The 57,671-nt window shown below is 47.9% G+C and carries 40 protein-coding genes (2 of these 40 cut by a window edge); 20 read left to right on the top strand and 20 right to left on the bottom strand.

The window, feature by feature from the left end; translation table 11 throughout:
- The 3 genes from ligA to smc form a co-directional block, all read right to left on the bottom strand.
- Positions 1-954 carry the 5' portion of an NAD-dependent DNA ligase LigA gene (gene ligA / locus L2713_RS18040; RefSeq protein ID WP_248968839.1) on the bottom strand. 1,116 nt of this gene lie to the left of the window's left edge, so the window shows 954 of its 2,070 coding nt (coding positions 1-954); it begins with the start codon at positions 952-954; its stop codon lies beyond the left edge, outside the window.
- Positions 955-1,052: 98 nt separating this feature from the next.
- Positions 1,053-2,093, bottom strand: coding sequence for a cell division protein ZipA (zipA, locus tag L2713_RS18035; protein ID WP_248968838.1), 1,041 nt, complete (start codon positions 2,091-2,093; stop codon positions 1,053-1,055).
- Positions 2,094-2,119: 26 nt separating this feature from the next.
- Positions 2,120-5,548 (bottom strand): chromosome segregation protein SMC, encoded by a 3,429-nt coding sequence (gene smc, locus L2713_RS18030; RefSeq protein ID WP_248968837.1) that lies wholly within the window; start codon positions 5,546-5,548, stop codon positions 2,120-2,122.
- Positions 5,549-5,789: 241 nt separating this feature from the next.
- Here smc and cysZ point away from each other — a divergent pair, with 241 nt between their 5' ends.
- Both cysZ and L2713_RS18020 read left to right on the top strand, forming a co-directional pair.
- Positions 5,790-6,569 (top strand): sulfate transporter CysZ, encoded by a 780-nt coding sequence (gene cysZ, locus L2713_RS18025; RefSeq protein WP_248968836.1) that lies wholly within the window; start codon positions 5,790-5,792, stop codon positions 6,567-6,569.
- Between the two features lie 128 nt (positions 6,570-6,697).
- Positions 6,698-9,097, top strand: coding sequence for a DUF5916 domain-containing protein (locus L2713_RS18020; protein ID WP_248968835.1), 2,400 nt, complete (start codon positions 6,698-6,700; stop codon positions 9,095-9,097).
- Positions 9,098-9,156: 59 nt separating this feature from the next.
- Here L2713_RS18020 and L2713_RS18015 read toward each other — a convergent pair whose 3' ends face one another.
- From L2713_RS18015 to L2713_RS18005, 3 genes are all read right to left on the bottom strand, one after another.
- The gene (locus L2713_RS18015) at positions 9,157-9,606 is read right to left on the bottom strand and encodes a hypothetical protein (protein ID WP_248968834.1); all 450 of its coding nucleotides are present in this window, start codon (positions 9,604-9,606) and stop codon (positions 9,157-9,159) included.
- 172 nt (positions 9,607-9,778) lie between these two features.
- On the bottom strand, positions 9,779-10,900 hold the full coding sequence (locus L2713_RS18010; RefSeq protein WP_248968833.1) for a beta-ketoacyl-ACP synthase III: 1,122 nt from the start codon (positions 10,898-10,900) through the stop codon (positions 9,779-9,781).
- Positions 10,897-12,243, bottom strand: coding sequence for an RDD family protein (locus L2713_RS18005; RefSeq protein WP_248968832.1), 1,347 nt, complete (start codon positions 12,241-12,243; stop codon positions 10,897-10,899). The genes L2713_RS18010 and L2713_RS18005 overlap by 4 nt, the downstream gene beginning before the upstream one ends.
- Before the next feature lie 245 nt (positions 12,244-12,488).
- Here L2713_RS18005 and cysK point away from each other — a divergent pair, with 245 nt between their 5' ends.
- The 4 genes from cysK (at position 12,489) to L2713_RS17985 (ending at position 19,191) form a co-directional block, all read left to right on the top strand.
- A complete protein-coding gene (cysK, locus tag L2713_RS18000; RefSeq protein WP_011622282.1) occupies positions 12,489-13,457 on the top strand; it encodes a cysteine synthase A in 969 nt (322 codons plus the stop codon).
- Positions 13,458-13,667: 210 nt separating this feature from the next.
- Positions 13,668-14,741: a methyltransferase gene (locus tag L2713_RS17995; RefSeq protein WP_248968831.1), complete on the top strand. Its 1,074-nt coding sequence runs from the start codon at positions 13,668-13,670 to the stop codon at positions 14,739-14,741.
- A 121-nt stretch (positions 14,742-14,862) separates the two neighbouring features.
- The gene (locus L2713_RS17990; protein WP_248968830.1) at positions 14,863-15,861 is read left to right on the top strand and encodes a TDT family transporter; all 999 of its coding nucleotides are present in this window, start codon (positions 14,863-14,865) and stop codon (positions 15,859-15,861) included.
- A 615-nt stretch (positions 15,862-16,476) separates the two neighbouring features.
- A complete protein-coding gene (locus L2713_RS17985; protein ID WP_248968829.1) occupies positions 16,477-19,191 on the top strand; it encodes a TonB-dependent receptor plug domain-containing protein in 2,715 nt (904 codons plus the stop codon).
- Between the two features lie 151 nt (positions 19,192-19,342).
- Here L2713_RS17985 and yfcC read toward each other — a convergent pair whose 3' ends face one another.
- Together yfcC and focA are read right to left on the bottom strand one after the other, a co-directional pair.
- A complete protein-coding gene (gene yfcC / locus L2713_RS17980; RefSeq protein WP_248968828.1) occupies positions 19,343-20,911 on the bottom strand; it encodes a putative basic amino acid antiporter YfcC in 1,569 nt (522 codons plus the stop codon).
- Positions 20,912-21,192: 281 nt separating this feature from the next.
- Positions 21,193-22,167, bottom strand: a complete 975-nt coding sequence (focA, locus tag L2713_RS17975) for a formate transporter FocA (protein WP_109287421.1) — start codon at positions 22,165-22,167, stop codon at positions 21,193-21,195.
- A gap of 1,018 nt (positions 22,168-23,185) precedes the next feature.
- Between focA and pflB the strand changes: the two genes are divergently transcribed.
- The gene (gene pflB / locus L2713_RS17970; protein WP_248968827.1) at positions 23,186-25,468 is read left to right on the top strand and encodes a formate C-acetyltransferase; all 2,283 of its coding nucleotides are present in this window, start codon (positions 23,186-23,188) and stop codon (positions 25,466-25,468) included.
- A gap of 63 nt (positions 25,469-25,531) precedes the next feature.
- A complete protein-coding gene (gene pflA, locus L2713_RS17965; RefSeq protein ID WP_248968826.1) occupies positions 25,532-26,272 on the top strand; it encodes a pyruvate formate lyase 1-activating protein in 741 nt (246 codons plus the stop codon).
- A gap of 15 nt (positions 26,273-26,287) precedes the next feature.
- On the opposite strand, the gene yfbV is transcribed toward pflA, so the two are convergent.
- Positions 26,288-26,731: a terminus macrodomain insulation protein YfbV gene (gene yfbV, locus L2713_RS17960; protein WP_083757889.1), complete on the bottom strand. Its 444-nt coding sequence runs from the start codon at positions 26,729-26,731 to the stop codon at positions 26,288-26,290.
- A gap of 141 nt (positions 26,732-26,872) precedes the next feature.
- Here yfbV and ackA point away from each other — a divergent pair, with 141 nt between their 5' ends.
- From ackA to L2713_RS17940, 4 genes are all read left to right on the top strand, one after another.
- On the top strand, positions 26,873-28,072 hold the full coding sequence (gene ackA / locus L2713_RS17955) for an acetate kinase (protein ID WP_086903899.1): 1,200 nt from the start codon (positions 26,873-26,875) through the stop codon (positions 28,070-28,072).
- Between the two features lie 125 nt (positions 28,073-28,197).
- Positions 28,198-30,351, top strand: coding sequence for a phosphate acetyltransferase (gene pta, locus L2713_RS17950; protein ID WP_248968825.1), 2,154 nt, complete (start codon positions 28,198-28,200; stop codon positions 30,349-30,351).
- Positions 30,352-30,809: 458 nt separating this feature from the next.
- Positions 30,810-31,244 (top strand): hypothetical protein, encoded by a 435-nt coding sequence (locus L2713_RS17945; RefSeq protein WP_011622271.1) that lies wholly within the window; start codon positions 30,810-30,812, stop codon positions 31,242-31,244.
- Between the two features lie 545 nt (positions 31,245-31,789).
- Entirely contained in the window at positions 31,790-32,014 is a 225-nt protein-coding gene (locus L2713_RS17940; RefSeq protein WP_248968824.1) for a hypothetical protein, read from the top strand.
- A 116-nt stretch (positions 32,015-32,130) separates the two neighbouring features.
- Here the strand turns inward: L2713_RS17940 and L2713_RS17935 are convergent, their stop codons facing one another.
- Positions 32,131-33,042, bottom strand: a complete 912-nt coding sequence (locus tag L2713_RS17935; RefSeq protein ID WP_248968823.1) for a class I SAM-dependent methyltransferase — start codon at positions 33,040-33,042, stop codon at positions 32,131-32,133.
- Positions 33,043-33,048: 6 nt separating this feature from the next.
- Positions 33,049-34,155 carry an AI-2E family transporter gene (locus tag L2713_RS17930; protein ID WP_248968822.1) on the bottom strand — a complete coding sequence of 369 codons (1,107 nt, stop codon included), beginning with the start codon at positions 34,153-34,155 and terminating at the stop codon, positions 33,049-33,051.
- A gap of 97 nt (positions 34,156-34,252) precedes the next feature.
- Between L2713_RS17930 and folX the strand changes: the two genes are divergently transcribed.
- From folX to gltS, 3 genes are all read left to right on the top strand, one after another.
- Positions 34,253-34,621: a dihydroneopterin triphosphate 2'-epimerase gene (folX, locus tag L2713_RS17925; protein ID WP_011622266.1), complete on the top strand. Its 369-nt coding sequence runs from the start codon at positions 34,253-34,255 to the stop codon at positions 34,619-34,621.
- Positions 34,622-34,691: 70 nt separating this feature from the next.
- Entirely contained in the window at positions 34,692-35,582 is an 891-nt protein-coding gene (locus tag L2713_RS17920; protein WP_248968821.1) for a TIGR01777 family oxidoreductase, read from the top strand.
- A 565-nt stretch (positions 35,583-36,147) separates the two neighbouring features.
- Positions 36,148-37,371, top strand: a complete 1,224-nt coding sequence (gene gltS / locus L2713_RS17915; RefSeq protein ID WP_248968820.1) for a sodium/glutamate symporter — start codon at positions 36,148-36,150, stop codon at positions 37,369-37,371.
- Between the two features lie 86 nt (positions 37,372-37,457).
- Here gltS and lepB read toward each other — a convergent pair whose 3' ends face one another.
- From lepB to L2713_RS17900, 3 genes are all read right to left on the bottom strand, one after another.
- On the bottom strand, positions 37,458-38,120 hold the full coding sequence (gene lepB, locus L2713_RS17910; RefSeq protein ID WP_248968819.1) for a signal peptidase I: 663 nt from the start codon (positions 38,118-38,120) through the stop codon (positions 37,458-37,460).
- A gap of 340 nt (positions 38,121-38,460) precedes the next feature.
- Positions 38,461-40,962: an ABC transporter permease gene (locus L2713_RS17905; protein WP_248968818.1), complete on the bottom strand. Its 2,502-nt coding sequence runs from the start codon at positions 40,960-40,962 to the stop codon at positions 38,461-38,463.
- A gap of 3 nt (positions 40,963-40,965) precedes the next feature.
- Positions 40,966-41,715 carry an ABC transporter ATP-binding protein gene (locus L2713_RS17900; RefSeq protein WP_248968817.1) on the bottom strand — a complete coding sequence of 250 codons (750 nt, stop codon included), beginning with the start codon at positions 41,713-41,715 and terminating at the stop codon, positions 40,966-40,968.
- 52 nt (positions 41,716-41,767) lie between these two features.
- Between L2713_RS17900 and L2713_RS17895 the strand changes: the two genes are divergently transcribed.
- Together L2713_RS17895 and L2713_RS17890 are read left to right on the top strand one after the other, a co-directional pair.
- Entirely contained in the window at positions 41,768-42,367 is a 600-nt protein-coding gene (locus tag L2713_RS17895) for an arylesterase (RefSeq protein WP_248968816.1), read from the top strand.
- A 144-nt stretch (positions 42,368-42,511) separates the two neighbouring features.
- Complete coding sequence (locus L2713_RS17890) at positions 42,512-43,579, top strand: DUF3083 family protein (protein ID WP_069455216.1); 1,068 nt, start codon at positions 42,512-42,514, stop codon at positions 43,577-43,579.
- 90 nt (positions 43,580-43,669) lie between these two features.
- On the opposite strand, the gene L2713_RS17885 is transcribed toward L2713_RS17890, so the two are convergent.
- Positions 43,670-44,401: a virulence factor gene (locus L2713_RS17885; RefSeq protein ID WP_248968815.1), complete on the bottom strand. Its 732-nt coding sequence runs from the start codon at positions 44,399-44,401 to the stop codon at positions 43,670-43,672.
- Between the two features lie 7 nt (positions 44,402-44,408).
- Positions 44,409-46,961, bottom strand: a complete 2,553-nt coding sequence (gene mprF, locus L2713_RS17880) for a bifunctional lysylphosphatidylglycerol flippase/synthetase MprF (protein ID WP_248968814.1) — start codon at positions 46,959-46,961, stop codon at positions 44,409-44,411.
- A gap of 437 nt (positions 46,962-47,398) precedes the next feature.
- On the opposite strand from mprF, the gene L2713_RS17875 reads away from it, so the two are divergent.
- On the top strand, positions 47,399-50,134 hold the full coding sequence (locus L2713_RS17875) for an SO2930 family diheme c-type cytochrome (protein WP_248968813.1): 2,736 nt from the start codon (positions 47,399-47,401) through the stop codon (positions 50,132-50,134).
- A gap of 138 nt (positions 50,135-50,272) precedes the next feature.
- Complete coding sequence (locus L2713_RS17870; protein ID WP_248968812.1) at positions 50,273-51,457, top strand: SO2930 family diheme c-type cytochrome; 1,185 nt, start codon at positions 50,273-50,275, stop codon at positions 51,455-51,457.
- A gap of 153 nt (positions 51,458-51,610) precedes the next feature.
- On the opposite strand, the gene L2713_RS17865 is transcribed toward L2713_RS17870, so the two are convergent.
- The 3 genes from L2713_RS17865 to L2713_RS17855 form a co-directional block, all read right to left on the bottom strand.
- Positions 51,611-52,630, bottom strand: a complete 1,020-nt coding sequence (locus tag L2713_RS17865; RefSeq protein ID WP_248968811.1) for an AraC family transcriptional regulator — start codon at positions 52,628-52,630, stop codon at positions 51,611-51,613.
- Positions 52,631-52,822: 192 nt separating this feature from the next.
- Entirely contained in the window at positions 52,823-53,839 is a 1,017-nt protein-coding gene (gene sohB / locus L2713_RS17860; protein ID WP_248968810.1) for a protease SohB, read from the bottom strand.
- Positions 53,840-53,951: 112 nt separating this feature from the next.
- Positions 53,952-56,435, bottom strand: coding sequence for a VolA/Pla-1 family phospholipase (locus L2713_RS17855; RefSeq protein ID WP_248968809.1), 2,484 nt, complete (start codon positions 56,433-56,435; stop codon positions 53,952-53,954).
- A 261-nt stretch (positions 56,436-56,696) separates the two neighbouring features.
- On the opposite strand from L2713_RS17855, the gene L2713_RS17850 reads away from it, so the two are divergent.
- On the top strand, positions 56,697-57,434 hold the full coding sequence (locus L2713_RS17850; protein ID WP_011625827.1) for a YciK family oxidoreductase: 738 nt from the start codon (positions 56,697-56,699) through the stop codon (positions 57,432-57,434).
- A gap of 134 nt (positions 57,435-57,568) precedes the next feature.
- Here the strand turns inward: L2713_RS17850 and rluB are convergent, their stop codons facing one another.
- Positions 57,569-57,671: the 3' end of a 23S rRNA pseudouridine(2605) synthase RluB gene (rluB, locus tag L2713_RS17845; RefSeq protein ID WP_011716577.1), read on the bottom strand. It continues 773 nt past the right edge of the window; the window shows 103 of its 876 coding nt (coding positions 774-876); its start codon lies off the right edge, out of view; the stop codon is at positions 57,569-57,571.

Here is a 57,671-nt window from a genome sequence, read left to right as displayed (position 1 = left end):
TAAGGTTTGCTGCTGGGCGATATCGTTCACCTTCATCACCACGCCATCGATCTCAAAGGGTAAATCGCTGCGGCGAGTCAATATATCTTGATAGTAGGCAAACACTTGGCTGAGTTCGTCGCAGACTTTGATCTCGCTACTGACTGGCAGCCCCCAAGATTTAAGTTGCTGCAATTGCTCATAATGCGTCTTAGCTAGTTCATGGGAAATCGGCTCCACCACACCTAAGGCGTAGGCATAAAAAGACAGCGCCCGTGACGCGGTAATTTTACTGTCGAGCTGACGTAAGCTGCCCGCCGCCGCATTACGCGGATTCACAAACAGTTTTTCATCCTTTAAGCGCGCACGCTCATTTAGCGCCTCAAACGCCGCCTTGGGCATAAAGGCTTCGCCGCGCACTTCAACCAATTCGGGATAGTCGTCACCGCGCAGTTTGAGCGGAATTGACTTAATGGTTTTAACGTTTTCGGTAATATCTTCGCCCACAGTGCCATCGCCACGGGTCGCGGCGCGTTCAAGCACCCCATTGCGATACAAAATACTCACCGCCAAACCATCGAGCTTAGGCTCACAACAAAAACTCACTTGCCCCACTCTGTCGCTGACACGTTTATGAAACGCGCTAAAGTCCGCCTCATCGAAGGCATTATCGAGACTTAACATGGGTTTAAGGTGAGTAATTTGTTCAAACTTTGCAATCGCCATACCGCCCACTCTTTGGGTGGGCGAGTCGGCAGCAACAAACTGAGGATACTCGGCCTCAAGCTGTTTCAGACGCTGCATTAATCTATCGTATTCGGAGTCGGTAATGCTTGGCGCATCATCGACATAATAACGAATATTGTGTTCATTCAGAGATTGGCAGAGCGCCTGCATCAATGGCTGCGCATTTTGTGGCGTGACAGCTTGAGAAAGCAGTTCAGATAGGCGTTTATCGAGTTGAATGTCTTGCATATTCATTATCCAGAATTCTTAAGCATCAAAAAGTTGCAAAAAATGAGGCCGCATTTAGCGGCCCCATCTGTCTATCACCGCGGTCTCGCGGCGTTGCATTAAGCGTTTGCGCGAATGCGGTGTAAATAATCTTGCTTAGTAAACTCGCCCCAAGGTTGACGCTGACCATCGAGCACAACCGCATCGATATCATCCGCCAATTGGCGCGCCGAGTTAAGCATGATGGAGAAGTTCATTAGCGCATCACCGTAGCAAGGTAAGGTCATAAAGAACACCACGCCTTGGGTGCTGAATTGTTCCATATTATCTGGGTCAAAAATCCCAGGTTTTACCATATTCGCAATAGAGAACAACACCTTACCATTACCCGCATTATCCACATGGCGGTGGAAAATATTCATATCGCCATACTTAAAGTTAAGGGTTAAGAAGCAAGGTAACAATTCAGCGCCATTAAGCTGCTGGCCTTCTTTTGCCACAACGTGCAGCACTAATACGTCGCGTGGCTCACCTAAATCATCATCTGGCTGTTCAACGGCTTGAGGTTGCTCTTCTTCATACGCCTCTTCCTCATCGAAAAGAGCGGTTTGCGTAGGCATTTGCACCTGCGCACGTTGTTCTTCGGCGGCTTTTTGCGCCACCATGGCCGCATGGGATTGCCCTACATGGGCTTGGGCTAGATTGGCAGAATGTCCTTGTAATACGGGCTCTTGGCGTGATGCTTTAGGGCCGCGGTGTTGTTCTTTGGCCGTGGGGGATTGCAGACTAAAATCAGGCTGCGCCATGCTTGGCTCTTGCTTAAACAGTGGCTTAGGTTCAACTTGCACGGGTTCCATAGGTTGCGGTTGTGCTTTAGCTTCTTGCTTTAAATAAGGGTTAAACGCAGGTGCCTCTGGGGTATGGGCTTCATTCGCTTTACGGACTCTGACGGCACCAATCCCATCGGCGTCGAAACCATCGGCATCGACACGCTTAGGCGCGCCCTCGCCACGTTCGGCCTGCTTTTTATAGAAATTGCCCATCGGACTATCTTTCAATGACTTAGGTTGTTGTCTTCTGATAGACCAAAATCCATGCACCAGCACAGCAACTATGGCTATGGCGCCTAAAACGAACAATACTAGTTGCAAATCTTCCATTGGTTACCCTGTATTTCTTCTAGTTATCAAGCGTCGGCCATTGCCACCGCTTGCTCTAAATCTACTGCGACTATACGGGATACACCCGGCTCATGCATAGTCACACCGATAAGTTGATCAGCCATCTCCATCGTAATTTTGTTATGGCTGATATAGATAAACTGTACGCTCTGCGACATTTCCTTCAATAATCGACAGAATCGTTCTACGTTGGCATCGTCTAAGGGCGCATCCACTTCGTCTAACATACAGAAGGGAGCTGGATTCAACCTGAAAATCGCGAATACCAATGATAAAGCCGTTAGGGCTTTTTCACCACCGGAAAGAAGATGGATTGTACTGTTCTTCTTACCTGGCGGCTGAGCCATGATGGTCACGCCCGTTTCTAATAAATCGTCTTCCGTCAGCGCTAAATACGCGCGTCCGCCACCGAATACCTTAGGGAATAAACGCCCGAGATCTTCGTTTACCGCATCAAATGTGGTCTTAAAGCGAGTGCGGGTCTCCTTATCGATTTTCCGAATGGCTTCCTCTAGGGTGGCCAGACCGTTATTTAGATCTTCATCTTGATGATCCAAATAGGATTTTCGCTCACTTTGTTGCTCGAATTCTTCGATCGCCGCGAGGTTTATCGCCCCTAAGCGAATAATTTTTTGGCGGATCTGATCCAAATCACGCTGCCACTTGTCGGGATGCCCATCCGCAGGCAGAGAATCGACAATCTGGGCGAGCACAATTTGTTGCTCTGACAGCGCCGCTAATTGGCTATCGGCCTGCCCTTTTAATCCCTCACGACGTAACTTTAACGTGCTGAGGCTTTGAGTCAAGCCCTCAAGCTTACCAAGCTCTTGTTTTTGCTTTAATCCTATACTGTTTAGCGTTTCAGTGAGCGAACTTTGTTGTGACCTGAGGCTTTTAAGTGCCTGTTGCTGACTCTGTTGTTGATTGAGTAACTGCGCCAGTTGTTCGCTGAGCTGCGCCGTTTGCTGATCGCCCTCTTGTGCCGCGACGTTGGCAAGTTGGGCTGACAGTGTTTCCTGTGAGTGGACTAATTCACTGACACGTACCCGCTGTAATTCAATTTGTTCTGTGCTCACCGCCATTCGAGTAGCGATCGATTGCAGACTGGCATTGAGGCTCGTTAAGCGCCGCTCGGCATCGCCAATTTGAGCCTTCAGGGCTTGATGGCGAGCCATATCCCCCTGCGCATCTTGGCTTTGTTGCTGTTGCTGCTCAAGGCTGACCTCTAGCGCCTCTGCCAGCTCATCCTCTTGCTCCGAAAGCAATATTAACTGCTCGGCAAGCTCGGCTAACTCGGCGTGGGTCCGGGCAACAGTTTCTGCGAGTTGCCCCCGCTTAGCTTCGCGCTGCTTGGCCTGGATCTCTGCGTTATTAAGCTGGGTCGATTTGGTGGCTTTATCGAGCTGCAACTGGTGTAAGCGTTTAGTGCCTTGGCTTAAGCTGTCACGCACTTGGGTTAATTGCTGCGCTAATTCATCGAGCTTTGCCTGCTGTATGGCTTTTGCCTGCTCGCAATCAGCGATGGTCTCGTTCAGCTCGGTTTGCTCTTTACTCAATTGCACTAAGGATTGACTATTATCTTGTTTAGCAATCAAAAAACCCTTGCCGAGCAAGTAACCGTCGGCGGTCACGATTCGCTCATCGACCGCCAAGCTCGGAAGCAGTGCTTGTGCGCTGGCCAAATTATCGGCCCATTTGAGTCCCTTAAGCCAAGGGGAAAGGTTCAATTTGGCACCTAAGATGGGAGAGCCATCGAGATGCGCATCCGCCGCCAAGGCCGCATCGGCATAAAAGCCTATTTCATTGGCGTTAACGCCCACAGGCAGCGTCATCAATCCCTGCAGCGCCAGTTCGGCAGCGGCTTCCCAGCCGTTTTCCACTTGAATGCTTTGCCACAGCTGCGGCTTATCACTTAACTCTTCTTGTTTCGCAAGCCATTGTTCAACCAGTTCGAAGCGTGCCCGCATCGAGGTTAAACGCTGTGATAATTGCTCAAACTCACCGCGGGCCAAATCTAACGCATGAGTATCGGCAGCCAGAGTGGATTCAAACTCTTGATTGATTTCAACTTGTTCAGCTAATGCTTGCTCTAACTGGGCAATCTCGTCATTAAGTGATGCGCTGCTATCTTCGAGGGCATGCGCATTAAGCGAGGCCAGCTCTTGTTGTTGCTCTTGATGTAGCGGGGTTTTATGGGCATTTAATTGTTGCTGATGAGCCAGTTTGCTGCGGTGTAACTCTAATTGCAGCTTATGCTGAGCGACGGCCGCCGCTAGCACTCTGGCGCTTTCACTTTGCGCCTCACTGCGCGAAACACTCATTTCCCACTGAGCTTGCAGCTCATCGAGCATTTCTTGCTGCAACTCATGTTGCGGTGCAAGTTGGCTAAGCTCCGCCTCAAGCGCTTGAAAGCTGGCTTGGTAAGCGGCTAATTTGGCTTGGTTTTGAATGATTTGCTCATTCAACTGCTCAAGCTGATTATGCAACTGGGCATCGCGCTGCTTTTGGCTCTGTAACTGTTGCTCAAGCTTGGCGATTTCGGTTCCGGTCAGGTAATAGGCTTCGACCGCCTGCTGCTCCTGCTCGGCTAAGTGCGAAAGTGTGACTTGCAACTCGGTGCTTTCTAACTCGCCGGTTTGCGCTAAGGACTGGGCCGCCGCTTGTTGCAGCTCGAGCGAGCTAATCTGCTCCGATAGACTAGCCATTTGGCTCTGCAGCTCTTGATAGCGCATCACCAGCAGCTCGGCATGGGTTTTACGCTCAGCTTGCTTCAGCTCACGATATTGCTTCGCCGCCTTGGCCTGCTGACTGAGTTTTTCCAGTTGTTTGGCTAACTCGCTGCGAATATCCCCTAAACGCTCCAAGTTTTCGCGGGTATGGCGGATACGGTTTTCCGTTTCACGCCGCCGTTCTTTATAGCGGGAAATCCCCGCAGCTTCTTCAATAAAAGTCCGTAAATCTTGTGGTTTAGATTCGATTAAACGTGAAATCGTGCCCTGTTCGATAATGGCGTAACTGCGCGGCCCAAGCCCGGTGCCCATAAACAGATCGGTGATGTCTTTACGGCGACACTTTTGGCCATTGAGAAAATACCAAGACTCACCGTCACGGCTCACCTGACGTTTTACTGAGATTTCTTCATAACTGGCGTATTGGCCCGCAAGGCGGCCCTCTTTATTTTCAAACACCAGTTCAACGCCCGCCACAGACACGGGTTTACGTGCGCTGGAGCCGTTAAAAATCACGTCACTCATGGAGTCGCCGCGCAAATGCTTTGCCGAGCTTTCGCCCAGCACCCAACGCACAGCGTCAATCACGTTAGACTTGCCGCAGCCATTTGGGCCAATAATGGCGCTTAATGCCTGTAAAAACGGAATTTTGGTGGGATCGACAAACGACTTAAAGCCGGCAAGTTTTATTTGTTTTAATCTCATGGTGCCAGTTAGCGCGTCTCAGTATAAAAAGCCATCAGGGCGATGACCAATAGGGATGCAGGCCAATATTAGCCCGAGTCATGTCATAGAATTCTGAGGCCAACTTTAGCAAAGCAGGCAGTATTTTGTAACGCTTTTTATTGAATTCATATGGCTTTTAGCTTGTCATCTCGCGACGAGTTGATCACAATCGCACTTATCTGTATCTCACGCTGTATCTCAACTTTTTTGGAATGACGATATGACACAGAAATCCTCCTCCCCTTCGCAGGGTAAAAGTGGTGTGAATTATTTTCTCGATGGCTTTGGTTTAATCAAACGTAAAGGCCTGCGCACCTTTGTATTTATTCCGTTAATGATCAACTTAGTGCTGTTTGCGGCGGTTATCTATGTGGCGATTGGGCAGCTCGATGTGCTCTTCACTTGGATGAATGCCCAGCTCCCCGAATACTTAAGTTGGCTTAACTTTTTGCTCTGGCCGTTAGCGGTGACCACTATGTTGGTGATGCTGGCGTTTGTTTTTAGTTCGGTGATGAACTGGCTGGCCGCGCCCTTTAATGGCTTGCTGGCCGAAAAGGTCGAGCAGTTATTGACCGGCAAACCGATGAATACGGGCTCGGGCATGGACGTCGTCAAAGACTTACCGCGCATTCTTGGCCGTGAATGGATCAAACTCAAATACTATTTACCCCGTGCGCTGGTATTTTTGCTGCTGTTTTTAGTGCCCATGGTGGGGCAAACCTTAGCCCCTATCCTGTGGTTTTTATTCAGCGCTTGGATGATGGCGATTCAATACTGCGACTATCCCTTTGATAACCACAAGGTCAGTTTCAAGGATATGCGCTTTGCCCTTAATCAGACCCGCGGTACCAGCTTTAGCTTTGGTGCGACTGTAACCCTGTTTTCGATGATCCCTGTGGTCAACTTTATCGTGATGCCAGTCGCGATTTGTGGTGCCACCGCCATGTGGGTCGACAAGTACCGCGAAGCTTACCGTAATCCTGTAGTTTCTCCTGAATAATCCCCCCAAAGCACTGGATGCTCGCCATCCAGTGCCACCTTGGTTTCAGCTATTTTTAATACAATTCTTGTAACAATTACCCACTCTTGTTAACCCGCAATTTCTGGCACACTGCGCACCATTTTAGAATGATTTGGGCCTTGTTGTTGAAGACGTTTCTCCCCTTAGTGTTATCGACTGCGGTATTTCTCAGTTCGCCAAGCTTGGCGGGCTCAGCCAGCCAATTTCAATTAACGATTCCGACCTTAGAAGATGCCGCCGAGATTGATGGTGAATTTGATGAGGCGGTGTGGCAGCACGCGGCGCAGGCCGAGCTACGTTATGAAACTCAGCCCGCTGAAAACACGGCGGCGCCCGTTTACACCGAGGCCAGAATCTACGCGACCCAAACCAGCCTATTTGTGGCCTTTACCGCCAAAGACAGTCTGCCACAACATATCCGCGCCACCCTCAAGGACAGGGATAATCTTTGGGGCGACGATCTGGTAGGGATAAAACTCGATACCTTTAACAACGCGCGTTTGGCCTATCAGTTTTTTATCAATCCACTGGGCGTGCAACTAGACTCGATAGAAAATGAGCTCACGGGCGAAGAGAGCGAAGCTTGGGATGGCATTTGGAAAACCGCCGGTAAAATGACCGCCGAGGGTTACCAAGTTGAAGTCGAACTGCCTTTACGGCTATTTAACTTTGACGATAAAAAGCCTGTTCAAGAATGGGGATTTGAGCTGATCCGCTATTATCCACGCAATGAAAACCATCGTATCTCCACCCATAGAATCGATCGCAACATCAGTTGCCAGCTCTGTCAGCTCGGCGTCGCCACGGGTTTAGCCTCCGCCAAGCAAGGGCAAGATCTGCAAATTACCCCGTCCTTTGTCGCCAATCGCAATGAGCAAAAAAGCGAAAATGGTTGGCAAGCGAAAAACAATTATGAACCCGGGCTCGATTTACGCTGGGGTATCAACTCACGCACCTTGCTAAATGCCACCATTAACCCCGATTTCTCCCAGGTGGAGTCTGATGCTGGCCAGCTCGATATTAACAGCACTTTTGCGCTGTTTTTTGATGAGAAACGCCCCTTCTTCCTCGACAATAAAGACTACTTCGATACCCAAGTGAATCTGCTGCATACCCGCAATATTGTATCGCCGGACTATGGGCTTAAACTCACCAGCCAAACCGAGCAACACACTTGGGCATTGCTGGCCGCTAATGACAGCCAAACCACCTTTTTGATGCCGGGGAATTTAAGCTCTGAGGTCACCTCTTTAGCAGAGGAAAGTCTTAATCTGGTGGCGCGTTACCGCTTCGACATGGATAAAACCTTCTCCTTTGGTGGGCTAATCACGGCCAAGAGCAGTGCCGACAACCAACTGACAGCATTTGCCGAGCAAAATGATTATCACAATTATGTCATGAGCTTAGATGCAAAATACCAACCGACAGCCCAGGATATTTTTACCGCTCAAGTTGCACAGTCGCAGACCCGCTACCCTACTGCCCTGTATCAACAGTTTTGTGGCAATGTGGAGGGAGAACTGACAGAAGGGCTACTCTGCGGCCAAACGCCGTTAAGCTGTGAGCTCGGCCAATGCCAAGTGAATGAGCAAGTGTTACGTAGCCAATCGGATCGGGATTTCAGTGGCGCCCTGTATCAACTGACCTATGAACACAACGCCCGCGATTGGTTTGCCTACGGCGAGTACCACGACGTGTCTCCCGATTTTCGCGCCGATTTAGGCTTTGTGGAAAAAATTGATTACCGCACCTTTATGGCCGGTGGTGGCTTAATTTGGTATCCCGAAACCGTATTTAACAAGATTAAATTCGGCGGCGACTGGGATATCACCCACAATCAAGCAGGAGAGCAGCTAGAGCAAGAGTTTGAAATCTTTTGGGAAATGTATGGCGCGCTACAGAGTGAGTTATCCTTTGGGATAGAAACTCGGGAACGCGTCGGCCCACGCCATGACAGCGCGCAACTGGCAGTATTAGGTAACAGCAATCAATACCAAGAAACCCAAGGCTGGCTTTACGGCGCGATTACGCCCACCTCGGCCCTGAGTCTTGAGCTGGAGATCCATTACGGCGATGAGATTGACTTCCTTAACGATCGATTAGGCACAAAAACCTTAATCAATCCGATATTCAAATGGAAAATTGCCAACGGCCTGTCGGTGGATGTTTCCCATCAATATCAATATATGGAAGTCGAGCAGGATAAACTCTTTAGCGCAAATCTCTCGGATGTGCGCCTGCACTGGCAATTGAGTCTGCACAGCTTTATTCGCCTATCGAGCATTTACACCCAAATCGAGCGTAATCTTGCGCAGTATTTGTATTCGACACCCGATAGCGAAGAGGCACACTTAGGGAATGAAATCCTCTACGGCTACAAACTCAACCCCCAGAGCGTGTTCTATTTGGGCTATTCCGACAGTTTAACCTCGGATGATGAGCTCACGCGGCTCACTCGGGATGAGAAAACCTATTTTATGAAGCTAAGTTACGCCTGGTTACTCTAGGCTGAAAGGTTGAGCATAAAGCCCGCAGCAAGGCTTGTGGGCTTAAATCGGAATGCTAACTAAGACTCATGGATACCCATTAAGCTTGGGCTGGGAAGCGCAATCCCTAATGCGGTGAGCTCCACTCCCCAATGTCGCAGCAGCGCAAGATACGCCTGCTCAAAGGGATAACGTGGCTTAGGGAATACCCACGCTGAAGGGAAACACCATTCCTCCTCGCTCTCATCAATCGCTAAATAAATGGCGAAATCATGGTTTGTCTCGCTCAGCGCAGCGATTAGATTTGTCGCCATTGCAGCCCTGTGGGCAGAGGTAAATCCCAACTGTTCACCAAACTCATCAAACACATAAGCATCGAACAACGCTTGCAGCTGCGCGGGATCTAAAGGATCGTAGCGATTGAGTGTTTCCCCGAGCGTTTCCTCGCGGTCATAACAATTAAAAGCGCCAAGAAACCAACTAGGATTGGGATGAAACGGAAGTTCCGAATCAGGATGAACAAGCGTCATGGTGACAGGTTCTCGTATTGCTACTGAGGCTTTAAAGAAAAAGCGTTTTTAGGCCGCTAACTGCCTTGTCTGAGTAAAGGCATTTTCAGTTAAGGTACCGCATCAAGCCGTTTTATCAATGTGCTGATATAAAAGCTAAAGCCCCATTAGTGATAATGGGGCTTTAGTCAATTTAGCGCTTTTGCAGGATCACGCTACCGATGGAGTAACCCGCGCCAAAGGAGCTTAATAGCCCTAAATCGCCCGCATTAAAGTCAGCGGAATATTTATGGAAGGCAATCACCGAGCCAGCGGAGGCGGTATTGGCATACTCGTCGAGCACTACGGGCGCTTGCTCAGGCGTTACCTCATCCCCTAGCAGCTTTTTCACCACAAATTGGTTCATGTTGATGTTGGCTTGGTGCAACCACAAACGTTTAAAGGACTGTGGCGTGAGGGATTGCTCGGCCAATTGCTCGTCTAAATGTTGGTAGATCATCGGCAACAGTTCTTTAAAGACTTTGCGGCCCTGTTGGTGGAATAACTTATCCGCCTGATGCGCCGAGCTTGGATCGCAGCGATTTAAAAACCCGAAATTACTGCGAATATTGTTTGAGTAGTCAGTAAAACAACGGCTTGAAACAATGTTAAAGCCCTTATTGGCGGCCACTAGGCTTTGCTCTTCAAGCACCATAGCGGTCGCCACATCTCCGAAGATAAAGTGACTGTCACGGTCACGATAGTTCACCTGCGCCGAACAAATTTCGGGGTTAATCACTAACACCCGTGAAGCCGAGCCCGTTGCAATCGCATTGGCGGCGGCCACAATGGCAAAGGTGGCTGAAGAACAGGCAACCTGCATATCGTAACCATAGCCACGGGTCCCCAGTGCCCGCTGTATTTCAATCGCCATCGCAGGATAAGCGCGCTGCGTATAAGCACAGGCAACGATCACTAAATCGATTTGCTCGGCCTTCACATCCGCTTGTTTAAGCGCCATCACTGCCGCCTCAACCCCAATTTCGGCCTGCATAGATAACTCGTCACTGCTGCGCTCAGGAATAAGCGGCATCATGATTTCAGGATCGAGAATACCATCTTTAACCATCACATATCTGTGTTTGATGCCCGAGGCCTTCTCGATAAACTCACTGGAGGAATAAGACAGCGGCTCGACATGGCCCTGCTCAATTAACCCTGCATTTTCAAGGTTAAACATATCGACATAGGCGTTGAAGCTCTCCACCAAAGCTTCATTTGAAATACTGTGTGGCGGCGTAAATAAACCGCTGCCAGAAATAACGACCTGTTTCATAGGTGCTCCGAACGGGTGCTTGTTGTAAGGTGAGCAGACGTCGCATTATTCTGTGTTGGCACGGCGGCCAATGCGTATTCAGCCTGCGCCTGTTGCTGCTCTAATTGTTGCTTTTTATGCATTTGCGCTAAGTCTATCACGACTGTGGAAGATATTTTATCTTGGATCCCCTGCCGATTGGCATCCCAAAATATCTGCATAAAGCCCAGTAAGCCCGTCGTGAAGCCCGCCGCATAACCGCCATAACGGCCAAATGCTCCCCAAAGGCTGATTTTAGCGCCATCGAGTTGGATAACACGGATGCCTAAGAGTTTCTTACCTAAGGTCTGACCATCAAATTTGGCGGTAAACACAGTGAAGTAAAATGCGGCCCAGCCAAAGCCTAAACCCATATCGCTCATAAAGCCTTTGATCCACGCCAGCACACTGCGGGTGTCATTCTCTTCCTCATCATTGGCTTCACTGTTGCGGCTTTCGGTTTGATGCAAAGGATTGAGGTTGGCGTCAGGAACTAAGGGAGCGTTTTCCATGGCCGCTCGATTATCGGTTTGAGCGTGGGCTAATCCATCGGTTAGCGGTTCAGATACGGGAACGGCGTCAAGCTTGCCAGCGGGCGACAGATTTGCGAGCGACGGACTTGGCTGTGGAGGCGGTGATAATGTGCTTGGATCCTTAGCTAAATCCTTTGTTGAATTTTTCACAGAGCCCTTGGTGGAGTCTAGGGTGACTTCAAACACCTTCACCTCAGGCCAGAGGCTGCCCGCCATCATTTCATCACGTAACTGCGCTTTATCGGCATCGGATAACTCCGTGCTCGCTAAAGTATCTAATACCATATCGCGACGCTCAGCTGCCGACATTCCCTCCATGGGCACATTTTCGAGCGTCTGCTGCAAAGCACGGATCTGTTCACGGGCACAATCGATATTGTCACAGAGTCCGAGAGAGACGAGATCTGGAATCGCCTTAACAACAGCATTAATATCCTGGGGCGCGGAGACCTTTTCGCGGGAGGATTGATTCGATTGATGGAAATTCCACAAATTTCCCGCCGAGCTAAAGAGCATTAATCCCAGCATGGCAGCATAAAGGCCCCATTTGAGTAAGCGGCCAAATTGGCGACTGCGTTTCTCGATATAAATAATCCCCACCACCAGCAGAACAAACAGCCAATCCATTTGTTCGGCTAAAATAGTGATGAATAAACCGTCGATTAACATCGCCAGCGCCCGCCTTAATGGCGTCGCTAGCGGGGTGTAAAGCACAGATTCGGCAATAGTGAATGCCTTAGGGGTGACCATAGTTCTTGGATCTTTGCCCAGGTCCGTTTGTTGTTGCTTCATAGTGTGGCAATCCGGTTCCGATAGCGGTTTTATAAGTGAAACATCAAGTGGTTATTCTTTTATACGCGTATTTTTTTATTGATGTTAGCAAGAGGTTAACACAGTTAAACCCACAGCCAATTGGGCTTTGCGAATAACAGGATTGTCTTTAATAACCAAATCGAATAAAGAAGAACAAACAATCACTTCTAAATGCGCCACAGGCGATTATGATTCAATAGTGCAAACATAGGAGCAAGCAATCCATGAGCAAAATTTTCGAAGACAATTCATATACTATTGGCAACACCCCGTTAGTGCGTTTAAACCGCGTAAGCCAAGGTAAAGTGCTGGCAAAGGTCGAAGCACGTAATCCAAGTTTCAGTGTCAAATGCCGTATCGGTGCCAATATGATTTGGGATGCCGAGAAAAAAGGCCTGCTCACCAAAGATCACGAACTGATTGAGCCTACCTCAGGTAATACTGGTATTGCCTTAGCCTATGTGGCGGCCGCCCGTGGTTACAAGCTGACGTTAACTATGCCAAATACGATGAGCTTAGAGCGTCGTAAACTGCTCAAAGCCTTAGGTGCAAACCTCGTGCTGACCGAAGGCGCAAAAGGCATGAAAGGTGCTATCGATAAAGCGGAAGAAATCCGTCAATCAGCGCCAGAAAAATACATTATGCTGCAGCAATTTAATAACCCTGCTAACCCTGAAATCCACGAAAAAACCACAGGTCCAGAGATTTGGAACGATACCGATGGAGCTGTGGATGTGTTTGTTGCGGGTGTAGGTACTGGCGGTACTATCACAGGCGTGAGCCGTTACCTGAAGAAAGTGGCTGGCAAAGCCATTACTTCTGTCGCGGTAGAACCCGCAGATTCACCGGTTATCACCCAAACCCTAGCGGGATTACCAGTGCAACCAGGTCCGCACAAAATTCAAGGTATTGGCGCAGGTTTTATCCCTGGTAACTTAGATCTTGAGTTAATCGATCGCGTTGAAACCGTCACCAACGATGAAGCCATCGACATGGCGCGCCGCCTAATGCAAGAAGAAGGCATTTTAGTCGGTATTTCTTCTGGTGCTGCTGTGGTTGCCGCAAACCGCATCGCTGCTCTACCTGAATTTGCGGATAAAAACATTGTGGTTATCCTGCCTTCAGCTGCCGAACGTTACTTATCTTCTGTACTGTTCCAAGGCCAGTTTGGCGACGAAGAAAACATTCAGTAATCAGGCATTCGGCCTGCAAAAATACCCAGCCTCGTCTGGGTATTTTTATGGCCGAAATTTTAGGTAATCACGATTAACACCGCTTCACCGCCCCTCAGATCCGCATTTATAAGCTAAGTTGGAGCTAGTTCATAGTTTTCCATCGCCGCTCTGACTTTTGCCGTTAACTTCGCTATAAAGGCTGTATTTCTTTGTAAACTCAGCCAATTTATGTCCTTCTATCACATCCCGAAAGCCTTAAGTGCCTTTGATGCCAAATTTGAGGCGCAAAAAATCGCCTTTGGCCCCATCAGTTTTCAGGTTGCCCATTGCCTGCTGAAATTTGAAGTATTAGCCACCATTGACCAAGCAGGCGAGCAAGGGGTAAGCATTGCCCAACTCGCGCAAACCAGTGTGTTAAACGAGTATGCCCTTGGCGTCATACTCGATATGGGATTGAGTATGGGACTGGTATGGCTCAATGGCGATGCCTATGTGCTCGATAAAACAGGCTATTTTTTACTGCACGATGATATGACGGCCATTAACCTCAATTTTGTGCAGGATGTATGTTATCAGGGACTGTTTCAACTCGATAAGGCACTAGTCGCGGGTAAACCTGCGGGCTTAGCGGTATTTGGCGATTGGCAGACGATTTACCCCGCCCTTAAGGATTTACCTGCTGAGGCTAAAGCCAGCTGGTTTGCCTTCGATCACTATTATTCTGACCACGCTTTTCCGCAGATTTTACCCTTAGTGTTTGCCCATTTGCCCAAGCATTTAGTCGATATTGGCGGAAATACAGGGAAATGGGCGCTAAGCTGCTGCGAGTTTGATCCAGAGGTTGAAGTCACTCTGATGGACTTCCCCGGTCAATTAGCCGTTGCCAAAGACAATGCCGTCAAGCATGGCTTTGCCGAGCGGATCCACACCTTTGCCACCGATTTGCTCGATGAATCACGCCCCTTTGTCGAAGGCGCCGATACCTATTGGATGAGCCAGTTCCTCGACTGCTTCTCTTTGGAGCAAATCCTCAGCATTTTGCAACGCACCGCTCAGGCGATGACGCCAAACAGTCAGTTGTTCATTGTCGAAACCTTCTGGGACAGACAACCCTCCGCCGCCTCAGCCTATTGCGTCAATGCGACTAGCTTGTATTTTACTGCGATGGCTAATGGCAATAGCCGTATGTACCACTCTAAGGACTTGATAACGTTACTACATCAAGCGGGCTTATATGTCGATGAAGACACTGACAACCTTGGTCTGGGGCATACTTTGCTGCGTTGTAAACGAAAACCTTAAGCGTTATAAAATTTGAATATATGAATAAAATTAATCAATTTTATTTATCAAATCCTCGACCATACACTGACATTAACAGATAGACACATCGAATTAATGTCAGTGTTGAGAGGTAACAAACATGACTTCAAAACGTAAACGCTGGACAGCACAGGCAGCAAAATTACCTAGCCCTATGGGCGGACTCGCCCTCGCGATTGCAAGCTTAGGTTGGACTTGGGAGAGTGTGATGCCCTCACTCAATGGTTGGGGCCAACTGATGGGGGCAGCCATTGCCTCAGTGTTACTCATGCTGCTTGCGGCAAAATTTATACTGCATCCTTCAGTGCTGAAAAACGAACTCAGCCATCCGGTCGTCGGTAGTGTGATCCCGACATTCGCCATGGCCTTGATGGTAGTGTCGAACCTACTCGGCCATTATTTCCCCCATGCAGGCTTAATCCTTTGGCTAACCGCCATTGTTATCCATGTCATCTTTTTAGGCGCCTTTATTTACTACCGCGCTATCGACTTCAAACTCGAACATATGGTGCCCAGCTGGTTTGTGCCACCCATTGGCATCATAGTGGCGGCAGTATCCTTCCCAAGTAATGGCGCGCCTTGGTTAGTGAACTTAATCTTGGCCTTCGGCATGCTCGCATATTTAGTCATGTTGCCATTGATGCTCTATCGATTAATCTTCTGTCAGGCCGTGCCCGATGCCGCTAAACCAACGATTGCTATCCTCGCCGCGCCAGCCAGTTTATCGTTAGCGGGCTACTTAACTGTGTGCGAGCAACCTTCGATTGCCTTGGTCGCCATATTGGCCAGTATTGCAGTATTGATGACTGCAGTGATTTATCTCGCTTTTTTCCATCTGCTCACATTACCCTTTAGTCCTGGCTATGCTGCCTTCACCTTTCCCATGGTGATCGGCGCGACGGCACTGTTTAAAACCGCCCACTGGCTCGCGCAATTTAGTCAAATGAACGAGCTCAGCCAATGGGTAAAATTACTTGCCGACTTCGAACTCGGTGTTGCAACCTTAGTCGTTTGTTATGTCGCTATACGGTATTTAATCCATTACTTACCCAACCCAATTGATTATATTTTTACCAACCAGCATGTTGAGTATAAATAATCAGTATAGATAACCGTATAACTAAATAGATTAATTAATAAACAAAAATAATTTAATAATATGGCATACAGAATATCGGGATTGAATTTATATTCAATCCCGATATTTATTTAACACTCCTTAAGAATCTAAAACACACAAACCTTGCTTAAATTTCCATCTAAAATAAACAGATGCCTTTTCAATTAAAAACTTGTCCAGAGAGAAAATAAACAATACGACAACCATTAAATTCAAAAACCATAAAATCAAACAGTACAATGGACTATAAAATATATATTTTTATTTTAAAATAAAACGCAACCATGCCAAGAAACAAATAAAAACCAATTAAACAACCAATAAAATCCAAAGCAAAACAAATGAGCAACAAATCAAACAGCTAAGAAACAAAACAACCCATTTAAAGACGAAAACATGCCAGAATAAACAATATGAAATCTTGTTAAATATTTTCATAATCAACTTTTTAACATTTAATTAAAAATAACGGCTGTTGCACTTGTTATTTTCTTGTGTTTATATCCTGAGCCTAATTAAATGGAACACTCTTTCATTACAAAAGAATCCATTTAATAAAAATAAAAATGAACAATAAGAGTAAGGGAGAATAAAATGCGTGCTAATGTAACATTAGCCAAAGCGATTCGCTTTGCGTTAATTGGTGGAGCAACCTCTGTAGCATTATCAACTTCAGTTGCCATCGCTGCAGAAGACGGTGCTAAAGTTGAACGAATCGAAGTAACAGGCTCACGTATTAAACGTACCGATATGGAAACTGCAACACCAGTAACCGTATTAAGTGCTGATGATATGGCTAAACAAGGCTTTACTAACGTGCAAGATGCATTACAAAGCCTAACTTCAACCACTGGTGCAATGACTACTCAGTCAGTACATGGTTTTACTCCAGCAGCATCATCAATCAGTTTACGTAACGCAGGTGCCAGCAGAACATTAACTCTGATTAACGGTAAGCGTTTAAATCAATATCCTAAGCCAGCAGGCGGTACTGATAACTTCGTTGATACTGCAAACTTACCAATGGAAGCCGTTGCCAGAATCGAAGTGTTACAATCTGGCGGTTCTGCGATCTATGGTGCCGATGCTGTTGGTGGTGTAGTTAACATTATTTTAAAAAGAGACTTCGAAGGCGTTGCTTTAAAATATCGTCATGGTGACACTACTGAAGGTGGTGGACAAAGTGACCGTATCGCCTTATCTCTGGGTTCATCTTCTGAACGTGGTAACGTATCGACCTTTATCGAACTTACTGATACTGAACGCTTAGCAGCCACCGACCGTGCCGTTTTTGGTTTAGATACCGATAAAGTTCCGCACAGTAAATATTCACAGTACAGCTCATATGGTGCACGCATCGCAGCGCAACAAGCGGCAGATGGAACGACGCCAACAGGTCAACGTGTTTTAACACAAAATGAATGTGAAGCTGGTGGATTCCTTTGGACTGGTAAAACCTGTGGTTATGACCGTTCAAAAATGCGTGATTTGTCTCCAGAAAGCACTCGTTTTATCAGTTCAACCAACTTCAACTATGAGCTTGCTGATAATTTAAGCTTTGTTGGACGTCTTGATTTTGCACAAGCAAAATCGACAACACTTATCGAACCAATGGGGATTGATAACTACACAGTCAACGTTGCTGGTGACAAAATTACACTAGGCGTTGATAGCGATAGTTCTCTCACCAAAACATTCGATAAAACCACGGGTCTAGGTGGTGATTTCAAAAATGCTGGTGATGGTGATTATACCTATATTCGTCGTTTACATGAGTTTGGTAACCGTGGTGGCGAAACCAATACACGCAACTACTTCTTCACCGCTGGTTTAGAGGGCGTGATCGCTGATGATTACTCATGGGATACCTCTATCAATTACGGCCGTACTAACGTTGATGTTTACAGCAGTGGTTTTGCGACCGTTGGTGGATTATTCAACTATTTAGCAGAAGGTACTAATGGCCGTTCTTTATTATCATCAATCAGTAAAGATGATGTGAAGAGCGTTGCGTACACGCCATTTGAAAAAGCCCAATCGACTCAGAAAAACGTTCAAGCCAACATTTCAGGTCCAGCATTTGAGTTACCAGCTGGTCCAGCTGATTTCGCTTTTGGTGCTGAATACACCATCCAGGATTACGCCTCAGAATCTGATTCTGAGTCTGTAAAAGGCAATATTTTAAGCCGTGGTGGCTCATCGGGTTCAGGTGAACGCTCTTATTGGGCAACATACATGGAATTAAAACTTCCTGTTGTTGACAATCTAGTCGTTGATGCCGCGCTTCGCTATGACAGATATGATGATTTCGGTGGTAACGTTTCACCTCAGCTAACTGTTGAATACCGCCCAATTGATGAACTGCTGGTTCGTGGTTCTGTGAGTAAAGTGTTCCGCGCTCCAGATATGCACCGCGTTTATGGCGATGCAACAAAAGCTTTCTCAACGGTAATTGACTTTAAACAATGTCAGGCTCTAGGTGGTACGCCATCTCAGCCAAACTCAGATCCAAATCTCCATAAAATTTGTAACGAGCTGAACATTGACATCACAACTGGCGCTAACAAAGAGTTAGAAGCTGAAACAGGCTACACAGCCAATATCGGTGCCGTCTATGGTGGTGAGAGCCTAAATGCGTCTTTAGACATTTGGGAGTGGAAACTGGATGACATGGTGAGTGACATTTCTGCCAGTAAAGCCGCTCGTGAGTATGAAACGTACGAAAATATGATCACCCGTGATGCATTAGGTACTATTACTCACATTAATACCGTTGCTCAAAACCTTGCATATCAGAAAGTCCGTGGTCTTGACTTAACAGCAGGTTATGGCTGGGATGTTGGCGATTTTGGCGAACTGAAATTGAACTTCAACGGTACTTATATTTTACTGTCTGAAGGTCAGACCGATCCTACTGCAGCAATCGATGATGATATTGACGATGGTGGCTTACCACAATACAAGGCCAATATCATTCTAGGTTGGTACGTTAATGATTTTGAAACCACATTAGGTGCTTACCACACGGCTAGAATGCATGGTGTGGGCTATAAATCATTTAAGAAAGCTGCATTGGACAAAGGTCAACCGTTTGATGAAAGTGCAAACGAAATTGCCTCGCAAACTAAGTGGAACTTAACATCGGCTTATAACATTACCGATTCAATTAAAGTCACGGGCGGCGTAATGAACTTGTTCAATGCTGGACCAAACTTTGACCCAACAGACACGGGTTGGCCACACTATAACCGCTCATCTTATGATGCACGTGGTCGTGAATGGTTTATTGAAGGTGAAGTGAAATTCTAATTTCCCTATAGGAAGATAGAAAACCACACAAAAACGGCATCCTCGGATGCCGTTTTTTTATCTCCTGTTTAACCAATTAACTGAGTTAACCCTTAACGCCTATTTACCCGCAGCTTAAGGTGAACCCCAGCGCCCAGCGAAATCCGCGTACCTAGTTAAATCCAAGATAGTGCGCGCCAATCACCAGTACGCTTGAGACCAACATCAGCAGTAACATAAAACGCCATACAAATTTCAGCCAGTTGCCCCAATCGACGCGGCATACGCCAAGGGTCGCCATCAAAGACGCTGAGGTGGGCACTATGATATTGGTGAGACCATCGCCTAGTTGAAAGGCCAATACCGCCACTTGGCGCGTCACACCAACGATATCAGAGAGAGGAGCCATCAGTGGCATAGTCAATGCGGCTTGCCCTGAACCTGAGGTCACGAAAAAGTTGAATACGGATTGAAACAACAACATAAACCACGCCGAGAGCGCATCCGGCAGATGGCCAATCACCCCGCCAGCGCTGTTCAGAATCGAATTAAGCACACTCGGTTCCGTCGGTGTACCGCCGCCAAGGAGCAGTAAAATCCCCGAGGCACATCCCACTAAAAGGGCTGGCTCTAGCATGGTTTTAGCGCCATCCTTAAAACTCTGCGCGACCTTGTTAAGCGTTAAACCATTGAGCTTAAACACGCAGCCAATAACGCCGGCCACCATACCCATGGTAAAAAACTGACTGGCGATCTCGGGGATAAACCACGCCTTTGCAACAACGCCCCAAATCACCCACACCATAGTTAACACTAACAACAACAGTACCAACACATCCCCAAAATTAAAGCGGCTCTCGAGCTTTGTATTAGCATGGTGCTCACGGAAATAAGCATCGGACTGATAGCTATGGGAAAGAATGGGTTGCTGCTGAATGCGATGGGCGTAACGCATGGTAAAAACGATGCCAAGCAATGTGAATCCGAGCCACATAGGGAAGCGAAACTCACTACCAGAAAGAACCGGGATCCCCGCAATGCCTTGGGCAATCGCCACACTGAAAGGATTCATCCAAGAACTGGCGAAACCAATTTGGGTCGCCACATAGGTCACCATCACAGTGGTGATGCCGTCGTACCCTAAACGGATCATGAGTGGGCAGATGATAATCGCGAAGGCAATGGCCTCTTCTCCCATGCCAAATACGGCGCCGCCGAGGGAAAACAGCGTAAATATCACCGGAATGAATAACTTTTCATTGCCACGGGTTTTATCGATTAACTTTAAGATGCCGTTATCTATGGTGCCTGTGGCCATCACCACCCCAAAGGAGCCGCCAATCACTAGCATAAACATGATCACGCCAATCGCGCTGCCCCATTTAGACCCCGAGGTTAGCCCCTCAAAAGCGAAGTTAAAAAAGCCAACCCCGCCCTCGCCTTTAAACAGTGCCACGGGTTGTAACTTAGGCTCGCCCGCATCATCCAATTGATAGGCAAAAGAATTAGGGTCGACTACTGTCCGCGCTTTATCAACGCCATCGGCCAGATAATGCACCTCTTGGGTTTGAAACGAGCCAATCGGAATAAAGTAAGTCATTAATCCCGCAAGTAATGCCACAAAAAAGATGATCACTAAGGTATCGGGCATTTGAAAGGATGAGGGAGCGTGTGAAGCGGATGGTGCCATAGCAGTCTGAGCTGCTTCTGTTGGCTGAGTCGTCGAGGGTGGAGTCGTCATAGATGCGCCATTTTATGTCAAACGGAAAAGGCCGCACTATAAACTAAAGCGCTGTAAATCAGTACATAAAATCTTCATTCGCTTGCATGAATACGCAAAATGCTTACATCTATCACACCCAAGCAATCCACATAAAAATGTCAGCTATGGCGAATACAGCAAAAAAAGCCCAGTAACACTGGGCATTTTTTATAAACCTAAGGCAAACAGTCACTCAAGGCACACTTATCACAAACCTAAGTGACTGATTCGCTTAGTTACTGACTAGCTTAGTTGCTCTCTTACTTACTTTCTTGGCTATTTTTCGCCTTTTCAGTATGCAGAGGCGATGCAAAAAAGTGTGCCTGATGGGATTTTTGCGGATCGGGTAAGGCAATTTGACCTTGCTCAATCCACCAATAGCCGAGACCGACGATCACGCCACCACCGACAATGTTCCCTAAGGTCACGGGAATTAAGTTATTGAATACAAAGTTTGCCACGGTTAAATCGGCAAATTGCTCTTGGGTTACACCTAAAGAAGCAAAAAACTCAGGGCTGGCAACCGACTGAATGGTGATCCCAAGCGGCACCATAAACAGGTTTGCGATACTGTGCTCAAAGCCACTGCTGACAAACATGGCCACCGGGAGGATCAGTAAAATCGCTTTGGTTAGGGATTCGCGGCTGGCGAAGGTCATCCAAATACCCAGACATACCAACATGTTACATAAGATACCTAAGCTGAATGCCTGCACCCAAGTATGATGCAGCTTATGTTGCGACACTTTTAGCGCGTTTAAGCCCCAGTTACCGCCATCGAGCTCATACAAGCCCGCCGCCATGATCAAGCCAACCATTAACATGGCGCCGACGAAATTGCCGATATACACGCGGCTCCAGCATTTGAGCAATTCACTGGTGGTCACCTGTTTTTGCGCCCATGCAACGCTGCTCAGCACCGAACTGGTAAACAGCTCGCCACCACAAATCACCACCAAAATTAAGCCTAAGCTGAAGGCAATCCCGCCCACGAGGCGCACTAAGCCCCAGGCGCTATCACCGGCACCCGTAGTGACTGTTAGGTAAAACACAAAGGCTAAGGCAATAAAAGCGCCAGCAAATACCGCTAAACCAAAGGATTGCCAAGGCGCCTTAACCACTTTGCTTTTACCGTAAATTTCGGCTTGGTGATAACAACTAAAGTGTGAAGAAACCTGTATTGGCTCATGGCCAGTCGAGGATGTTTGTGGAGCGTTAGCATGTGAGTCTTTCATAACTGTACTCCCAAAACCGATAAACAAACGCGAACTTGCAACATAGGTCTCTCCTACAGCGCCCAAGCGCAAATCAAACCAATCAAAATTTACATTAAGACTTGCTTAAATGATGACTCACTAAAGTCACGCTTTGTAACATACAAATCGCATTGCGCGTGAAGCAGAGTTTGCCAAAGCGTGATGCTATTCACAGGTAAAATGTAAAATTTTTGAAGCCATAAACACAAAAGGTTAATTGGTCATACCAATTTTAGTCACTTTTTACCTTTTGGCTATGACGCTTTTAAAGCGCATTTCTAGCTAAGATGAAGCAGATTTAACCTTATAGAGGCCGAGTTTCCATAATCTAGATGACGACTTGGTGACGAGCTCCTGTTCGAACTGCATTCATTTAAGAAAAAACAATCATGTTTTCCATCCTCTCAAATGAAACGATTTCATGTCGGCTTATTTTCCGTCAAATGCCCTACTACCGCCCAGCATTCCGTATAAACAAGCCTTTTGCGATGGAGGCTTTATCAGGCCAAAGGCCGCCTAAATCGTAAACAATCAAAATCAATCGATACGGTGATAGCTTTCGTCGGTTAAAAGCGCGACAGTCAATCAAATAAGCGATGACATTGGCCCATAATCGGCCAGCAAAAGCGTGCTTTAAACCTTATTGTGCTAAAAAAATGCTACCTTGCTAGCAAATTTGCGATTAACCGGGCACAAACTCGCCCGTTTAAGATGCGAGAGTATAAGAGCTATGCTAATATGCTCATGGATAATTGGTCTTACCAATTTATAAAAGAGTTATCGATAACCGATAATCCAAGTTAAACGAATATTTGTCATCTTATCGGGTATCAATAGACAGACACTTGGCGCGATAAACATCCCCAAGTTCCAGTTCCCATCATAGGGCGTCATCTTGAAGGGAGCTTTAATCAGGAAATAGCGATTGGCCTATACTCAACATGGTTTGCCCCATGAGCGCCAATGACCTTTATCTCAACCAAAAGGTATTAGTACGATGACCGACAAAACTGAACTGTTTGCCAACGCATGGGAAGGTTTTACCCCTGGCGATTGGAAATCTGAAGTCAATGTACGTGACTTTATTCAACAAAACTATGCTCCCTATGAAGGTGACGAGTCATTCCTAGCCGGTGCCACCGAAGCCACAACCAAGTTGTGGGACAAAGTGATGGAAGGCATCAAGCAAGAAAACCGTACCCACGCGCCAGTTGATTTCGATACTAAGATGGTCTCTACCATCACTTCCCATGACGCGGGTTATATCAATAAAGATTTAGAAACTATCGTTGGTTTACAAACCGATGCGCCGCTCAAGCGCGCTATGTTACCTAACGGTGGTATTCGCATGGTTGAAGGCTCATGTGCTGCTTACGACCGCGAACTCGACGCCGATGTAAAATACATCTACTCAGAACTGCGTAAAACCCATAACCAAGGCGTATTCGACGTCTACACCCCAGAAATCATGGCTTGCCGTAAATCCGGCGTATTAACCGGTTTACCCGATGCCTATGGTCGTGGCCGTATTATCGGTGATTATCGTCGTGTTGCGCTGTACGGTATCGACTTCTTAATGAAGGATAAATTTGCTCAATTCACCTCACTGCAAGCGCAGTTCGAAGCCGGCGAAGATTTATCTAACGTTATCCAACTGCGTGAAGAAATTGCCGAGCAGCACCGCGCTCTCGGTCAAATGAAGAAAATGGCCGCGAAATACGGTTTCGATATTTCTCGCCCAGCGACAAACGCCCAAGAAGCGATCCAATGGACTTACTTCGGTTACTTAGCCGCAGTGAAGAGCCAAAACGGCGCGGCAATGTCTTTAGGCCGTACCTCATCTTTCCTCGATATCTACATTGAACGCGATCTGAAAAACGGCACCATCACTGAGCAACAAGCTCAAGAAATGATTGACCATTTCGTGATGAAACTGCGTATGGTGCGTTTCCTACGTACTCCAGAATACGATGAGTTATTCTCAGGCGACCCAATTTGGGCTACTGAATCTATCGGCGGTATGGGTTTAGATGGCCGTACACTGGTAACCAAATCTAGCTTCCGTTTCTTAAACACCTTATACACTATGGGCCCAAGCCCTGAGCCAAACATCACTGTGCTCTGGTCTGACAAACTGCCTCTAGGCTTTAAAAAGTACTGTGCGAAAGTGTCTATCGACACCAGCTCTATCCAGTACGAAAACGATGACTTAATGCGTCCAGATTTCCAATCTGACGATTACGCTATCGCTTGCTGCGTGAGCCCCATGGTTGTGGGTAAACACATGCAGTTCTTCGGCGCCCGTGCAAACTTGGCAAAAACCATGTTGTATGCGATCAACGGCGGCGTTGACGAAAAACTGAAAATCCAAATCGCGCCAAAAGCCGACCCAATCACTGACGAAGTATTGAACTTCGATGACGTGATGAATCGCTTAGACGGCCTGATGGATTGGTTAGCGACGCAATATGTCACAGCACTGAACTCAATCCACTACATGCACGACAAGTACTCCTACGAAGCCGCGTTAATGGCGCTGCACGACAGAGATGTACGTCGCACCATGGCCTGTGGTATCGCGGGGCTTTCTATCGCGGCCGACTCACTGTCTGCTATCAAGTACGCTCAAGTAAAACCTGTTCGTGATGAAAATGGCATTGCCGTCGACTTTGAGATCAGCGGTGATTATCCAAAATTTGGTAACAACGACCCACGCGTCGACGATATCGCCTGTGACTTAGTAGAACGTTTTATGGCGAAGATCCGCGACCGTAAAATGTACCGCAACGCGATCCCAACTCAGTCAATTCTGACCATCACCTCAAACGTGGTTTATGGTAAGAAAACCGGTAACACACCAGACGGTCGCCGTTCAGGTGCGCCATTTGCACCGGGTGCAAACCCAATGCATGGCCGTGATGAGAAAGGTGCGATTGCCTCGTTAACCTCTGTGGCGAAACTGCCTTTTGCCCACGCACAGGACGGTATCTCTTACACCTTCTCCATCGTGCCTAATGCCTTAGGTAAAGATGAAGACGGTCGCCGTACTAACCTGGCGGCGTTGATGGACGGTTATTTCGCCCACAACGAAGGACACGAAGGCGGTCAACACTTGAACGTTAACGTGATGAACCGTGAAATGCTCGAGGATGCGGTTGTCAATCCTGACAAGTATCCGCAGCTAACCATCCGGGTATCGGGTTACGCAGTACGCTTTAACTCTTTGACCCCGGAGCAACAGCAAGACGTGATCACACGTACTTTCACAAAAGGTCTGTAAGCTAAATTAGGTAAGGCTGTAGTACAATGTGCTGCAGCCTCACTTATTTCAACAGGAGTCACAATGGCAGTTACTGGTCGGATCCACTCAGTGGAATCCTTTGGCACAGTGGATGGTCCAGGCATACGGTTTATCACCTTTATGCAGGGCTGTTTAATGCGCTGTCAGTATTGTCATAACCGTGACACTTGGGATCTTGATGGTGGCAAGGAAGTACAGGTCGAGGAGTTAATGAGCCAAATCATTAGCTACCGCCCCTTCCTCGATGCCAGCAACGGCGGTGTGACCGCCAGCGGTGGCGAAGCCATATTACAAGCGGAGTTTGTCGCCGAACTCTTTAAAGCCTGTAAAAAAGAAGGCATTCATACCTGTTTAGATACCAACGGCTTTGTGCGTAAGTACACGCCAGTGATTGATGAGCTACTCGATAATACCGATCTGGTGTTGCTCGATATCAAGCAAATGAATGACGAAAAACACATTGAACTGACTAAGGTCAGCAACCACAGAACGCTGCAATTTGCCGAGTATCTCGCCAAACGCAATCAGCCTACCTGGATACGTTATGTGGTTGTGGGTGGATTTACCGACGATGAAGCCTCGGCATTACAACTGGCCGAGTTTATCAAGCCCATGAAGAATATTGAAAAAGTTGAACTCCTGCCCTACCACGAGCTGGGTAAACACAAGTGGGAAGCGATGGGAGAAACCTATCAACTCGATGGCGTTGCACCACCGAGTCGCGACACCATGGAAAAAATTAAAGCCGTGTTTAGCTCACAGGGGATTAACGCGGTCTATTAAGACGCCAAGGGAGGCTTAAAGCTCCTCCCAATAACTGGCATCTAAGCGCTCAAAGGCTATTTTTAAGATGAGCGCCATATCAAGGTAACACGCCTTAGCGCCCAAGGATTGGCAATGAATGCCCATGGCAGATAATTTCGCACTCAACTGATTACTCCAGTCGAACAGCGATAAAGGTAATGGATGGCGCGCACGCCAGCCTAACCACAGTAAGCCCTGCAGCGGCAGGCTAATAAAGAACAACGCGATAGTGAGGGCTTGGGGTAAAAACGCCCAACCATAGGTATAAATCTGACTCACACTCGCCAAAATCGCCAGCACTGGCATCACCAGAATGGCAAGCTGAGTGGCGCGTACCACCCGATACTCAGGAAAATACAAACCTAGTTGTCTAACCATAGGCCACGTCTTCATATAGCGACGACCGTCACCTAAGGTTTTGAGAATATTGATACTCAATTTTAGACACCTACAACAGAGGAACACTGCTTTTACCATAGCACAATCTGGCACTGCGCCCCAAGACTGTGATGGCAAATTACGCAAGCGTTCCCAAGATTTTGAATCGTTAATTTAAACACAATGGCAAAAGGTTTACACATGTCTAATAAACTGGTTTTAGTACTCAATTGCGGTAGCTCTTCACTCAAATTTGCCGTCATTGACGCGCAAACAGGTGACGATCAGATCTCTGGCCTAGCCGAGTGTTTTGGCTTAGAAGACTCGCGCATTAAATGGAAAATCAACGGTGAAAAGCATGAGTCCTCTTTAGGTGCATTTACAGCTCACCGCGAAGCCGTTGAATTTATCGTCAATAAAATCCTTGCTGGTCAACCTGAATTAGCCGCGCAGATCCAAGCCGTGGGCCACCGTATCGTACACGGCGGTGAGAAGTTCACCCGCTCTGTGATCATCGACGAGCATGTAATCAAAGGTATTGAAGAATGTTCTTCACTGGCGCCACTGCATAACCCTGCCCACCTTATCGGTATTCGCGCGGCCATTGCCTCTTTCCCTAAACTGCCACAAGTGGCGGTGTTCGATACTGCATTCCACCAAAGCATGCCTGAGCGCGCGTACATCTACGCCCTACCATACAAGCTGTACCGTGAGCACGGTATTCGCCGCTATGGTATGCACGGCACTAGCCACCTGTTTGTTAGCCGTGAAGCCGCTAAAGTGTTGAACAAACCTTTAGAAGAAACCAATGTGATCTGCGCGCACTTAGGTAACGGTGCCTCTGTGACGGCGGTTAAAGGCGGTAAGAGCGTTGATACCTCAATGGGACTGACGCCGCTTGAAGGTTTAGTCATGGGCACTCGCTGTGGCGATCTCGACCCATCGATCATCTACCACTTAGTGCACCAACTGGGTTACACACTGGAAGAAGTCAACAACCTGATGAACAAGCAAAGTGGTTTGCTCGGGATTTCTGAACTGACCAACGATTGCCGTGGCATCGAAGAAGGTTATGCCGATGGTCACAAAGGCGCGACCTTAGCACTGGAAATCTTCTGCTACCGTCTGGCGAAATATATCGCGTCTTACACTGTGCCGCTCGGTCGTTTAGATGCAGTGGTCTTTACCGGTGGTATCGGCGAAAACTCCGACATCATCCGTGAGAAAGTGCTCAACATGCTGCAAATCTTCAATTTCCATGTGGATGGTGAGCGTAACAAAGCGGCCCGCTTCGGTAAAAAAGGCATCATCACCACTGACAACAGTACTGTTGCTATGGTCATTCCCACCAACGAAGAGTGGGTTATCGCCGAAGATTCGATTAAACTCATTACAAAATAATAAGATGATTCAAGCCGTTTGCTCAGCCAAACGGCTTTATTATTAGCGACCTACAGCTAAATAAACACAAGCAAAGCAGCAGAGACGACTCACTCTGCCAAAAACCATCGAACTTAGAGGTTTTTATGTCTCGAAATATCATGTTAATCCCCATAGGTACAGGAGTTGGCCTGACCTCCTTAAGCCTAGGTATGGTGCGCGCATTAGAGCGCCACGGGGTAAAAGTCCAATTCTTTAAACCCATTTCCCAGCTGCGTCCTAATGATAATGGCCCAGAGCGCTCAACCACGATTTTAAGCAAATCGCCCACGGTCAATCCGTTAGAGCCCTTCGACATGATTCATGCAGAAGCACTGATCCGTGCCGATCAAACCGATGTGCTAATGGAGCAAATCATTGCCCGCGCCGCAGAATGCGCCAGCAATACCGAAACCCTAATTGTTGAAGGCCTAGTGCCAACCCGTAACCATCCCTTTGCCGATGATGTGAACTACGCCATCGCCAAGGCAATGGATGCGGACGTGATTTTCATTGCCACCCCCGGCAGCGACACCCCAACCGGCCTGATGAACCGCCTCGAAATTGCCTACAACTCGTGGGGCGGCAAAAACAACAAACGTCTTATTGGCGCCGTGATCAACAAGATTGGCGCACCGGTAGACGATGAAGGTCGCGCTCGCCCAGACTTATCGGAAGTATTCGATCATCAAGGCGTACAACGCTCAGATGCGTCCATCATGTTCCAAATGCCAGGTAAGAGCCCACTGCGCATCTTAGGTAGCGTGCCTTACAACCTCGATTTGGTTGCGCCGCGCGCATCGGATCTGGCGAAGCATTTACGTGCCCGCATTCTCAATGCCGGCGAGATGAACACCCGCCGTCTGCGTAAGGTCACCTTCTGCGCCCGCAGCTTGCCCAACATGGTCAACCACATTAAGACAGACTCATTGCTGGTGACCTCTGGCGATCGCTCCGATGTGATTGTGTCAGCGTGCCTTGCCGCCATGAACGGCGTGAAGATAGGTGCCCTACTGCTCACTGGTAGCTACGAGCCAGAGCCTGAAATTCTGAAGCTGTGTGAACAGGCCTTCGAGACAGGTTTACCAGTATTCCTCATCGATACTAACACTTGGCAGACGTCATTAAATATCCAACGCTTCGACCACGAAGTGCCAGTGGATGATGCGGTACGTATCGATTTAGTCCAAGAGTACGTTGCCAGCCATATCGATCAGAGCTGGATTGAAAGCGTGACCAAAAACTCTCCAAGGGAACATCGCTTATCACCTCCCGCGTTCCGCTATAAACTCACCGAACTTGCACGCGCCGCCCACAAAACTGTGGTGCTGCCTGAGGGTGATGAGCCACGTACCATCAAAGCCGCCGCGATTTGTGCCGAACGGGGTATTGCGCGTTGCGTGCTGTTAGGTAAAAAAGATGAAATTCAACGTATTGCAGCACAGCAAGACGTTGTTCTGGGCGAAGGCGTTGTGATTGTCGACCCCGATGAAGTACGCGATCGCTATGTTGAGCCAATGCTCGATCTGCGTCGTAACAAAGGGTTGACTGAAGTCGTTGCCAAAGAGCAATTAGAAGACAACATGGTGCTCGGCACTATGATGCTGGCGCAAAACGAAGTCGATGGTATCGTCTCTGGCGCGGTAAACACTACGGCCAATACGATTCGTCCGCCGCTACAACTGATCAAAACGGCGCCGGGTTCTAGCCTTGTTTCTTCAATCTTCTTTATGTTGATGCCAGACCAAGTGCTGGTTTATGGTGACTGTGCGATTAACCCCGATCCTAACGCTGAACAACTGGCCGATATCGCGATTCAATCGGCGGAATCTGCCAAGGCCTTCGGCATCGAACCAAGAGTGGCGATGATCAGCTACTCAACAGGTAACTCAGGTACTGGTTCAGATGTGGATAAAGTGCGTGAAGCGACCCGTATTGCGAAAGAAAAACGCCCAGATCTAGTAATCGACGGTCCACTGCAATACGATGCGGCCGTCATGCCAAACGTGGCTCGCTCTAAGGCGCCTAACAGCCCTGTTGCAGGTCAAGCGACTGTATTCGTGTTCCCAGATCTCAACACGGGTAACACCACTTACAAAGCTGTACAGCGTAGTGCCGACCTCATCAGCATTGGCCCCATGCTACAGGGCATGCGTAAGCCTGTGAACGACTTATCCCGCGGTGCCTTAGTGGACGATATCGTCTACACTATCGCACTGACGGCGATTCAAGCGTCACAAAACGATGCCAGCAAAGCCTAATATACTTAGCTAAAGCATAATCAAAAAAGCACTGAACTCCTCAGTGCTTTTTTATTTCCAAAGGGAACAGCTCACAAAATGGGCAGCATTAAACGCTTAAAATATCCTCAAAAGGTCATAAAAATGCTGTTTTGGGAAATTCACACGCTGTGAATAGACTGGGAAAAACTAAGAAAATATCCACAAGGAAATGCCTGGATAACGGCGCTACGGAAAAGCGTCACTTTTTAACCAGCAGATAAATCGATATACAATCAGCCACTTAAATATTATCCCTCTAGTCTTCAACATAGTTGTCCACAGATTCTGTGGATAACCTAATGAAGTCATCCTTTCAGATATGCCACAGGCGGCCGATCCGAGTCAAGTCATTTTCGGCAGTGACCGCCATTATTACAAAACTTGAACATAGCCGCTAAAATCGCGATACTCATGACAAATTCCTATAACGAAAAGCCATGAGAACCTTATTTTTCCTTTCATTATTGTTTTTGTTTGGTTGTGGCGATGCTGGAGACAAAGAGCAGCACGTGCTCACTCCCGAAGAGGTGAGTCTCGGCTTTTTTAGCGCCATTTATGTTGACCGAGATGTCGAGAAAGCCAAGTTATATGTCGATGCTCCACTCAAAGAAGTCTTAACCCACTATTACATCGCCGCAGCGGTACAGCGTAATATGCTCGGCCTGTCGATGACCAATGTCGAAATGGAAATTGATGATATCGATATCGACTTTTTCCGTAAGTTCACCAAAGACGTCATGGTCGTCGTTAAGATGAAGGGCTTAAAGGGTGGACAGCCTTGGATTGATGACAGAACCATTCGCCTGCATAAAATTGGCGGCAAATGGATTATCGTTGAGTTCATGCCTGAAAAACGTAAGGTGAATGGCTAAACGGTTTTCCCCACTCGGCTTGTACCCCCAAAACGGATAAAAAAATAGCAACCCTAGGGTTGCTATTTTCATGTGCTTGTATTTGTTACTTCAGACTCAGAATCCGCACTGTAAACCTTAGATTTACAAGACTTAGACCGCTTCTTCTTCGCTCTGTGCAGGTAAAGACGTCATCACGTCGTCTTTAACTTGGTAGTAAGCGTTTTCGTATTCATGAACTTCCATAACAACTCCTGCTCGATTTTGTAAGGTCGCAAAGGCATGCCGTTCTATGCTGACATTTTGCCCATGAGGAAAGGGAATTTCCGTGGCGCAGAGTATACCAAAGTCAGATCGATAATTACAGAAAACTTTCAGTTTTGTTTCGATGCAAAAGATAAAAACGGTTTTTAACGCTTAAAAAGCCGCAAAAACGTATCTCAAAATGAAAGACTTTCAGCTGATATAGCCTAATGCACTAAAGGGCGTGTGCTTACAAACAAAGAATCTAGTAAGACGGGCACAAACTGCTATCAATTAAATAATGATGCGAGTAGGAGGTCGATATGAATGCCATCGTTGATTTTGAAGCCGCAAAACTCACTACCTTATTCAGCCACGGCGATATCTTGGGGATCCATATGTTTATGGATCAAATGAATATCCCGCTCGATGTGCAGGATAAGCTCTATGCTGAAATTTCGGCGTTAAAGCACTTAGACCCGCACAATGTCAGTCTCGCCATTGAACATCATGGGCAATCGCAACTCTCAGAGCGGTTAAGCTATTAACAGGCCAGTTAAGTAAAGATGGGATAAGGCGCGAAGCGACATCATTAGACGCCATCATAAAGCCTCTCAAGGTCTAATGATGGCATTTATGACAGCGTTTAATGAGACCAGAGTGCTTACGCCTTTAAGCGGTAGCGCAGCACCTTTAATGATTTCTCCTCAGAAACATCAACAAAGGCGGCGGGATTGGGTAAGCGCTCAAGATATTCGAGTGCAGGCGCGGCGTCTTCAACCTGCTGGCGTAAAAACTGAGTATCGAGTTCCGGCGCATTTAAACAGAGTAGCACCTCGGCATTCTCGGCTAATAACTCGGGTAAATGCCTGATCAAACGCACGTAATCCTTAGTTGCCACGAAACTGCCCTTTTGATTACTCGGCGGATCGGCAACCACTATGTCATAGGGGCCTAACTTACGTAACTTACCCCATGACTTAAAAATATCGTGCCCTAAGAAGCGTGCGCCCGCACTAAAGCCATTGAGAAGATGGTTCTGCTTGCCTATGGCTAACGCCCCTTTACTCATGTCCATGTTCACGACTTCATCTGCGCCGCCCTGCAGTGCTGCCACCGAGAAACCACAGGTATAAGCAAACAAATTAAGCACTTTCTTATGGCGTGCATGGGCTCTAACCCATTCACGGCCATTGGCCATATCGAGGAACAAACCGTGGTTTTGTCCCCGCAATAAATGCACCTGAAACTGAGCGCCGTTTTCGGTGACCAAATGGGGATCGGGCACCTCACCCGCCAGTACTTGGCTAAAGGTTTCGCCTGCACTGCGGTATTGATACACCAAGTTTAACGACCGATTGGGCTGTATCGCTTGCCAGCGCGCCGTAATCGCCTGTTGGCACTGGGCCAACTCGGCCGCTTCGAGGGGAATAAAACTGGTCAATAACAACACGGGCGCGAACCAATCTAAACAAAGATGTTCGCAGCCTGGGTAATAACCTCCGCGGCCATGGAATAACCGCGTGGCATCTTCACCGACTTCTATCGTCGCCAGTGCATCTATAAAACGTTGCATTATCTACTACTTATTATCTGTTGAATGGGTATCGACAGGTTCTGAAATCGGAGCGGTGCTTGTCGATTGGCTCACCAGTTTATCATCCACATCGTCGGATAATAAAATGGCTAACCAGCTACCACTCTTGCTGGATTCGAGGGCAATCTTGACGACCATGGTTAAGGGAACCGACAGTAACATGCCCACCGAGCCAAGCAACCACCCCCAAAAAATTAATGATAAAAACACCACTAAGGTCGAAAGCCCAAGACCGCGACCCATAAATTTAGGCTCGACCAGGTTGCCCATCACCATATTTGCGCCGACGTATAACATCGCTGTACCGCCAGCCGCCGCAGGGCCTAATTGGATAAAGGCCAGCAAAACGGCGGGAATGGCCGCGATAATCGAGCCGATATTCGGGATATAGTTGAATAAAAAGGCGATAACCGCCCAAAGCAGCGCGTAATCCACCCCAATCACCGCAAGCCCCACACCGACAATCAAACCCGTCGCTAAACTGACTAAGGTCTTGATCACCATATATTGATTCACCGATTGCAGAAAACGGTCAATCTGCTGCAAACGCATGTCGGGATCATCCAACGCCAAGTGCAGTTTTTTCGGCAAAGATTGCGCCTCAAACAACATAAAGACGATAGTCAGAATGATCAGGAACAAATTCGCCATCACATTGCCGACCCCCGAGAGCATATTGGTGGTCATAGACAAGGCCATGCCGGGGTCGAAATAGGCCAGCACTTGCTCCTTGGAGATGTGGATATTCAGCGCCTGCAACTTATGCAGCACCCAAGAAAACTGCTCAACCAGCTGATCGCGATACTGCGGCAACTGCTTAGAAAACTCGTTAATGGAGCTACCTACCAGAGAGGCGAGCCACAAGCCCATCAACACGATAAAACCCATCAGCAGTATCACGGCGAGCCATTTAGGTACGCGATATTTGGTCATCAAGCCAATCGCCGGATTACAAATCACCGCAATAAAACTGGATAGTACAAAGGGAACAACAATCGGGCTGGCGGCCTTTATCCCAGCCAAAATAATCACCACAAAGGCCATGACGGCAAAACCTTTATAAGCGGCAGACGGCGTATTGGAACGTGTCATGGCGTAAAAATCCTTCTTGATCTTAGATAAAGTTGTTAGGCTAGCCCAAGAAAAGTCTCAAACTCAATCACCTAAGCCATAAAACTAGATTGTCATTATGAAACCAGAAACCGCGATTATACGCATTAAAAACTTAAGACTGCGCACTTTTATCGGTATAAAAGAAGATGAAATCCAAAATCGGCAGGATGTGATCGTCAATGTCGTCATTCACTACTGTGCCGACAAGGCGCGCAACAGTGATAATGTCGACGATGCGCTGAATTATCGTACCATCACAAAAAAAATCATTGAGTTGATTGAAAACAATCGCTTCTCACTGCTCGAAAATCTCACCAGCCAGACATTAGCCATCGCCAGTGAGCATCCTTGGGTCGAATTTGCCAGTGTCGAAATCGATAAGCCCCACGCCCTGCGCTTTGCCGATTCGGTGTCGATGGAGTTGTGTTACCAAAAACAGCAATAAAGTGATCCCCGCACGCCCGTTATCGTATATTGCTTATAATCAAAGAAAACCATCAACCAAGGACTCGACGATGAAGATATTGATAACGGGAGCTAGTGGGTTTATTGGTCAGCAGTTAGTCGCCCATTTAGCCAATCAGCATGAATTGGTCTTGCTCACCCGCCACCCCGGCACCAGTCGGCAACTATTAGGCCCGCAGCACCAATATCTCAGTACCTTAGATGAAGTTGATGATTTAAATCATATCGATGCGGTGATAAATCTCGCCGGCGAGCCGATTGTTGCTAAACGTTGGAGCGCGCAGCAAAAACAGCGCATCTGCGATAGCCGCTGGAATACCACCGCAAGGCTTAGCCAACTGATTTTGCATAGCACTACTCCGCCCAAGGTGATGATAAGTGGCTCTGCCATCGGTTTTTATGGCCGCCAAGGTGCCATCCCCATCGATGAAACCGCAGCCCCACACCCCGAATTTAGTCATGATATTTGTCAGGAATGGGAGCGACTCGCGCAGCAAGCCGCCACCAAAACCCGCGTCTGCATCCTGCGCACGGGCATAGTGCTTGGCCATGGCGGCGCACTCGCGAAGATGTTGCCACCGTTTAAATTGGGGCTAGGTGGGCCAATAGGCCACGGCTGCCAAGGCATGAGTTGGATACACATTCAGGATATGGTGGCGCTGATAGACTTTTTACTCAACCATGGCGAATGCGAAGGAATTTTCAATGCCACCGCGCCCAATCCTGTCAGTAACGCCGAGTTTGCCACCACCCTAGGTCGAGTGTTAAACCGCCCGACCTTTATCACAACTCCAGCCGCGATGCTGCGACTCGCCATGGGCGAAATGGCGGAGTTACTCATCGAAGGGCAATTTGTGATCCCCAAACATGCGCTAGATGCGGGGTTTAGCTTCCGCTTTGAGCGACTCGAACCCGCATTGAGGGACGTACTCGCACGTTAACAACTTTTTCAACTCCAGTATTATCCGTAACTGGTTTGAGAATAAAATGTTGCCAAGCGCGTGGCGCGGGGTTAATGCCACGGCGAATAATGGCTTGAAAATCAGAGATAAAAATCCACTGTAGCGATTTGTTTGCCGACGTGACGGTACAAGAATCACTGCGCGCATCTGGCAACAGCCGAAAAACATAAATGCAACACAATGATTTTAAAGACAATTTAACGACATGCACGCATTTTTCTGTTACACTCCCCACCTCTTGCTTATCGCTATTGACGTGTTAGCGCCCGCACTGACGCACAGTTAACACTCCGAGCAAGTTCATTATCTTCAGTATCCGCACCCTCTGTCGCGATGCTGATCAACTACACCAATACGGTTCATATTCGCGCTTAATACTCCTTCTCCAGGCTTGGGGATTGATAAGAATCTGTCCTTAGATCGCGCGTTTAACACTTAGCATTAGCCAATGCTAAATAACGAGATGGGTCGCCCTCGCTCAGCTTGAATACAGCCTGCTTGAGTACAGCGGTATTCCCACACAAACCATTTGTAAGGAACTATCATGCACACCACTTATACAATTGGCGAACTCGAGTCGTTTTTAATTGCTATCTTCGTGCTGTTTATTGGCCATTCCATCAATCGCCATGTGCGTGTTTTTAGACAATACAATATTCCCGAACCTATCGTTGGCGGACTGGTCGTCGCCGCCGTCGTGGCCTTTTTACATTTCCAAGACATCACCCTCGCCTTTAGTTTACCCATGCAAAATACCTTAATGCTGATGTTTTTCAGTACGATAGGTTTGTCGGCAAACTACAAGCTACTGCTTAGTGGCGGCAAAAAAGTGTTTATCTTCCTCGGCGTCGCTTCGGTCTATATTGTCATTCAAAATGCTGTCGGGGTAAGTCTTGCAAGCCTCCTCGGTTTAGACCCCATCTTAGGCCTTATCGCTGGCTCGATTACGCTGTCAGGCGGCCATGGGACTGGCGTTGCCTGGTCACAAACCTTTGCCGAAAACTACGGCATCAACACCTTAGAGCTTGCCATGGCAGCGGCAACCTTTGGCTTAGTCATGGGCGGCATTATCGGCGGCCCTGTCGCGCAGCGATTAATTGGCAAACACAATCTGGTCTCAAGCTATGGCATGGGCCGTAAACACCACTCCACGCATCCTCAACTGGTCACCTACGATCAGCTCGAAGAAGACCAAGTCACCGCTAAGACAATCATCGAAACCCTGTTTGTACTGCTGATCTGCGTTGCTGGGGCCAAATGGTTTACTGTGTTTGTCAGCGAATATCAGCTGAATTGGCTCAAGATGCCGGACTTTGTCTATGCCCTGTTTCTTGGGGTTATCATCGCCAACATCACCGAAGTGACCCGAGGTTATAAACCCCATACCGAAAGTATCGATGTGATAGGTACTGTGGCGCTGTCGTTATTCCTGTCTATGGCATTGATGAATCTCAAGTTGTGGGAAATTTTGGATCTGGCTATCCCACTACTGATTATCCTGCTGGTACAAACCGCAGTGCTGGCGGTATTCGCCTATTTTGTGACCTTCAAAATCATGGGCAGCAACTATGACGCGGCGGTGATCACCGGCGGTCACTGTGGCTTTGGTATGGGCGCCACACCTACTGCGGTGATGAATATGGGCGCACTGGTTTCACGCACAGGCCCTTCTCCGCAGGCCTTTATGGTGGTACCGATTGTCGGCGCCTTCTTTATCGATATAGTCAATTTAATTGTATTGCAGGGCTACCTCAGCTTTTTGATGTAAGTACACAACGTTTTATCATCAAACAAAAATGGCGCCGATAAGGGCGCCATTTTTATATCTCGTGAAGAGTGAAATCTAAGGACAAGTTAGAACGCGCGCATCATGCGATCTGGCCGCGGCAAGTAATAATCGTTGTAATCCAATGAGAAGACTACGGAGCTTGAGCGGCCAACAATCTCCTCTCTGGGCACAAAGCCTATGACTCGTGAATCGGCACTGTTATCTCGATTGTCCCCTAGCGCCAAATACTGGTTATCAGGAACCGTAACTGGGCCAAAATTAGCCAGCTGCGAGGGCTGCGGATTAAGTCGAATACTGTGGACAATGCCGAGTAGGTCCTCCTGCCATTCGGTGACATTCGCCGGTGCATAGGCACTTAATGTTTGCTGTGTATATGCGAGTGATTTGCCATTTAAATACAAGCGATTATCCCGCATCATCACAGTATCACCGGGTACGGCAATCACCCGCTTAATCAGCTTTTTATCGGCTTTTTTAGAGTCGAACACAATAATATCCCCACGTGTGGGATCTGCAAGTTTAACGAGTGGGATATGGGTAAATGGCACTCTGATATCGTAAGCCATCTTATTCACCAGAATGCGGTCGCCCTCAACAATCGTCGGCAACATAGAGCCTGTCGGCACAGTATTCCAATCGGCCACCGCACTCCTGAACACCAGCATCAGGCTGATAAACAATAAAAAAGAGCGATTATCCCTAAGTAATGTTCTAAGTTTTTTAAACATTCTGTTTATCTCCCTAAGGCCAAAATCCAGCAATATTTTCGTTTGATGACAGTGCTAAGCTATCAATTGCCTGACGTAAGCAACGCTTGCTCGTTAAATAGACTCATAAATATCGGCTAAGTTCTTCGCGGATAACATGATGGCTTTTTCTATTTGTAAGCCAATGTGACAAATGCTCAAACTTAGCCACAAACTTTGCCACAAACTTTGCCTCAACCTAAAACACTCAAATAATCGCCATGAAAAAGCACTGGTTTAGGCCAGTGCTTTTTTATTTGACAAAAATGGTTTAAAAATGATGGTGTTACGGCATTTTTCTTAACCGCTAACGCACCTTAGCTTAAGCGCCCGCTTTTAATAATTCGGCGCAGGATTGATTGAGCAATTGGCGGCAGCGCCAAACACCCAGCAGCGCAACTAATAAGGCACCGCAGACAGGGGCAATCCCCCACCAGGGCCAGTGCATATACACATTAAGTTCAAACACTTGGGTCTTTAACAGATACAGCGCAAATTCCGCCACTATCACTGCAAGTACCCCAGCTATGCCCCCCAGTAACGCAAATTCAAACCCTGTGGCGCTACGCAGTAACCAGCCAGAGGCGCCAAAGGTGCGCAGCACTGCGAGTTCACGCTGGCGTGTCGCCATTCCCGCCTCGGTTTGGGCGATAAGCACTAAAGAACTAGCCAGTAAGACAAGAACCAAAACCAACGTCAGCGACAGGGACACCTGCTCAATAATCTGCCGCAATTGCCCTACCATAGCGCCGACATCGATAATCGACACCGTTGGGAACTGCTGGATAAGTTCGAGGATCACTGTGCTCTTCGGAGCATCACTCCCTTGTGCATCCGTTTTTTTGTCGTCGAGGTAGAAGCTTGCCATCGAGGTATAGGCAAAGGGCGCCAGCGCTTCTTGAGTGAAGATCATAAAGAAGTTTGGCTGCATGGTTTCCCAGTGCACGGCACGGATACTGGCGACCTTGACCCTAAGCTCTTGGTTATCAATCATATAGGTCAGCGTATCGCCCAGCTTTAACCCTAAACGATCGGCAACACCTGACTCGACAGAAACCTCATCCGCCGCCTGATTAAAATGCCCTTCGACCAACTCGTTGTTGGCCGGCAAGGTATTGCGCCAGGTGAGATTAAGCTCTCGTGAAATACCTACTCGTCCCTTCTCCCCCGCTTCGGCCTGCTCGTCGGAAATCAAGGTTTCACCATTGATTTGAGTCAAGCGGCCGCGAATCACGGGATAGATATCCGTTGCAGCTATGCCCTTTTGCGCCATAAAGTCATTTAATGGCTTAGCATCATCGGGGGCGATATTGACCAAGAAATAGTTGGGCGCATTCTCGGGCAGCTGTTTTTGCCACTCGTTCAGTAAATCTTGCCTCAGGGCCAAAATGGTCAGTAGTAATACCAAGGCCGCACTAAAGCCCACCAATTGCACCGCATTTTGCCGCGCGCGGCGGCGTAAACCCGCGAGAGCCAGTTGCAAGGGATTGGTGGTTTTCATGCCGACACTGTGACCAAGGCGGATCATCACAAAGCCTAAAATACTGAGCAATACGCCCAGTAGCAGCACAGCCGCGACTACTGTGAGTGTCAGCGCCCAGCTTTGGGAATACAAATATCCCAACAGTGCCATCGCCCCTAAACTGAGGAGTAAATGCAGCCACATGCCGAGCTGCAAGCCCTCGAGCTGTCTTTGTAAGACCCGCAGTGGTGGAATCGCCAGCAGACGCATTAAAGGATAGGCTGAAAACATAAAGGCGCTAATAAGCCCAGTGCTGATCCCAAGCAGTAGCGGCCGCGTCAACGGCGGCGAATAGGCAGCAATTTCAGGGGGTAACAGTTGATTAATGCCTAAATCCAGCAGTGCCCCGCCGATTAACCCCAGCACAATGCCAAACAGTGTCACTAGCAGTAAATGGATGCCAAATAGCCGACGGATTTGTGTTGATGAGGCGCCAAAGGTTTTAAGCATAGCCACCACATCATAATGACGTTGGCAGTAACGCTGGGCGGCAATCCCAATCGCGGCGCAGGCCAGCGCAATACCGAGCAAGCTTGCCAGCAGTAAAAATCGCTCCGCCCGCTTCACCGCGCCCGCTATCGGTGAGTCGCCAGACTGCACATCGACCCAGCGCTGGGAATTATTCAGCAGCGGTTTAACGCTATTCTCAAAGGCGCTTAAGGCGCTTTCTTCACCCACAAACTGATACAAATACGTCACTCGGCTGCCGGGTTGGATAACCCCAGTCTTGGCGACATCTTCTATCCGCATTAATACCACGGGGGAAGAAGCAAACGGATTAAAACCCGCATCGGGTAAGCGGCTGATTTCTTGACTTAAACGAAACTCACTGTTGCCTAACTCCAGTGTTTTCGGGTATCCCAAGAGTCCCCCTAAGCGACTCTCGAACCACACCTCATCGGCGTGGGGCAAGCCTTGAGCTTTTTCATCTTGGCCATTGTCCGCTTTAAGTTCTATGTCGCCCTTAAGTGGATAACCAGACTCAACCGCCCGCACTGTGACTAACTGAAACTTATCCCCCGCATACACCATGGAGTTAAATTGCAGATTGGTTACATGCTTAAGACCAAGTTCGTCAGCCTTAGCCAGAATGCTGGCATCAATTTGAACGGGAGAGTCGATGATGCGATCGGCGGCGATAAACTGGGTCGCTTGCCCGTTGATTGCGACCTGCAAGCGCTCGCTGACACGCGCAAGACCACTGACCGATAGCACCGCCAAGGTAATCGCGAGGATTATCAATAACAACTGCCCCTGTTGCAGCTCGCGCTTAAACAGGCGCCATGCCAAATTAAGCTCCATGGGTTAGGCCTCCTTGGCGCTTAATTCAAGGTTGTTATTCACGCTGTGCGATGAGGCCGAATCCAACTCTTCTTGTAAGTGGCCGTTGTCCATAACCAGTTGCCGCTGGCAGCGCTTCGCCAATTGCAAGTCGTGGGTGACCAGGATGAGCGTGGTATGGCTCTCTTGGTTCAGCTCAAACAACATATCGGCAATTTTATGGCCGTTAACACTGTCCAAATTGCCGGTTGGCTCGTCGGCAAATAGCACCTTAGGTTCACAAATAAACGCGCGGGCAATGGCGACCCTTTGCTGCTCGCCGCCGGATAGCTGTTTAGGTAAATGGGTCAAACGGTGGGATAACCCCACACGCCCCAGCATAGCCTCAGCCTTTTCCTTGGCATTTTTAACCCCAGCAAGCTCGGCAGGTAGCATCACATTTTCGAGGGCGGTTAAGGTATCAACTAACATAAAAGATTGAAAAATAAAGCTCACTTTCTGCTTACGCAGCGCGGCTTTCTGTTCTTCATTGAGCGGTGATAGGGCTTGGCCATCGAGCCATATCTCCCCCGACGTGGGGGTATCGAGCGCGGCGAGTAAGCCAAGCAGTGTCGATTTGCCCGAACCTGAGGGGCCTAATATCGCCACACTTTCCCCCTGCTTGACATCTAAGTTAATGCCCTTGAGGATAGTGAGCGAACCTTCCTGAGTAGTCACCGATTTTTCGAGGTTAACAACATTGATGGCACTGTTTTTTGAAACGACGTTAGACATAGGATCCTTCTTATACAAATCGTTCTTGCGTCAATCGCTTAGATGCAAGCCGATGGCAAAGGCCGTGAGCGCCTGCATCCTGTTTAGTCTGTTTATAACCACGCCAGTTCAGGCGGCGAAAGTGTTGATCCTCGGCGATAGCTTAGGTGCCAGCTATGGCATGTCGGAACAAGTAGGCTGGGTGGCGCTGCTGCAAAAAAATTTACCCGAGCATGAATTTACCAATGGTTCGGTGAGCGGTGAAACTACAGCGGGCGGTTTGCGTCGTTTGCCTGCGCTGCTCGATTCCGTGGCCCCCGATTTGGTGGTGGTCGAACTCGGTGGTAACGATGGTTTACGTGGATTCCCCCCGACGCAACTCAAAAATAACCTAATCCAAATCATTACCCTAGCGAAAAATAGCGGTGCTAAAGTGCTACTGACCGAAATCATGGTACCGCCTAACTATGGCCCTCGCTATACCCAAAAGTTCACCCAAGTGTATCAACAGATTGCTAAAGACGAGGAGATTGCATTAATTCCCTTCTTTATGCAGGACATTGCTCCCCACCCTGAGTTGATGCAAAGGGACGGAATTCATCCCAATGAAAAGGCCCAAGAGAAGATAGCCACTTGGATGCAACCTTGGATTGAAAAAGCATTAACTCAATAAAATCGCTGCAATTTTAAGCTAATAAACAGCTTGCTGATGTAAAGTTGCATTTAAGCGATAAAAACATGCTCCAACGCAACATTAACGCCTGAGATAAACAGTAAAATTCGTGTTAGCAAATGGTTAACCCAACAAGGAGTCAATATGTCCCTTAGCCATCAGCAAAAAGTGTACATACCCAAGGAAGCTCGTACCAACCAGTACATCACCGCCGAAATTAAAGTCACGGATGAATTACTGGCGCAATACCCCGATTACCATAGCTGTTATCAAACCTTAAGCCGCATTATTTTTAACTTGGCAGAACAACACGATCTCCGTAACGTTCATGTGATCACTAACGATAAACTGCCAGTCGTGCGTTACCACACCGAAGCCTATTGTTTCCAAACCGCTGAACAAATTCTGTTTTTTTACAATCCTGCCTATCACGAGGCACAAAACCTGTTCACCGAAGACAACTACCGCGCCCGCAAACTGCGTATTGTGTTTTTAGCGACAGGCGATGAGATCCGCAGCAACTCGGCCAATTTCCATACCCGAGTACGAGAACTCCTAAACGAATTAATGCCTAAGCTGCCGATTAAAGATCTCAAAGTGAAGATCCGCGACCACCAGCATTTATCCTATGATTTATTTGCTAAATCAAAAGGTAATAAAGAAACCTACGGCTATAAACTCAGAGCCATTGCACCAAGATACAAGGCCAGAAAATGTGACCTGCCGGAAAATGTCAGCTCACTCACCTATGTCACCGTCAGCCTGCCGCTGAGTCGCAAACTCAAACAAGGTTTACTACCCGACTCCGCAACGGACTTTAGCCCGTTATATCAACATCTTGAAGATAACTTCCTCAAGGCCGCAGCTAATAAGCAATTAACGCGATTGGCTATGATAGCCAACGGCTTAACCCCCTTAGTGCGGAACAGTAAGTTTGAGAAACTCGACAGCAAGGCCGAAGTACAAATGATCGGTTTTGACCCGAACGCAACCGAGCAACAAGTGATCCGCCGCTGGGATGCCGACAACCTAGTCGAAGCCGCGCATTTTACTATCGTCGCGGGCGCCAAGGACTGTGACGACTCCGGCTATGGCCGTTTTATGAATAACGTCGAAGCCGCACTGAAGACCTTTGCCGCCGAGATAGGGCTAGATCCAGAGCGTGAAGATCTCGTGGTGCGCTTCCACCAGCACATTAGCTATCAGCTCTAGTCATTCGCTGTAGTACAACCTAAAACAAAGGGCGCATCTGCGCCCTTTTTATGTTTTATTCCAAAGCATTAGGCCATGCACTAAAGCGCGCTAACTTAGCTTTAGCCAACCTTTTATCAACTTGACTACTTTATCGTAGTCATCGTCAAAACTGTGGCCACCGCTTAACTCCATCACAGTGACATTGGGCTGCTTGACCTCAGGGCATAAATGCAGCGGCGCATCGTCCTCTTTACCGTAGAGACAGAGCATAGGCACAGTGGTTTGTTTGTTCACTTCGGGCAAGGTTAAGTAACGGGCCGATTGATTATCCGAGGTGACGATCTCGCTCACATGGATTTCAAAATCCGAAGATTGTGAAGGAGAGAGCAGCACAGCACCCAAGACGTTCTTTCGATACCTCGCGGGCATCTCGTTTAGCACAAAGGGGATAACTTCGGCCCCAAAGGAATAACCAATCAAAATCACTTTTTGCGTGCCAAATTCCGCCTGGTACTTGTCGATTATGGCTAAGGTATCTTGGGTAACATCTTTAGGATCTTTTTGTTTCCAATAATATTTCAGTGAGCTCCAGCCGACGACTGGCCAGCCCTGCTGCTGTAAAATGCCCCCTACGGCTTTATCAAGCGTCGCCCAACCGCCATCGCCACTCAGAAAAATCACCAGCGGTGGTTTGGTGCGGGATGACGCAACGTTTACCTGTGTTGATGATTCGATAGGCAACAAGGTTAGCCCCAGATTATCGGCAAACTCATCGGCAAAGGCGTTAGCAGTTGAACATAAAAGTAAAACGCTCAGTATCTTGATTAAGGATTTCGTCATCTCGCACCTACTTTTTAAATACGCCAGTTGCACCACGACTCGTTAAGGTCACCAAACTACCCACCACTACGGGTAAAGATAGCCCGCCATAACAAATCAAATACTTAGCTTCCCATCTTGGATTAAACTTATCCTTATACCTTCTAAGCCCCTGAAAGTTGTAAAATTTATTTCCCTTCTTATAAACCGTTTTGGCAAGCTTGGTCCAAAACGGCACCAAGGCTCTATCGGTTAATCCAGACATGGGCGCCATGCCAAGATTAAACTGCTGATATCCTTGCTGTTTGCCCCAAAGCAATAGCTCAGTAAACAAAAAGTCCATTATGTTGCTGCCCGATAAATTCGGCAGATAACGCATCAAATCAACGGAGAACTCCATTTTGGCGCCACTGGCCCACACATTGGAAAAGGCCACCAGCTCGCCGTTCAAATACACTAAGGCCATTGGCGTGGCGCACAGGTAAGCGGCGGAGAAATAACCAACCGAAAACCCCTTCTCTCGCCCCTGCTTAGCCTTAAGCCAACTGGTTGAAATAGCCTCTAATGTTGGCAATAGACTCTGTACTTCACTGGCATCGACAACCTTAAAGCTCAAGCCTTCCCTTAATGCCTTGGCATGGCTCTGCCGCAAACTGCGATACTTACTCGACTGCAACTCAAATTCCGCCAAGGACACTATGGCCTCTTCACCGAGTTTATAAAGGCTCAACCCTTGCTCTAAAAAGTGGGGTAAATACTTTTGCGTCACTTGATAAAACACTGGCCAACCATCGTAGGCGTCACACAGCTCGCGAAACTGCCACAGGAGATCATCAAATTTATCTGGATTACCGATAGGATCGCCCATCACCACCCAGCAATGTCCGGCGCGGGCATACATTAAGAAGGCATCTTTATCTTCATTAAATAACAGCGATTTATCTTGTACTAAGGCGAGATAGCCATGACTACTCGGCGCATTGGCAACAATCTCCATGGCGCAGCTCAAGGTCGAGCTATCTAGGCGACTGGTATGGGGTTTTCGCACCGCAAGCACATAACGAATGGCAAAGCCGAGCAGAATCACGAGGGCTATCGCACCACCCCGTAACGCGCGGGACACATGGCTATCCTGCGAGAAGGTTAACCAGAGCGAATGGTCATAATCCACATCTTGGTAGGCAAAAAACAACACCCACACCATCAAAAATAACGCCGCGGCGAGGGATAATAACCAGCCGAAGGAATATTTAACGCCCACAATCGAACCTTGGCGATAAAACACCTGTTCACAGGGCAGCATTAATAAATAGATAAGACCGAGTGCTAGGGAAATCTGCCATTCAGCGCCTTTAAGCACAATAAAAACAATGGCTACTAATAACAGTTTTTGGGTGAGTACAAAGGCTTTTTGATAACGCTTAAACAAGCCGTGGGATAATAACAGCAACAAAATACCACTGGCACTCAATATTAAGCTCGACAATTCGACAATCGGTAGCGGCACTATCTCCCCTAGCCAATGATATTTGTGCACAATGGAAGGGTTAACCACTGAAAGCAATAAAACTAAACCGACGGAAAACACACTAATGCTTAATAGTGGTGGCAATAACTGCCTGACAATATGTAAATCAATATTTATCTTAGATAATTTATCCTTATTATTTAATACCAAGCCCGCCACAAAATAAATCAGGGCCAGCATAAAAGGCACAATATAATAAATGACCCGATACACAATGACCGAGCCCAGTATTTGCTCAACGGGTAAATACTGGGATAAGGTCACTGTTACTACAGATTCAAAAACACCAATCCCTCCAGGCACATGGGCAAACACCCCGATCGCATTCGCCACAAAGAAAATACTGAGCACTTGAAGGTAACTTAATCCATCTACCGCAGGCAGCAGGGAATAGAATAATGTTCCCACCACTAACCAATCGAGTGTCGAAACCACAAACTCTTTCAACGACTGAGACAGTACGGGAGGCGCAAACTCAAACCCACGAAAATAAATCGGTTTTTTACGCCATAGACTAAACAGAAAATACCCTACGACACCGAGCAACATCAGAACGCCAAACACGCGGCTTAAGGAAAACAACCACGTCGGCAACGGCAAATCAGCCAGTTGCTGCGCGGGGAAGTTAATCATCGCGATACCACAAATGAAGAATAACCCGAGGAAAAAAGTCACCGAGCAGGCGAGCACTATTTGAGTTATTTGATTTCCGCTTAACCCTAACTCTGAATAAAACTTATATCGGATCGAAGTGCCTGTGAGTAATGAAAATCCTATGGTATTGGAAAAGGTAAAGGCTAAAAATGAAACGGGAGCGACCTTTTGATAGCTTAATGATGAGCCAAGTTGTTTAATCGCAAGATAATCATACAAGGTCAAAATTAAGTAGCTTGTCACAGTCAATGCAACGGCAAGCGCAAGCTGTGAAAATGAAAATAATTTAACCTCAGCCAAAATATCATTTAATTGATAATCCTGCTCAAGGTTATACAAAAGCAATAACGAGACTGTGAATATTAGTAAGCTAATAATCACCCGAATGCGTCTCCCCATTTTCATCTCCACATATTGTTAAGGGGCAAATCAAGGTTAATGACTATTATGGATAAAGCATTAAATCTGAATTAACTTTAATTTATTATTAAGCGCTGTTTTAGCGAAAGATTTTTAACATAGTGATTTTTGAGTAGCAATCAAATTAAGCGTTAACTAGATGATGTTTTATTCATCTTGTAACAAGTATGTTTTAATTTGCATTAATAATATCCAACCGCCTTATCTGAACATAAAAGTACCCGTAAGGGGATTCAGTTCCCTCCAACCACTTACCCATATTTTGGGATAAGAATGTTGAGCTTAAATCGAGTCGCGTAAAACCATCCCCCCTTACCGCAGCGATGACTTGCACCATTTTGGCCATATTTCACATTGCCTTTTGCTCCCCCTAGCGCATTCTGTTAACGAAATAATAACAAAAAGCAGGAGCACCTATGTTCAACAAGACGACACACCCACTGGCGAAGAAGGGCGTTAAGGCGACACCACGCCACCTTTGGCCGAGTAACTCCCACAGGAATAAAGCTCAAAGTAAGGCGAATTGGCTGATGCCAACTGGGGTCGCCCTACTGATGGCTTTTAATCTCACGGGTTGTTTTTCTGACGATGATCCAGCACCAGAGGTCGTCACGCCCCCCGTGGTTCAGCCCCCTGAAACAGGCCCCACCTTCCCCGAAGGCGCCATCAAAATCCTACCGGGGGATAATCTCACCACCCGTATTCAAGAAGCTTTAATCAACGCGCAAAGTGGCGCTGTGATTGTGCTTCCAAAGGGCACCTTTAATATCGATTCAACATTACTGTTCGATGGCGACGTGGATGGGGATGGCAGTTATGCCAAAAACGTCACTATCATGGGCTACGGGATGAAGGACACTATCCTCAATTTCGCCCAAGCCAACTCGGGGGATGGGATTTTCGTGCAAAATGCGCTGAACATTACCATTCAAGATCTGTCGGTCAATGAGGCCAAAAACAACGGTATCAAGCTTAAAAACACCAATGGCATCATACTGCGCCGCGTGGGGGCGGTGTGGGAAGGTGAGCTCGACAAAGATAACGGCGCCTATGGTCTGTATCCCGTTGAGTGTGAGAACATTTTGATTGAAGACAGCTATGTCCGCGGCAGTGCCGATGCGGGCATTTATGTCGGTCAATCCCAATATATTGTGGTGCGCCGCAATATCGCCAAGGAAAACGTTGCTGGGATCGAAGTCGAAAACTCTAAGTATGCCGATGTGTATGACAACGAAGCCATGGGCAACACTGGCGGGATTTTAGTGTTCGACTTGCCAATCAATAACCACAGATACGGCTCTAGCGTGCGGATTTTCAACAACAAAGTGTATGACAACAACACGCCTAACTTCGCCAACGCCTCGGCCAACCCAGCTGGTGTGCATATAGTGCCGCCGGGGACAGGAGTGATTGTGCTGTCTACCGCCGATGTGGAAATCTTCAATAACGAAATTACCCACCACGATACCTTAGGGGTGACTGTCAGCAGCTTCTTTATTGCAGAACCCGATATGACCTCCTTTGTCGGCAACTATGGTCAACCAGGTCAAGCCATTGAAGATGGCTGGCGCCCAGTGCCGCGCAATATTTACTTGCACGACAACGTGATCACTGACTATGGCAGCAAGCCTAAAGGTTATTTAATTCAAGATATTATCCGCGCGTATGTCATCAGTCACGGCACCTTGCCCGGCGTGCTCTACGACGGCTTAGGGGAAATGCTTGCCAATAACGGCACCGCCGCTTACCTAGGTTTAAAAGAGGCGCCCTTTGCCGCAGATGGCAGCGATAACGTCTGCGCCAGTGATAACGGTGATGTGTCCTATGGCAGACTCTATGCCAACAGCAACACCGACATCAGCATCGCCGATGTGCAATACGAGAAGACCCAGAACAACCTGCTGAAATGTACCCAAGTGAGCCTACCCGTACACACAGTCACCTTCGCGGGCCAAGTGTTTGGCTGCGGGGTTGACGATAATACCGCGGGTTGTGATGGCGGCGTGCTCGTTGGCGGCGGTGGCACTATCGGTGAAGGCGAAGGCGGTCTAGTAGGTGATGGTGACCAAAGTCTTTGTCAGGCGACGGGGTCAAACGTCAGTTGGGATGCGCTGCTAAAAGCAAACTGCCCTAAACTGTCGGATTACAATCTGTTCAGCGATGCCAAAAACCCCACGACAGGGCCTAATTCGGGCGGTGTCCCTTACGATCTTAACACTCAGCTCTTTACCGACTACGCCAGTAAATACCGCTTTGTGTATTTGCCTTCGGGACAAAAAGCCAGTTACTCCGAAAACGAAGCGTTTGAATTCCCTGTGGGTAGCGTTATCGTCAAAACCTTTGCCTTGCCAAGCGACACCAGTAAGCGCGGGATCAGTAACGAGAGTTTGATTGAAACCCGTTTGCTGATCCATCGTCCAACTGGTTGGAGCGCCCTGCCCTATGTGTGGAATGCCGATAAGACAGATGCGACGCTGGCGAAAGCTGGTGCGATTAGCAGTCAAACCTTAAGCCATAACGGAGAAAACCTCACCTTTAACTACATGGTCCCGAGCATGAACCAATGTAAGCAGTGCCACCAGTTTAAGGCCGATGACAACAGCAACGCCGTGTTTGTGCCTATTGGTCCTAAGGCGCGCCATTTAAACCGCAATTACAGCTATCAAGATGGCACCATGAACCAACTGCTGAAATGGGAAAGCCTAGGTATTTTGCAGGGATTACCAAACCTGAGCCAAGTACCACAAGTGCCCGCCTACCACGATGGTGACGAAGCCACTGTCGCAAGCCTAAGCGATACCGCATTAATGCAAACGGCTAAAGGTTATCTCGACATCAACTGCGCCCATTGCCATAGACCCGAGGGCAACGCCTCTAACACAGGCCTTAAACTCGAATACTGGCGTGGCTATAGCGATGATGCAGGTTTCTCTCACGGTACCTGTAAATCGCCGGTCGCCTATGGCGGTGGAAACTTAGGTTTCGACGTAGTCCCTGGCAATGCCGCTGAGTCCATCATGCACTTTAGAATGCAAAGCACGACCCCTGGCGATCGTATGCCTGAGATTGGTCGCAGCCTATCCCATGATGAAGGCGTGGCGCTGATCAGCGAATGGATTAAACGTCTGCCTGCGGCAAGCTGCTCGCACTAGCGTTAACGGTAACAATGGGTGAAAGCAGGCTTGCAATCACCCATTTGCTTACCACTCCAAGACTGAGCAACACCCAGACAGAGAAGGCCGACTTAGGCCTTCTTATTTCAAGCAACAGCTTAAAGAGCGGATAATCCAATGAAAAACCGCCTAACACTCGTCGCAATCATCAGCCTAACGACCTTAGTAACAGCCTGTGGCGGCGGTGACAGCCAAAGCAGCGATAATGGCCAAACGCCGACTCCGCCAACGACACCGACTGTACCGACAACGCCCGCCAGTTTGTGTGTGAATACGACTGGGCAAGTTAACTGGCCCGCCTTAATGGCTGAGGACTGCCCAGAATTAAGTCAATACGGGCTCTTTATCGACCCCGCAAACCCCACCGCGCAGCCGCAAACGCCGGGATTTGGTTATCAGCTCGCTACGCAGCTGTTTTCTAATTACGCCAGTAAATACCGCTTTATCTATTTACCCACAGGCAGCAGCATGCAATACCAAGCGCAGGAGGCATTCGAGTTTCCAACTGGCGCCGTGCTGGTCAAAACCTTTGCTCTGCCACAGGATACGGCTATCACAGGCATAGCCAATGAAATCCTTATCGAAACACGGCTATTGATAAAACGCTCCCAAGGCTGGACGAGTCTGGTTTATCAATGGCAACAAGGTGAAGCAAAGCTGCTTACTGCGGGCGCAAGCGTGCATCATACCCTGATTAATCAAGGCCAAAGCCAAAGCTTCGATTACAACATTCCGAGCCGCGCCGAGTGCAAAATTTGCCATCAAATCAATCAAGATAACAGCAGTCTAATCATTCCGGTTGGCCTTAAAGCCCATCTTTTGAATCGCGATATCATCGACCAAGGGCAAAGCGTCAATCAACTCAGCCTCTGGGCCAAACAAGGCAAACTTGAACAGTTATCCGAGTTAAGCCAAGTCGCTAAAACCTATGCCATAGACAACCTCCAAGCCGATTTAACCAGCCGTGCTAAGGGCTATTTAGATGTTAACTGCGCCCATTGCCACAGCGCCAAAGGCTATGCCAGCATCTCCGGCTTACGCCTTGGGTTTTATATCGACCATACCAGTTATCAATATGGGATCTGCAAACAACCACCGGGGTGGGATGGTGGCCCTAAAGGACTCGATTACGATATCGTTCCCGGCAATGCTGACCACTCGATTCTGCTCTATCGCCAAACGCTGTCAGAACCTAAAGATCGCATGCCGCCCATAGGGCGCAACCTTGAGCACCAAGAAGGCGTTGAATTAATTCGTCAATGGATAGATTCACTGGCACCGAGTTTAGGGAATTGTACTTAGATGGATAACTAGCACTTATCAACGCTTAGGAAAGAGATACAGACAATATGGCTGTATCTCTACTCAAGCACCAAATGATTTAACTATGTCTTTAACGGCAAAATTGCGGCTTTAACGGCAAGGTTCAGTCAATTGCCTTATTTAGTCAGCCCGTTAACCCGCATTTAGCTGGCTAAAATACCCAGGCGGATGGCCAATCCAATGCTTAAAGGATTGACGGAAATGGCTGACATCGCTGTAGCCTAAGGTCTCGGCAATCGCCTCAATATCCAACTCGTTAGCTAAAATCAACTCGACCGCTCTTTGGCAACGCACCTGATCGACTAAACGTTGATAACTCGAGCCAAGCTGTGCCAGCTTACGCCGAAAGCTGCGATCGCTCATATGCAGTTGCGTCGCCATGTCATCTAAATGGAGCACTTGGGGAAAATGTTCATTGATTGCCGCCAGTACGGTTTCGATAAAGGATGTGGTTGATACCGAAGTGGTCTTTTCGGCGTAGGCAGGGAAAGGATAGTTGATGGCAAGCGCGAGATGGTTGAGGGAAATGCTCCATTCATAATATTCGCAATTAAACTGCACCATAGCCCCCGTAGCCTGGGTTAAAAAACGCTCATCGCGGACAGGTTCTGCCAAATGAATTTGCCTAAGCGTTATCGCCTCCCCCGTGAGCTCTCTCGCCAGCCCTAACAGCGAACCTATGCTGTGCAGAAATTGAAATCCATATTGTGCTTTGTCGATACGGCCAGTATTGAGCCAACGAATGCAAACACAGTCTTCTTCGAGGCGCACTAAGGTATCGGTAAAACTGCCAACCAGTTGGGGATGATTGACCACAAACTGCAGGCAGGCCTGTAGAGAAGTCAACTGCGCAAGATGGGGCAAGAGCACATCTAAACTACTCACCCGATAGCTTAGGCCTAATTTAGTGCCAATATCGGGGTCGCCGCCCTGCAAACGTAAAAACTCCATCGCATATTCTACCTGCCACACAAACACAAACTGGCAATGATTGAGCTCTGCTTGGCCAACGCCGATATGCTCACAGACTTGCTGTAAAGCGTTTTCGCCTAACTGCGAGGCAATAAAATCGAGAATATTACGTAGCTCAAATGCGGGATAGGTTTGATCACCCACCATCAGGTTCGTCTTGTAGTCGACGCGCTGTAACATGGAAAATCCTTAATATGATTTGTTCAGCTTTTAATTCCCTAGGTGATTAGTTGTATAAGATCTCGCTTATTTTGAATAGTCTTAAACCAGACTTAATGTTAAAAAAATGTATTATTTTATTTCACGCCCGGACAAAACAAAAACGCCTGCATATTCGCAGGCGTATCATCAGGATTGAGTTAACTCGTCGGCTTACATGGGACGATTTTTCTCAACTAATCGATTGAAAATCGCATTTACCGATAAAGACGCACCATGGGCGATTTTATCTGCCAGTTTCTTACGGACTTGGTAGCGCAACTTGTACACAGTACGTTCGCCAGCTAACTGCATTAACACATCGTCACTGGTTGAAATCGCATCGATAAGACCTAATTCAATCGCCTGTTGACCGTACCAATGTTCGCCTGTGGCCACCTTAGCCAAATCGAGCTGAGGACGATACTTGCCCACGAAAGCTTTAAACAACACGTGGGTTTCTTCCAACTCCTGTTGGAACTTCTGTCTGCCTTCGTCAGTATTTTCGCCAAACACGGTTAAGGTGCGCTTAAAATCACCGGCAGTGTGTTGCTCGTAGTCAATTTCATGTTTCTTCAATAAACGGTTGAAGTTAGGCAACTGGGCAACGACACCGATTGAACCTACGATAGCGAATGGCGCGGCATACACTTTGTTTGCCACACAGGCCATCATATAACCACCGCTGGCAGCGACCTTATCCACGCAAATCGTTAATGGGATTTCGGCCTGACGCAGGCGGTCAAGCTGGCTAGAGGCCAGACCGTAGCCATGCACCATGCCACCGCCACTTTCGACATTCACCACCACTTCGTCGCCCTTTTCGGCGATGGTTAAAATCGCGCTGATTTCTTCCCGCAAAGAAGCCACTTCGGCGGCATCAATACTGCCTTTAAAATCAATAACAAAAACTTTGCCTTTGTTGTCTTCTTCGGCCGCTTTTTCCTTCGCCTTTTCGTCCGCTTTCAGCTGTTTTTCGTAGGCTTTAAACTGCTTCTTCGACAGCAGTTCTTCCTTCAAGCTGTGTTTAAGCTCTTCCAGTTCTTCTGAAAGATTGGTGATCCTCAGTTCACCTTTATCCGATTTGTGCTTCACCGTGGACGCGAGCACCACAATAATCACAGCAACAAGCGCAACCACAATTGTCACGGCTTTCGCTAAAAACATGCCATATTCGTATAGAAATTCCAAAGTACTCTCCGTTGGGGCCTAAGGTGATCCGGTTTAGTGCGCGCTATTCTAACAGCCTAAAGCGCCATAAAAAAACCCAGCAAAGGCTGGGTTTTTAGGATTTTACACGCGACTAGTTAGAACAGGTCGCAATCACGCTTGGATCGGTGACAAAAATCGTCGCTTCACCTTTACCTGCAGTAGATGCATAGGTCGCCACTTGCGTCTGCATCTCAACCGTCGCTGCGGCAGCCATACCATCCGTTGAACTCTTCTCACTTGGGTCAACAATTGAGCTATGGTGACCCTTAGCAAAACGCACCGCACCAGGACCTTTGGTGGTTGCATCCACACAAGGCAGACCGATTGCCGAGATCAACGGCTCAGTGCCTGAGAGTGGGAAGTTATCGACGCGATTTGGTAACACTTGGTCAGGTAAGTTGCCGTTACCATCACCCGCGATTTCGATTAAGTGCACGGGTAATCCCGTTGCTTTTAACATACCTGCATGGTTAACCGGATCCGCTGAATCCACCGCCGTTTGCACCGCAAAGGCAAAGGTTGGAATAAACTGCGCGTAAACCCCTTGTACTAATGCCGCATATTCTGGGCTGCCTGGCTCGTATCCCGCAGTATTGGCTTTATCCACTAATGCTTGGAACGTCGATGAGGCAGTCACATTGCTAAACAGCACTGGGCCAAAGGTCGCAGAACCGGCAAACGCGCCCGCTAAACCACCCGCTGGTGCCGCCAGAGAGACCGCATTGATGGCATAAGGGTTAGGTAGCGCTTCGCCCGTGCTTGGATTTTTCATGCCCGTGCTGGCATAAGTCGCAAAGTCGGTACCGACAATCGCACCTAAACTTAAGCCCTGCGCGCTAATCTTGGAAATATCGAATACCTGTGGTTGACCCGCCTGTGCAAGCCCCTGCGCTAAACCTGTTAAGGCTAAACGCACGCCAAGGTGATCCATGGTGGCCTGACGGAAGTTATCCCGCACAGACAGCGTACTTGAGATATTCACGAAGACGAGTGGATTACCACTTTTAAAGGCATCGGGTGTACCAATCACGTTACCGAAGGAAGGATCGGTTGCCGATACTTCGTAAATCCCATCGCCATTGGCGTCAAACGAGCGAGCACCATGTAAAGGCATATCAATGGCCACCGTTGCCACGCCCATCGCGGCATAACTGCCCGCATAGGCTAATGACATTTCCTTACCGCCGCCTAAACCATGCAGCGCAATCGTCGTTGGCCAGCCAGCAGTCGGTGGGGTAAAGGTTAACCCTTGTTGCTGATAGAAGGCCGCGAGTTTAGTTGCATTTGGCATAGAAATCAGTACAGGTACCGTTTCATAACCTTTAATCGCAGGGATGGGGTTAAATTTGGTTAAATGCTTGGTTTTATCCGCTGCGGTTCCATCATCTAACAACCAGGTTTTACCCGCCATCAAAGAAGGATTCGCTAGGGCATCGGCAGGATTTGCAATTCCATTTGCTACTGCCTGCATACCAAAGTTGGTTTGACTTAAGGTACCCGCTTGCAGCGCTAATAATACCGAAACAGGACTATCACCTTGGGCTTTCCAGCGGCCATTGATTAGCGGCTGACCTGCGGATGACAAGCAGCTGACCGAAGAACAGTCACCGTAAATCGGCAATTTAATCTTAGCGGTATAAACATCGGCTAGATTCGACACCACATACGCCGCACCATCTGCTGGAGTTAAACCAGCAGCCTGCGCCACAGTGTAACCCGCAGGGGTGGGCATTTGCGCAAAACTTGGGGCATAAGGCGCGCCCTGTGCCATCAAGAGTTTTGTGGTTTCATAGACGTTTGCTACCGATTGAGTGGTAAACAAGCCTGAATAGGTAATGGTTGAGGTATCGACATTATGTGCCGCAGCCATGCCCTTTTCATAACTGTTGATCAAGGTTTGCAGCATCAATTGATCAGGCGTTTCTAGGGGTAAGGTGTTGATATCCATCTTCAACGTACCATAGGTCGTTGAAGGGGCAATGCCTCGTCCCTCTGAATCTTGGATTAACTTGGTTGTCGCATAAATATAAGACTGGCCGGCTTTAAGCGGCTTGAGTGGCACAATAACGACTTTGTTACCCGATGCCATCGACACAAAATCGACACCAAATTGCAATTCATCGCCGACTTTACAGGCGGATACTGACGGTTTAGCTGTACATTCAGGATCCGATGACAATGGACCACCCACTGTGGCCTCAAACATTCTCACAGCGCCCGGTTGGGCAACCGATGCCGCCATCAAGGTCAGTTGTGTCCCATCGTGATCTTTAGCGAGTTCGAGATCGATTGAAATGGGAGATGTAGTTGACCATCCATCTAAGGCACCAAGGGCAATTTGCGGATCGACATAGTTCCCCGAACTTTCCCCCGGGATTGATAAGGTGCCGTCTGTAGTGCCGCTAAACAACAAATCATTAGGCAAAGGCACTTTAGCATTCGCGGGGTCAAACACCATATGGGATTCAGGGATGAGCGGCTCTGTCTTATCCTTGAGTTCGTTATAACTGTCCTCGCCACATCCTGTGAGGCCCAGTGCTGATGCAATCGCAACACACAAAATGAGTCTTTTCATTTTTTTTCCCCAAATCTTGTTGTAATAGTTTTGTTTTCCCCAAGAAATTAGTCACAATAGCGCAAAAGCTATGACTAATAGGGCTTATGTTAGCCCCTAACTCGTTTCAAGTTAACGTAAAAATATTGAGTTAGCCACAAGTTTGTCACAAACATTTTAGCTATTTATAACAAAGTTTCATTCATTTGTTTGAAACATGCGTTTAGCAATTCGGCGACTCTAGAAGTGGCGGGCATTTTCGCCAAGAGGAATAAAAGGCTCATGTTGGAATATCAAGCAGCAAAAGATTTACTCAAAGGTAAAACCATACTGGTGACAGGCGCTGGCGCAGGTATCGGTCGCGCGGCGGCCATTGAATTTGCCAAACACGGTGCCACCGTGATTTTACTCGGTAAAACCGTCAAAAAACTCGAAGCCGTATACGACGTTATCGAACAGGCGGGTTACCCAACTCCTGCGATCGTGCCGTTGGATTTAAAAGGTGCGACCGAACAAAACTACCGCGATATGGCCGAAACCATTGGCGAGCAGTTTGGTCATTTAGATGGTTTGCTGCACAACGCCAGTTTACTCGGTGCCTTAGGCCCGTTTGAACACATCGATATTCCATCACTCGAAGATGTACTTAAAGTCAATGTCACCTCACAGGTCATGCTGACCAAGGCCCTGTTGCCTATTATGCGCCAAGCACCCAGTGCCTCGATTATCTTTACCTCAAGCAGTGTTGGTCGTCAGGGCCGCGCCTACTGGGGTCCCTATGCCTTCTCTAAATTTGCCACCGAAGGCATGATGCAAGTGCTCGCCCACGAATGTGATGGCACGTCCGTACGCGTTAATAGCATTAACCCAGGTGCGACTCGCACCGAAATGCGTGCTAAAGCATACCCAGCCGAAAATCCATTAGATTTAAAAACGGCCGAAGAAATCATGCCAACTTACCTCTATTTAATGGGACAAGATTCAAGCGAAATTAACGGTCAGCAATTTAACGCTCAATAAGCAATACAGATCTAACGTACTAATAGATAAAAATAAAGGGAGCCCTACGCTCCCTTTATTTTTATCAGTCGCAGAAAGCAAAAAAGGCCGCAAGCGGCCTTTTTACTAAGAGACTTAACATCACTCGAATGATATTAACTACGTTGACGTGTTGGCTTAGCCTTAGGCGTCGCTGTTACTTTATGCTTGCGTACGGCGCGGCGAATTTTTGCACTCTTCACCTGAGCACGGGCCACA

This window comes from Shewanella seohaensis, from assembly GCF_023283775.1.
Lineage (GTDB): Bacteria > Pseudomonadota > Gammaproteobacteria > Enterobacterales > Shewanellaceae > Shewanella > Shewanella seohaensis.
Note: the sequence above shows the minus strand (reverse complement) of the source record. Positions and strands in the feature narration are given on the sequence as shown.

Excerpts from the sequence above, each read along its gene's own strand:
- zipA (WP_248968838.1), bottom strand. The coding sequence starts at position 2,093 with ATGGAAGATTTGCAACTAGTATTGTTCGTTTTAGGCGCCATAGCCATA.
- smc (WP_248968837.1), bottom strand. The coding sequence starts at position 5,548 with ATGAGATTAAAACAAATAAAACTTGCCGGCTTTAAGTCGTTTGTCGAT.
- cysZ (WP_248968836.1), top strand. The coding sequence starts at position 5,790 with ATGACACAGAAATCCTCCTCCCCTTCGCAGGGTAAAAGTGGTGTGAAT.
- L2713_RS18020 (WP_248968835.1), top strand. The coding sequence starts at position 6,698 with ATGATTTGGGCCTTGTTGTTGAAGACGTTTCTCCCCTTAGTGTTATCG.
- L2713_RS18015 (WP_248968834.1), bottom strand. The coding sequence starts at position 9,606 with ATGACGCTTGTTCATCCTGATTCGGAACTTCCGTTTCATCCCAATCCT.
- L2713_RS18010 (WP_248968833.1), bottom strand. The coding sequence starts at position 10,900 with ATGAAACAGGTCGTTATTTCTGGCAGCGGTTTATTTACGCCGCCACAC.
- L2713_RS18005 (WP_248968832.1), bottom strand. The coding sequence starts at position 12,243 with ATGAAGCAACAACAAACGGACCTGGGCAAAGATCCAAGAACTATGGTC.
- cysK (WP_011622282.1), top strand. The coding sequence starts at position 12,489 with ATGAGCAAAATTTTCGAAGACAATTCATATACTATTGGCAACACCCCG.
- L2713_RS17995 (WP_248968831.1), top strand. The coding sequence starts at position 13,668 with ATGTCCTTCTATCACATCCCGAAAGCCTTAAGTGCCTTTGATGCCAAA.
- L2713_RS17990 (WP_248968830.1), top strand. The coding sequence starts at position 14,863 with ATGACTTCAAAACGTAAACGCTGGACAGCACAGGCAGCAAAATTACCT.
- L2713_RS17985 (WP_248968829.1), top strand. The coding sequence starts at position 16,477 with ATGCGTGCTAATGTAACATTAGCCAAAGCGATTCGCTTTGCGTTAATT.
- yfcC (WP_248968828.1), bottom strand. The coding sequence starts at position 20,911 with ATGACGACTCCACCCTCGACGACTCAGCCAACAGAAGCAGCTCAGACT.
- focA (WP_109287421.1), bottom strand. The coding sequence starts at position 22,167 with ATGAAAGACTCACATGCTAACGCTCCACAAACATCCTCGACTGGCCAT.
- pflB (WP_248968827.1), top strand. The coding sequence starts at position 23,186 with ATGACCGACAAAACTGAACTGTTTGCCAACGCATGGGAAGGTTTTACC.
- pflA (WP_248968826.1), top strand. The coding sequence starts at position 25,532 with ATGGCAGTTACTGGTCGGATCCACTCAGTGGAATCCTTTGGCACAGTG.
- ackA (WP_086903899.1), top strand. The coding sequence starts at position 26,873 with ATGTCTAATAAACTGGTTTTAGTACTCAATTGCGGTAGCTCTTCACTC.
- pta (WP_248968825.1), top strand. The coding sequence starts at position 28,198 with ATGTCTCGAAATATCATGTTAATCCCCATAGGTACAGGAGTTGGCCTG.
- L2713_RS17945 (WP_011622271.1), top strand. The coding sequence starts at position 30,810 with ATGAGAACCTTATTTTTCCTTTCATTATTGTTTTTGTTTGGTTGTGGC.
- L2713_RS17940 (WP_248968824.1), top strand. The coding sequence starts at position 31,790 with ATGAATGCCATCGTTGATTTTGAAGCCGCAAAACTCACTACCTTATTC.
- L2713_RS17935 (WP_248968823.1), bottom strand. The coding sequence starts at position 33,042 with ATGCAACGTTTTATAGATGCACTGGCGACGATAGAAGTCGGTGAAGAT.
- L2713_RS17930 (WP_248968822.1), bottom strand. The coding sequence starts at position 34,155 with ATGACACGTTCCAATACGCCGTCTGCCGCTTATAAAGGTTTTGCCGTC.
- folX (WP_011622266.1), top strand. The coding sequence starts at position 34,253 with ATGAAACCAGAAACCGCGATTATACGCATTAAAAACTTAAGACTGCGC.
- L2713_RS17920 (WP_248968821.1), top strand. The coding sequence starts at position 34,692 with ATGAAGATATTGATAACGGGAGCTAGTGGGTTTATTGGTCAGCAGTTA.
- gltS (WP_248968820.1), top strand. The coding sequence starts at position 36,148 with ATGCACACCACTTATACAATTGGCGAACTCGAGTCGTTTTTAATTGCT.
- lepB (WP_248968819.1), bottom strand. The coding sequence starts at position 38,120 with ATGTTTAAAAAACTTAGAACATTACTTAGGGATAATCGCTCTTTTTTA.
- L2713_RS17905 (WP_248968818.1), bottom strand. The coding sequence starts at position 40,962 with ATGGAGCTTAATTTGGCATGGCGCCTGTTTAAGCGCGAGCTGCAACAG.
- L2713_RS17900 (WP_248968817.1), bottom strand. The coding sequence starts at position 41,715 with ATGTCTAACGTCGTTTCAAAAAACAGTGCCATCAATGTTGTTAACCTC.
- L2713_RS17895 (WP_248968816.1), top strand. The coding sequence starts at position 41,768 with ATGGCAAAGGCCGTGAGCGCCTGCATCCTGTTTAGTCTGTTTATAACC.
- L2713_RS17890 (WP_069455216.1), top strand. The coding sequence starts at position 42,512 with ATGTCCCTTAGCCATCAGCAAAAAGTGTACATACCCAAGGAAGCTCGT.
- L2713_RS17885 (WP_248968815.1), bottom strand. The coding sequence starts at position 44,401 with ATGACGAAATCCTTAATCAAGATACTGAGCGTTTTACTTTTATGTTCA.
- mprF (WP_248968814.1), bottom strand. The coding sequence starts at position 46,961 with ATGGGGAGACGCATTCGGGTGATTATTAGCTTACTAATATTCACAGTC.
- L2713_RS17875 (WP_248968813.1), top strand. The coding sequence starts at position 47,399 with ATGTTCAACAAGACGACACACCCACTGGCGAAGAAGGGCGTTAAGGCG.
- L2713_RS17870 (WP_248968812.1), top strand. The coding sequence starts at position 50,273 with ATGAAAAACCGCCTAACACTCGTCGCAATCATCAGCCTAACGACCTTA.
- L2713_RS17865 (WP_248968811.1), bottom strand. The coding sequence starts at position 52,630 with ATGTTACAGCGCGTCGACTACAAGACGAACCTGATGGTGGGTGATCAA.
- L2713_RS17855 (WP_248968809.1), bottom strand. The coding sequence starts at position 56,435 with ATGAAAAGACTCATTTTGTGTGTTGCGATTGCATCAGCACTGGGCCTC.
- L2713_RS17850 (WP_011625827.1), top strand. The coding sequence starts at position 56,697 with ATGTTGGAATATCAAGCAGCAAAAGATTTACTCAAAGGTAAAACCATA.